General features: G+C 73.6%; 57 protein-coding genes and 1 pseudogene (2 of these 58 cut by a window edge). 29 read left to right on the forward strand and 29 right to left on the reverse strand.

Features of this window, described 5'->3' with window-relative positions; translation table 11 throughout:
• The 11 genes from IE258_RS14350 to catB form a co-directional block, all read left to right on the forward strand.
• A protein-coding gene (locus tag IE258_RS14350) for a GvpL/GvpF family gas vesicle protein (protein WP_189743416.1) crosses the window boundary here: on the forward strand, positions 1 to 617 show its 3' portion. 268 nt of this gene lie to the left of the window's left edge; the window shows 617 of its 885 coding nt (coding positions 269-885); the start codon falls outside the window, past its left edge; the stop codon is at positions 615 to 617.
• A 35-nt stretch (positions 618 to 652) separates the two neighbouring features.
• The gene (locus tag IE258_RS14355; protein ID WP_003978205.1) at positions 653 to 862 is read left to right on the forward strand and encodes a gas vesicle protein; all 210 of its coding nucleotides are present in this window, start codon (positions 653 to 655) and stop codon (positions 860 to 862) included.
• Positions 859 to 1,161 carry a gas vesicle protein K gene (locus tag IE258_RS14360; RefSeq protein WP_087804742.1) on the forward strand — a complete coding sequence of 101 codons (303 nt, stop codon included), beginning with the start codon at positions 859 to 861 and terminating at the stop codon, positions 1,159 to 1,161. The genes IE258_RS14355 and IE258_RS14360 overlap by 4 nt, the downstream gene beginning before the upstream one ends.
• A gap of 114 nt (positions 1,162 to 1,275) precedes the next feature.
• Positions 1,276 to 2,382 (forward strand): substrate-binding domain-containing protein, encoded by a 1,107-nt coding sequence (locus IE258_RS14365; protein WP_189743418.1) that lies wholly within the window; start codon positions 1,276 to 1,278, stop codon positions 2,380 to 2,382.
• A 125-nt stretch (positions 2,383 to 2,507) separates the two neighbouring features.
• Positions 2,508 to 3,839, forward strand: a complete 1,332-nt coding sequence (locus tag IE258_RS14370; protein WP_189743420.1) for an ABC transporter substrate-binding protein — start codon at positions 2,508 to 2,510, stop codon at positions 3,837 to 3,839.
• Positions 3,840 to 3,865: 26 nt separating this feature from the next.
• Positions 3,866 to 4,852, forward strand: a complete 987-nt coding sequence (locus IE258_RS14375) for a carbohydrate ABC transporter permease (RefSeq protein WP_189743422.1) — start codon at positions 3,866 to 3,868, stop codon at positions 4,850 to 4,852.
• Complete coding sequence (locus IE258_RS14380) at positions 4,849 to 5,712, forward strand: carbohydrate ABC transporter permease (RefSeq protein WP_159323836.1); 864 nt, start codon at positions 4,849 to 4,851, stop codon at positions 5,710 to 5,712. Before IE258_RS14375 ends, IE258_RS14380 begins: the two co-directional genes overlap by 4 nt.
• A complete protein-coding gene (locus IE258_RS14385; protein ID WP_189743424.1) occupies positions 5,709 to 6,740 on the forward strand; it encodes a hydroxyacid dehydrogenase in 1,032 nt (343 codons plus the stop codon). Before IE258_RS14380 ends, IE258_RS14385 begins: the two co-directional genes overlap by 4 nt.
• Positions 6,737 to 8,632, forward strand: a complete 1,896-nt coding sequence (locus tag IE258_RS14390) for a DUF2264 domain-containing protein (protein ID WP_189743426.1) — start codon at positions 6,737 to 6,739, stop codon at positions 8,630 to 8,632. Before IE258_RS14385 ends, IE258_RS14390 begins: the two co-directional genes overlap by 4 nt.
• Before the next feature lie 131 nt (positions 8,633 to 8,763).
• A complete protein-coding gene (locus tag IE258_RS14395) occupies positions 8,764 to 8,991 on the forward strand; it encodes a hypothetical protein (protein ID WP_189743428.1) in 228 nt (75 codons plus the stop codon).
• 136 nt (positions 8,992 to 9,127) lie between these two features.
• Complete coding sequence (catB, locus tag IE258_RS14400) at positions 9,128 to 11,407, forward strand: catalase CatB (RefSeq protein ID WP_159323840.1); 2,280 nt, start codon at positions 9,128 to 9,130, stop codon at positions 11,405 to 11,407.
• Positions 11,408 to 11,461: 54 nt separating this feature from the next.
• Here the strand turns inward: catB and IE258_RS14405 are convergent, their stop codons facing one another.
• Together IE258_RS14405 and IE258_RS14410 are read right to left on the reverse strand one after the other, a co-directional pair.
• Entirely contained in the window at positions 11,462 to 12,343 is an 882-nt protein-coding gene (locus tag IE258_RS14405) for a diacylglycerol kinase family protein (protein ID WP_159323841.1), read from the reverse strand.
• 72 nt (positions 12,344 to 12,415) lie between these two features.
• Positions 12,416 to 14,014 carry an FAD-binding oxidoreductase gene (locus IE258_RS14410; protein ID WP_189743430.1) on the reverse strand — a complete coding sequence of 533 codons (1,599 nt, stop codon included), beginning with the start codon at positions 14,012 to 14,014 and terminating at the stop codon, positions 12,416 to 12,418.
• Positions 14,015 to 14,085: 71 nt separating this feature from the next.
• On the opposite strand from IE258_RS14410, the gene IE258_RS14415 reads away from it, so the two are divergent.
• Both IE258_RS14415 and IE258_RS14420 read left to right on the forward strand, forming a co-directional pair.
• Positions 14,086 to 14,703, forward strand: a complete 618-nt coding sequence (locus IE258_RS14415) for a TetR/AcrR family transcriptional regulator (protein WP_189743432.1) — start codon at positions 14,086 to 14,088, stop codon at positions 14,701 to 14,703.
• On the forward strand, positions 14,700 to 16,283 hold the full coding sequence (locus tag IE258_RS14420; protein ID WP_189743434.1) for a glycerol-3-phosphate dehydrogenase/oxidase: 1,584 nt from the start codon (positions 14,700 to 14,702) through the stop codon (positions 16,281 to 16,283). The genes IE258_RS14415 and IE258_RS14420 overlap by 4 nt, the downstream gene beginning before the upstream one ends.
• A 25-nt stretch (positions 16,284 to 16,308) precedes the next feature.
• Here IE258_RS14420 and IE258_RS14425 read toward each other — a convergent pair whose 3' ends face one another.
• Positions 16,309 to 16,587: a hypothetical protein gene (locus IE258_RS14425; RefSeq protein ID WP_229892109.1), complete on the reverse strand. Its 279-nt coding sequence runs from the start codon at positions 16,585 to 16,587 to the stop codon at positions 16,309 to 16,311.
• Positions 16,588 to 16,763: 176 nt separating this feature from the next.
• Between IE258_RS14425 and IE258_RS14430 the strand changes: the two genes are divergently transcribed.
• Positions 16,764 to 17,129, forward strand: coding sequence for an STAS domain-containing protein (locus IE258_RS14430; RefSeq protein ID WP_189743436.1), 366 nt, complete (start codon positions 16,764 to 16,766; stop codon positions 17,127 to 17,129).
• 8 nt (positions 17,130 to 17,137) lie between these two features.
• Here the strand turns inward: IE258_RS14430 and IE258_RS14435 are convergent, their stop codons facing one another.
• Entirely contained in the window at positions 17,138 to 17,563 is a 426-nt protein-coding gene (locus IE258_RS14435) for an ATP-binding protein (RefSeq protein WP_189743438.1), read from the reverse strand.
• A gap of 175 nt (positions 17,564 to 17,738) precedes the next feature.
• Positions 17,739 to 19,094: a glycoside hydrolase family 10 protein gene (locus tag IE258_RS14440; protein ID WP_189743440.1), complete on the reverse strand. Its 1,356-nt coding sequence runs from the start codon at positions 19,092 to 19,094 to the stop codon at positions 17,739 to 17,741.
• Positions 19,095 to 19,368: 274 nt separating this feature from the next.
• Between IE258_RS14440 and IE258_RS14445 the strand changes: the two genes are divergently transcribed.
• Entirely contained in the window at positions 19,369 to 22,116 is a 2,748-nt protein-coding gene (locus tag IE258_RS14445; protein WP_189743443.1) for a SpoIIE family protein phosphatase, read from the forward strand.
• Between the two features lie 133 nt (positions 22,117 to 22,249).
• Positions 22,250 to 23,092 carry a chitosanase CsnA gene (csnA, locus tag IE258_RS14450; RefSeq protein ID WP_189743445.1) on the forward strand — a complete coding sequence of 281 codons (843 nt, stop codon included), beginning with the start codon at positions 22,250 to 22,252 and terminating at the stop codon, positions 23,090 to 23,092.
• Positions 23,093 to 23,192: 100 nt separating this feature from the next.
• Here the strand turns inward: csnA and IE258_RS14455 are convergent, their stop codons facing one another.
• Positions 23,193 to 23,366, reverse strand: a complete 174-nt coding sequence (locus IE258_RS14455) for a CsbD family protein (RefSeq protein WP_159323847.1) — start codon at positions 23,364 to 23,366, stop codon at positions 23,193 to 23,195.
• A gap of 153 nt (positions 23,367 to 23,519) precedes the next feature.
• Between IE258_RS14455 and IE258_RS14460 the strand changes: the two genes are divergently transcribed.
• Positions 23,520 to 23,666: a hypothetical protein gene (locus IE258_RS14460; RefSeq protein WP_104633223.1), complete on the forward strand. Its 147-nt coding sequence runs from the start codon at positions 23,520 to 23,522 to the stop codon at positions 23,664 to 23,666.
• Between the two features lie 34 nt (positions 23,667 to 23,700).
• Here the strand turns inward: IE258_RS14460 and IE258_RS14465 are convergent, their stop codons facing one another.
• Positions 23,701 to 25,170, reverse strand: coding sequence for an MFS transporter (locus tag IE258_RS14465; RefSeq protein ID WP_189743447.1), 1,470 nt, complete (start codon positions 25,168 to 25,170; stop codon positions 23,701 to 23,703).
• A gap of 242 nt (positions 25,171 to 25,412) precedes the next feature.
• Here IE258_RS14465 and IE258_RS14470 point away from each other — a divergent pair, with 242 nt between their 5' ends.
• Positions 25,413 to 26,777, forward strand: coding sequence for an FAD-dependent oxidoreductase (locus tag IE258_RS14470; protein ID WP_189743449.1), 1,365 nt, complete (start codon positions 25,413 to 25,415; stop codon positions 26,775 to 26,777).
• Between the two features lie 99 nt (positions 26,778 to 26,876).
• Here IE258_RS14470 and IE258_RS14475 read toward each other — a convergent pair whose 3' ends face one another.
• The 4 genes from IE258_RS14475 to IE258_RS14490 are packed head-to-tail and all read right to left on the reverse strand — an operon-like array spanning position 26,877 to position 29,047.
• Entirely contained in the window at positions 26,877 to 27,251 is a 375-nt protein-coding gene (locus IE258_RS14475; RefSeq protein ID WP_189743451.1) for a roadblock/LC7 domain-containing protein, read from the reverse strand.
• 43 nt (positions 27,252 to 27,294) lie between these two features.
• Positions 27,295 to 27,819, reverse strand: coding sequence for a roadblock/LC7 domain-containing protein (locus IE258_RS14480; protein ID WP_189743453.1), 525 nt, complete (start codon positions 27,817 to 27,819; stop codon positions 27,295 to 27,297).
• A 38-nt stretch (positions 27,820 to 27,857) separates the two neighbouring features.
• Entirely contained in the window at positions 27,858 to 28,643 is a 786-nt protein-coding gene (locus tag IE258_RS14485) for a hypothetical protein (RefSeq protein WP_189743455.1), read from the reverse strand.
• Positions 28,640 to 29,047, reverse strand: coding sequence for a hypothetical protein (locus IE258_RS14490; protein WP_189743457.1), 408 nt, complete (start codon positions 29,045 to 29,047; stop codon positions 28,640 to 28,642). The genes IE258_RS14485 and IE258_RS14490 overlap by 4 nt, the downstream gene beginning before the upstream one ends.
• A 311-nt stretch (positions 29,048 to 29,358) precedes the next feature.
• Here IE258_RS14490 and IE258_RS14495 point away from each other — a divergent pair, with 311 nt between their 5' ends.
• A complete protein-coding gene (locus IE258_RS14495; RefSeq protein WP_229892111.1) occupies positions 29,359 to 30,312 on the forward strand; it encodes a YihY/virulence factor BrkB family protein in 954 nt (317 codons plus the stop codon).
• Between the two features lie 24 nt (positions 30,313 to 30,336).
• Here IE258_RS14495 and IE258_RS14500 read toward each other — a convergent pair whose 3' ends face one another.
• Positions 30,337 to 31,131: an SDR family NAD(P)-dependent oxidoreductase gene (locus IE258_RS14500; RefSeq protein WP_189743459.1), complete on the reverse strand. Its 795-nt coding sequence runs from the start codon at positions 31,129 to 31,131 to the stop codon at positions 30,337 to 30,339.
• 194 nt (positions 31,132 to 31,325) lie between these two features.
• Between IE258_RS14500 and IE258_RS14505 the strand changes: the two genes are divergently transcribed.
• The 4 genes from IE258_RS14505 (at position 31,326) to IE258_RS14520 (ending at position 36,324) form a co-directional block, all read left to right on the forward strand.
• Positions 31,326 to 32,498, forward strand: coding sequence for a hypothetical protein (locus IE258_RS14505; RefSeq protein WP_189743461.1), 1,173 nt, complete (start codon positions 31,326 to 31,328; stop codon positions 32,496 to 32,498).
• Positions 32,499 to 32,613: 115 nt separating this feature from the next.
• Positions 32,614 to 33,177, forward strand: a complete 564-nt coding sequence (locus IE258_RS14510; protein ID WP_159323857.1) for a 2Fe-2S iron-sulfur cluster-binding protein — start codon at positions 32,614 to 32,616, stop codon at positions 33,175 to 33,177.
• Positions 33,174 to 34,166 (forward strand): FAD binding domain-containing protein, encoded by a 993-nt coding sequence (locus tag IE258_RS14515; RefSeq protein WP_189743463.1) that lies wholly within the window; start codon positions 33,174 to 33,176, stop codon positions 34,164 to 34,166. Before IE258_RS14510 ends, IE258_RS14515 begins: the two co-directional genes overlap by 4 nt.
• Positions 34,167 to 34,194: 28 nt before the next feature.
• Positions 34,195 to 36,324, forward strand: coding sequence for a xanthine dehydrogenase family protein molybdopterin-binding subunit (locus tag IE258_RS14520; protein WP_189743465.1), 2,130 nt, complete (start codon positions 34,195 to 34,197; stop codon positions 36,322 to 36,324).
• Positions 36,325 to 36,401: 77 nt separating this feature from the next.
• Here the strand turns inward: IE258_RS14520 and IE258_RS14525 are convergent, their stop codons facing one another.
• Entirely contained in the window at positions 36,402 to 37,850 is a 1,449-nt protein-coding gene (locus IE258_RS14525) for a hypothetical protein (protein WP_189743467.1), read from the reverse strand.
• Positions 37,851 to 38,053: 203 nt separating this feature from the next.
• Here IE258_RS14525 and IE258_RS14530 point away from each other — a divergent pair, with 203 nt between their 5' ends.
• From IE258_RS14530 to tgmB, 3 genes are all read left to right on the forward strand, one after another.
• On the forward strand, positions 38,054 to 38,374 hold the full coding sequence (locus tag IE258_RS14530) for a DUF1232 domain-containing protein (RefSeq protein ID WP_189743469.1): 321 nt from the start codon (positions 38,054 to 38,056) through the stop codon (positions 38,372 to 38,374).
• A 119-nt stretch (positions 38,375 to 38,493) separates the two neighbouring features.
• Positions 38,494 to 38,685, forward strand: a complete 192-nt coding sequence (tgmA, locus tag IE258_RS14535; RefSeq protein ID WP_003978169.1) for a putative ATP-grasp-modified RiPP — start codon at positions 38,494 to 38,496, stop codon at positions 38,683 to 38,685.
• 16 nt (positions 38,686 to 38,701) lie between these two features.
• Positions 38,702 to 39,688, forward strand: coding sequence for an ATP-grasp ribosomal peptide maturase (tgmB, locus tag IE258_RS14540; RefSeq protein WP_189743471.1), 987 nt, complete (start codon positions 38,702 to 38,704; stop codon positions 39,686 to 39,688).
• 15 nt (positions 39,689 to 39,703) lie between these two features.
• Here the strand turns inward: tgmB and IE258_RS14545 are convergent, their stop codons facing one another.
• From IE258_RS14545 to IE258_RS14565, 5 genes are all read right to left on the reverse strand, one after another.
• Positions 39,704 to 39,919 carry a hypothetical protein gene (locus tag IE258_RS14545; RefSeq protein ID WP_003978167.1) on the reverse strand — a complete coding sequence of 72 codons (216 nt, stop codon included), beginning with the start codon at positions 39,917 to 39,919 and terminating at the stop codon, positions 39,704 to 39,706.
• Positions 39,920 to 40,027: 108 nt separating this feature from the next.
• Complete coding sequence (locus IE258_RS14550; RefSeq protein ID WP_189743473.1) at positions 40,028 to 40,531, reverse strand: hypothetical protein; 504 nt, start codon at positions 40,529 to 40,531, stop codon at positions 40,028 to 40,030.
• 166 nt (positions 40,532 to 40,697) lie between these two features.
• Positions 40,698 to 40,961: a DUF5133 domain-containing protein gene (locus IE258_RS14555; protein WP_189743475.1), complete on the reverse strand. Its 264-nt coding sequence runs from the start codon at positions 40,959 to 40,961 to the stop codon at positions 40,698 to 40,700.
• Between the two features lie 98 nt (positions 40,962 to 41,059).
• Positions 41,060 to 41,905, reverse strand: a complete 846-nt coding sequence (locus tag IE258_RS14560; RefSeq protein ID WP_189743477.1) for an NAD(P)H-binding protein — start codon at positions 41,903 to 41,905, stop codon at positions 41,060 to 41,062.
• A complete protein-coding gene (locus IE258_RS14565) occupies positions 41,902 to 42,327 on the reverse strand; it encodes a nuclear transport factor 2 family protein (protein ID WP_189743479.1) in 426 nt (141 codons plus the stop codon). The genes IE258_RS14560 and IE258_RS14565 overlap by 4 nt, the downstream gene beginning before the upstream one ends.
• 134 nt (positions 42,328 to 42,461) lie before the next feature.
• Between IE258_RS14565 and IE258_RS14570 the strand changes: the two genes are divergently transcribed.
• Complete coding sequence (locus IE258_RS14570) at positions 42,462 to 43,055, forward strand: TetR family transcriptional regulator (protein ID WP_189743481.1); 594 nt, start codon at positions 42,462 to 42,464, stop codon at positions 43,053 to 43,055.
• A 22-nt stretch (positions 43,056 to 43,077) separates the two neighbouring features.
• Here IE258_RS14570 and IE258_RS14575 read toward each other — a convergent pair whose 3' ends face one another.
• From IE258_RS14575 to IE258_RS14585, 3 genes are all read right to left on the reverse strand, one after another.
• Complete coding sequence (locus IE258_RS14575) at positions 43,078 to 44,847, reverse strand: ABC transporter ATP-binding protein (protein WP_189743483.1); 1,770 nt, start codon at positions 44,845 to 44,847, stop codon at positions 43,078 to 43,080.
• 180 nt (positions 44,848 to 45,027) lie between these two features.
• Positions 45,028 to 45,573 carry a hypothetical protein gene (locus IE258_RS14580; RefSeq protein WP_189743485.1) on the reverse strand — a complete coding sequence of 182 codons (546 nt, stop codon included), beginning with the start codon at positions 45,571 to 45,573 and terminating at the stop codon, positions 45,028 to 45,030.
• 28 nt (positions 45,574 to 45,601) lie between these two features.
• Entirely contained in the window at positions 45,602 to 46,096 is a 495-nt protein-coding gene (locus tag IE258_RS14585) for an ATP-binding protein (RefSeq protein WP_373309752.1), read from the reverse strand.
• A 225-nt stretch (positions 46,097 to 46,321) separates the two neighbouring features.
• On the opposite strand from IE258_RS14585, the gene IE258_RS14590 reads away from it, so the two are divergent.
• On the forward strand, positions 46,322 to 46,549 hold the full coding sequence (locus tag IE258_RS14590; RefSeq protein ID WP_104636356.1) for a DUF397 domain-containing protein: 228 nt from the start codon (positions 46,322 to 46,324) through the stop codon (positions 46,547 to 46,549).
• Between the two features lie 151 nt (positions 46,550 to 46,700).
• Complete coding sequence (locus IE258_RS14595) at positions 46,701 to 47,621, forward strand: helix-turn-helix domain-containing protein (protein ID WP_189743489.1); 921 nt, start codon at positions 46,701 to 46,703, stop codon at positions 47,619 to 47,621.
• Positions 47,622 to 47,701: 80 nt separating this feature from the next.
• Here the strand turns inward: IE258_RS14595 and IE258_RS14600 are convergent, their stop codons facing one another.
• The 8 genes and pseudogenes from IE258_RS14600 to IE258_RS14630 form a co-directional block, all read right to left on the reverse strand.
• Entirely contained in the window at positions 47,702 to 48,520 is an 819-nt protein-coding gene (locus tag IE258_RS14600; protein WP_189743491.1) for an SAM-dependent methyltransferase, read from the reverse strand.
• A 147-nt stretch (positions 48,521 to 48,667) separates the two neighbouring features.
• Positions 48,668 to 49,948 (reverse strand): ABC transporter substrate-binding protein, encoded by a 1,281-nt coding sequence (locus tag IE258_RS14605; protein WP_189743493.1) that lies wholly within the window; start codon positions 49,946 to 49,948, stop codon positions 48,668 to 48,670.
• Positions 49,945 to 51,105: a branched-chain amino acid ABC transporter permease gene (locus IE258_RS14610; protein WP_189743495.1), complete on the reverse strand. Its 1,161-nt coding sequence runs from the start codon at positions 51,103 to 51,105 to the stop codon at positions 49,945 to 49,947. The genes IE258_RS14605 and IE258_RS14610 overlap by 4 nt, the downstream gene beginning before the upstream one ends.
• Positions 51,098 to 51,997, reverse strand: a complete 900-nt coding sequence (locus IE258_RS14615; RefSeq protein ID WP_189743497.1) for a branched-chain amino acid ABC transporter permease — start codon at positions 51,995 to 51,997, stop codon at positions 51,098 to 51,100. Before IE258_RS14615 ends, IE258_RS14610 begins: the two co-directional genes overlap by 8 nt.
• Positions 51,994 to 52,230, reverse strand: coding sequence for an ABC transporter ATP-binding protein C-terminal domain-containing protein (locus IE258_RS42190; protein ID WP_435253290.1), 237 nt, complete (start codon positions 52,228 to 52,230; stop codon positions 51,994 to 51,996). The genes IE258_RS14615 and IE258_RS42190 overlap by 4 nt, the downstream gene beginning before the upstream one ends.
• 63 nt (positions 52,231 to 52,293) lie before the next feature.
• Positions 52,294 to 52,740, reverse strand: a pseudogene (locus IE258_RS42195) (ATP-binding cassette domain-containing protein); the annotation flags it as partial.
• A 47-nt stretch (positions 52,741 to 52,787) separates the two neighbouring features.
• Positions 52,788 to 53,597 carry an ABC transporter ATP-binding protein gene (locus tag IE258_RS14625; protein ID WP_189743501.1) on the reverse strand — a complete coding sequence of 270 codons (810 nt, stop codon included), beginning with the start codon at positions 53,595 to 53,597 and terminating at the stop codon, positions 52,788 to 52,790.
• Between the two features lie 542 nt (positions 53,598 to 54,139).
• Positions 54,140 to 55,376: the 3' portion of a PucR family transcriptional regulator gene (locus IE258_RS14630; protein WP_189743503.1), read on the reverse strand. 47 nt of this gene lie beyond the right edge of the window; only the last 1,237 of its 1,284 coding nucleotides appear in the window; its start codon lies off the right edge, out of view — the gene reads right to left on this strand; it ends in the stop codon at positions 54,140 to 54,142.

Below are 55,376 nucleotides of genomic sequence, written 5' to 3' on the forward strand. Positions count from 1 at the left end.
CCGCCGGGCGGGGCCCCGTCGTGCCGCTGCCGATGGCGACGCTGTACCGCGGCGACCTGACCGCGGCTCGGGCGGTGGCCGCCCGGCGGCAGGTGCTGGACACGCTGCTGGACCGTCTGCGGGACCGCACGGAGTGGGCGGTGAAGGTGCACGTCGCCGAGGCCGAGCCCGAGGCCGCCGCGGCCACCGGCCCCGGTGCCCCCGCCCGATCCGGCGACGGCGGTCGCGGCTACCTCAGCCGGGTCAGCGCACGGCGGCGCGAACAGCAGGGTGCACGCGGGAGGGCGCTGGCCGAGGCGGAGGCCGTCGACGCGGCGCTGCGGCGCCACGCGGTCGCCGCGACGCGGCACCGCCCGCAGAGCGAGCGGCTGACCGGCCGCCGCGCCCCGCAACTGCTCAACGTCGCCTACCTGGTGGAGGACGCGCGGCGCGCCGACTTCACCGCGGCCCTGGCCCGGTTCACCGCCGGCGGGACGCACCCGGCGGTGCGGGTGGACGCGTCGGGCCCGTGGATCCCGTACTCCTTCGCCCGCTGGGACGAGGACCGGCAGGCCGACCCGGACCAGGAGGCCGACCCGGATCCACAGGCCCATCCCGACCAGGAGGCCCCGTCGTGACCGTCCCCGACGCCCGTACGCCGGGCCCGGCCCCCGTGCCCTGGGGCGGCCCGGAGCCGTACGCACCGGTGGGGGTGCCCCTCGTCGACCTGCTGGACCGGGTGCTGGCGACCGGTGTCGTGGTCAGCGGCGACCTTGTCCTGGCCGTCGCGGACGTGCCGCTGGTGCGGATCTCCCTGCACGCGTTGCTGTCGTCGGTGAACGAGCGGGTGCCCGCTCCCTGGCCGGACAGCGGGCCGCTGTGACCGCGCCCCGGGGCCGTGCCGCCCACGCCCTCGACCTGGACCCCGAGCGGGTCACGAACGACCTGGCCGCGCTGGTGCTGACCGTGGTGGAGCTGCTGCGTCAGCTCATGGAGCGCCAGGCCGTGCGCCGCTTCGACGAGGGGACGCTGAGCACCGAGCAGGAGGAGCGGCTCGGCACGGCGCTCATGCTGCTGGACGAGCGCATGGACGACCTGTGCGCCCAGCACGGTCTGAGCCGTTCCGACCTGAACCTCGACCTGGGTCCGCTGGGACCGCTGCTGGCGGACCCGGAGCCGTAGGGCACCGCGGGCGTGGCGCCCGGTCGTGAGGGGAAAGGGCCGGACGGCCGGCACGAGCGATCGTTATGATGGCGCCGAATCGCTCAAACGAACATTCTCGGGTGGGGAGCCCTGATGCGGGAGCCGGTCGATCTCAGGCGCCAGCGGATACTGGCGGCGGTCCAGGCGCGCGGTACCGCGCGGGTGCGCGACCTCGCCGACGAGTTGCAGGTCTCGGTGGTCACCGTGCGCCGGGACGTCGAGGAGCTGACGCGCGAGGGCAGACTGAGCCGCGGGCACGGGGTCGTGCGGTCGACACTGCAGGCCCGGGAGACCGTCGCCGACGCGGTCCCGGCGGCCGGGGACCGGGTGGCCGTGGTGGTCCCGGTGCGGCACTCGTATCTGACCGAGACCCTGCACGGGGCCCGCACGGTGCTGGAGCGGGCGGGGGTGCGCATGGCCCTGCACCTCGCGCCGCAGGCGTCCGGTGCCGAACGCCCGCTGGTGGAGCGGGCGCTGGCGGACGGCGCGGACGGGCTGCTGATCGCCCCGCGGTGGCGGGGCCGGGCGGACGAGGAGGCCGACCACGAGTGGCTGGCCGGGGTCGGCGTGCCGACGGTACTGATGGAGCGCCGCCCGTGGCGCGGCAGCGCGCTGCACGGCCTGGACTCGGTGTGCTCGGACCACTGGTACGGCGCGCACCTGGCGGTGGAACACCTGGTGGGGCTGGGTCACCGGCGCATCGTGTTCGCCACCCGGCACGACAGCCCCACCGCACGCTCGCTGCGTGCCGCGTTCACCGAGATCGCCGGGGCCCATCCCCTGGTGGAGGAGTGGGCGTGGACGCTGGTCGCGCCGGAGGCCGGGGCCGACGGGCCGTACTCCGCGGACGAGCGGGCCGAACTGCCCGCGCTGACGCGCAAGGTGGGTGCGACCGCGATGGTGCTGCACGGCGACGTGGACGCGCTGATGGTGGTCCAGCGGCTCGCGGAGGACGGGGTGCGCGTGCCGGAGGACTGCTCGGTGGTCGCCTACGACGACGTGGTGGCCGGTCTCGCCTCGCCGCCGCTGACGGCCGTGTCGCCGCCGAAGGCCGAGGTCGGGCACGCGGCGGCGGAGCTGCTGCTCCAGCGGCTGGCCGAGGCGCCCGGCAGCCGGCAGCCGGGGCGGCGCGTCGAGCTGCTGCCGCGGCTGATGGTGCGGGGATCGACGGACCGGGTGGCGGAGCCGCTCGGCGAATGAGCGTTTGAGCGTTTCATTTTCTTCTGATCGATCTATTGACCGTTTGAGACGGGGCGTTCAGGATTCCGGTGTCTCGATGAGTCGTGTCCGCACCCACGCGGACCCGCAGGAGCCGCGGAGGCGCCATGCCCGGACGACCCAGCCGTCGCTCCGTGCTCGCCGCGATGACCGCTCTACCCCTGGCAGGAGCCGCGAGCGCCTGCAGTGGGGGGAACGGCGCATCGTCGGCCCGCACGGGCACCACCACGCGCATCACCTTCTGGTCCGCCCTGCGCGGCAGCCAGGAAGTGGTGGACGCGTTCAACCGCACGCACCGGAACATCCAGGTGGAGTTCCAGCAGATCCCCTCCGGCGGACAGGGCGGCTACGCCAAGCTCAGCAACGCCGCCCGGGCCGGGAACGCGCCCGACGTCGCCACCCTCGAGTACCCGCAGGTCCCGGGGTTCGCCATCGACGGCGTCGCCCGCGACATCACCGACCTGGTCAGTGACGGTCTGCGCCGCAAGCTGCTGCCGCAGGCGCTCGGCCTGACCACCTTCGAACGCCGGGTGTTCGCCGTGCCGCTGGACGTCGAACCGATGGTGATGCACTACCGCGCGGACCTGTTCGACGAGTACGGGCTGGAGGTCGCCCGTACCTGGGACGAGTTCGCCGAGCAGGCGGCAACGGTGCGTCGCAGGACGCCCGACCGCAGGCTGGTGCTCTTCCCCACCGACGGGATGACCCAGTTCGCCTGCTACGCCTGGCAGGCGGGCGCCCAGTGGTTCGACACCTCGAAGGGCGCCTGGAACGTCTCGCTGGCCGACGCGCCCTCACGACGGGTCGGGGAGTACTGGCAGCGGCTGATCGACCGGGACGACGTCTTCATGAACGCCGTCGAGAGCAGGCAGTCCGACGCGCAGATCGGCAACGGACTGGTGCTCACCCGGCTCACCGGCGCCTGGGACGCCGGCGCCCAGATGAACGCGCGTCCGGGGCAGAAGGGCCAGTGGCGGATCGCACCGCTGCCGCAGTGGGACACCGCGAGCCCCGCGACCGGCACCCACGGCGGCTCCACCTTCGCGATCACCGAGGACAGCAGGCACCCGGAGGCCGCGATGGAGTTCATCGAGTGGCAGGTCTCCCACCCGGACTCCCTGCGCGCCCGGCTCTCCAGCGGCACCAGCAGCCAGTACCCGGCGGCCCCGGGACTGGTCTCCGTGGGCCGCGACGCCTTCGACCGCTCGTACTACGGCGGTCAGGACATCTACACCCTGTTCGAGCAGGAGGCCGAGAAGATCGGCGACCAGTGGCTGTGGGGCCCGCGGATGAGCGCCACCCAGAAGGTCATGCAGGACTCCTTCGCCCGCGTCAGCGGCGGCCAGGGCAGTCTCGTCGAGTCGCTGCGCACCGCCCAGGACGGCACCATGCCCGACCTCAAGGCGCTCGGCCTGTCCACCACCCAGCACAGCACCTGAGCCGACGAAAGGCAGGTGACACACCCATGACCACGACCACCCACTCACGGGTGCCGACCGGCGCCGCCCGCGCCGCCTCCCCGGCACCCTCCGCCTCGGGACTGCGCGCCCACAGAGCGGCCAAGCGCCGTCAACTGACCGCCGCCGGCGTCCTCATGACGCCGTTCTTCGCCCTGCTGGTCACCGTCTTCCTGATTCCCGTCGGCACCGCCGTCTACCTCAGCTTCTTCAGCGACGACCAGCCCGGACTCGGCTTCGGCCCCGAGCGCACGGTCTTCGTCGGACTGCGGTCCTACGCGGCCGTGCTCACCGACCCCACCTTCCTCGGCGGTCTCGGCACGGTCGCCCTGTACTGCCTGATCTACATCCCGCTGATGGTCGTCGGCGCGCTCGCGCTCGCCCTGCTCCTCGACTCCGGCGTGGTGCGGCTGCGCGCCCTCGCCCAACTCGGCCTGTTCCTGCCGCACGCGGTGCCCGGCATCATCGCGGCGCTGATCTGGCTGTACCTGTACACGCCCGGCATCAGCCCGGTGATCGAGCTGTTCGCCAAGGGCGACATCACGATCGACTTCCTGGGCGTGCACACGGTGCTCCCGTCCATCGTGAACATCGCCCTGTGGAGCAACCTCGGCTACAACATGGTGGTGTTCTACGCCGCGCTGCAGGCCGTGCCCCGCGAGGTGATCGAGGCGTCCGTCGTCGACGGCGCCGGGCCGGTGCGTACGGCGCTGCAGGTCAAGACGCCGCTGGTGCGGGCCTCCATCGTGATGGTCTCGATCTTCACCCTGATCTGGGCCCTCCAGCTGTTCACCGAGCCGATGCTGCTCAGCCAGTCGTCCCCGATGATCAACTCGCGGTTCTCGCCCAGCATGTACATCTACGACGCGGCGTTCACCCGCAACAACTACAGCCTCGCGGCGGCCGCCTCGGTGGTCCTGCTGGTGTGCACCATCGCCCTGTCCTACGGCGTCACCCGCTTCACCAGCCGCGCCGACTCCGAGGAGGCCCGATGAGCGCCGCCGACAGTTCCCTGCTCCGCCCGAAGCTGCTGGGCCGGGCGACCGTCAACGTGGTCGTCGCCGTCTCCGTCCTGTACACCCTGCTGCCGGTGCTGTGGCTGGTGCTGGCCTCGACGAAGAACCGCGACGCGCTGTTCAGCAGCGACCTGCTGTCCCTGAGCGACTTCTCCCTGCTGCAGAACCTCAAGGACGTCTTCGCCATGGACGGCGGGCTGTACGGCCGCTGGTACGTCAACAGCCTGCTGTACGCGGTGGTCGGCGCCGCCGTCGGCGCGCTGGTGAGCGTGGCCTGCGGCTACGCCTTCGACAAGTACCGCTTCCGGCACAAGGAGAAGCTGTTCGGCCTGGTGCTGGCGGCGGTCATGGTGCCGCAGACGGTGCTGGCGCTGCCGCTGTACCTGATGGCCTCCGAGGCCGGCCTGGTCAACACCTTCTGGGCGGTGTTCATCCCGGTGCTCTTCAATCCGTTCGGCGTCTACCTCGGCCGGATCTTCGCACGGGGCTACGTGCCCGACGAGGTGCTGGAGGCGGCGCGCGTGGACGGGGCCGGGGAGCTGACCACGTACGCGCGGGTGGCGCTCAGGATGCTCGGGCCCGGTCTGATCACCGTCTTCCTCTTCCAGCTCACCGCGATCTGGAACAACTTCTTCCTGCCCATGGTGATGCTGTCCGACCAGGACCTGTATCCCGTCAGTCTCGGCCTGTACCAGTGGAACAGTTCGGCGTCCGTGTCGCCCGAGTACTACCCCGTGGTCATCATGGGTTCGCTGCTCGCCGTACTGCCGCTCATCCTCGCCTTCGTGCTGCTCCAGCGATTCTGGCGCAGCGGCCTGACCGCCGGAGCCGTCAAGTGACCGTGCACGCCCCCGGACCCGGCCGCCGGCCCCGTGCCGCCGTGGCCATGTCCCCGGACGCCGCCTCGGCCGTCCTGGACCCCCAGTCCCTCGCCGCGTTCCGCCGGGTCTGCGACCTCGCGCCCCTCCCGGTGCTCGACGACCTGACCACGGCGCGGGCGAGATCCGTACTGGCGGACGTGGAGCTGCTGATCACCGGGTGGGGCTGTCCGCCGCTCGACGCGGAGGCGCTGCGGGCGGCGCCCCGGCTGCGGGCCGTGGTGCACACGGCGGGCAGCGTCCGCGGGCACGTGACCGACGCGTGCTGGGAGCGCGGGATCGAGGTCTCCTCGGCCGCCGCGGCCAACGCGCTGCCGGTGGCCGAGTACACCCTCGCCATGATCCTGCTGAGCGGCAAACGGGTGCTGGAGCGGGCCCGCGACTTCCGGGCGTCCCGGACCCGCGGCAACTGGCTGCGCACCCCGCGCGGCGTCGGCAACTACCGCCGCACGGTGGGGATCCTGTCGGCGTCGCTGATCGGCCGCCGGGTCGTCGAACTGCTGCGGCCGCACGACGTGCGGGTCCTCCTGCACGACCCGTACGTCACCGACGCCGAGGCCGCCGAGCTGGGCGTCGAGAACGTGGGGCTGCCGGAGCTGTTCGCGCGCTGCGACACCGTCAGCGTGCACACCCCGCTGCTGCCCACCACCCGCGGCCTGGTGAGCCGTGCGCTGATCGAGGCGATGCCCGCCGACGCGGTGCTGATCAACACCTCCCGGGGGGCGGTGATCGACCAGGACGCGCTCACCGACGCCGTGGCGGCGGGCCGGATCCGGGCCGTGCTGGACGTCACCGACCCCGAGGTGCTGCCGGCGGACCACCCGCTGTGGGACTGCGAGCACGCCCTGATCACCCCGCACCTCGCCGGTTCCGAGGGCAACGAGTGGCGCCGGCTGGCCGACCTCTCCCTCGCCGAGACGACCCGCTGGGCCTCCGGTTCCGGCTTCCTCCACCCCGTACGACGAGAAAGGCTGGCGTTCCTGGCATGAGCATCCCGTTCGAACTGCCCACCGAGGACCGTGCGTCGAGCCCGTACACCGGTTACACCCGGGCCCACTGGGAGGCCGTCGCGGACGGGCTGCTGTGGGCCGCGTGGCGCTGGAGCACCCCGGGCCGCGCCCTGCTCGACCTGCCCGGGCGGCCCTCGCGCTCGGGGGTGCGCTCCGACGGTCTCGAGGGCTTCGCGCGGACCTTCCTCGCGGCGGGCTTCCGCGTCGCGGGTGCGGACGGCGCGGACCCGCACGGCTGGCTGGACCGCTATGCCGAGGGTCTCACCTCCGGTACCCGCTCCCCCGGCCGCGCGGACACCGAGTCCTGGCCGCTGATCCTCGACCACGACGTGCAGGGCCAGCCCATGGTCGAGTCGGCCTCGGTGGCGCTCGGGCTGCGGCTGACCGCGCCCTGGCTCTGGAAGCACCTCGACTCCGGGGTCCAGGACCGGGTGGAGGAGTGGCTGCGCGGGGCGCTGCGACACGTTCCGGCGCCGAACAACTGGTACCTGTTCCCGTACACGGTCGCGGGGTTCCTGGAGTCGGTCGGCCGCGGCGACGCCGAGACGGCCGCGGCCCGGCACCGGGCGCTGGAGCTGATGGAGGGCTGGTACCGGGGCGGGGGCTGGTACGCCGACGGCGACGGACGCGCCTTCGACCACTACAACGGCTGGGCCCTGCACCTCTACCCGGTGCTCGACGCCCACCTGGGCGGCGACACCGACGCCCTCGCCCGGTACGGGGAGCGGCTGCACGCCCACCTCGACGGCTTCGGCCTGATGTTCGGCTCGGACGGTGCGCCGCTGCACTTCGGCCGCTCCCTCACCTACCGTTTCGCCGCCTCGGCGGCCGTCGGTCTGGGCGCGCTGACCGGGCACACCCCGCTGACGCCGGGTGCCTCGCGGCGGCTGGTCAGCGGCAGCCTGCGGTACTTCGTGGACCGGGGGGCGCTGGCGGACGAGGGGGTGCTGAGCCTGGGCTGGTACGGCCCGCACGGGGCGACCCTGCAGCCCTATTCGGGCCCGGCCTCCCCGTACTGGGCGTCGAAGGCGTTCGTGTCGCTGCTCGCTCCCGCGGGTCACCCGCTGTGGACGGCGCCGGAGGAGCCCGCGCCGGTGGAGGAGGCCGACCGCGTGCTGGCCCTGCCCGAGCCGGGGCTGCTGGTGCAGGCGACCCGCGGCGACGGGATCGTACGGCTGCACAATCACGGCAGCGACCATGTCCGGCCGCACGAGGGCGAGTCGGCCGCCGAGGACGACCCGCACTACGGCCGGCAGGCATACTCGACCCGGACGGGTCCCACGGCGCGGGACAACGTGGCGGACAACCACCTGTCCGTCGAGGTGAACGGCCGGTCGAGCGTGCGGCGCCGCGTCCATCCGCTGGGGGCCGGGCACGGCGACGGCTGGGGCTGGGCGGCGTCCTGGCACCGGCCGGTCTTCGTGGCCGGACCGCCGATGGTGCCGGGGCTGCGGGTGGAGAGCGTGACGGTGGCCCGGGGGCCGTACGAGCTGCGGGTGCACCGGGTGGTCGGGGCGCCCGCCGGGGCGCGGGTCACCCACACCGGCTGGGCCACCGGTCCCGAGGAGCCGCTGGCCTCCGCGCTGCACGGCCTGTACGGCTGGGAGCCCGAGGTGGAGACCGTGCGTGCCCCGCAGGGCACCGCGTACGTGCCGTGGGCGGAGCTGCCCCGGCTGTCCGGCTCGGCGGGCGGCACCTCCGTGCACGTCTGCCTGGCCTCGCTGACCGGTGAACCGGTGAGCGTGCCGGCGGCCGGGGCCGTCGCGGAGGTGGTGGCCGGTGCGGACGGCGTGGAGGTGGTCTGGGCGGCCGACGGCGCCCGCACCCGGGTCGCGTTCGAACCGGTGGGGGTGACACACACGCAGGCGTAGGCCCGTACGGCGCTTCGAGGGCTCCGACCCGTATCGAGGGTCGGGGCCCTCCCCCGTGCGCGCGCCCCCGGTGGCGTGCCGCGCCCGGGCCGGTGACGCTGGGACGGCACCGGTGAGAAGGAGCCGTCCTCATGCGCAAGTCGTCGTGCACCGTGATCGCGGCCCTGGCCGTGTCGGTCCTGTGCGCCACCGGAGCGCGGGCCTCGGTGCCGCGCGCCGCGAGTCTCCCGGGAGAGGTGACGGCGAGCCAGTGCGTCGCGGGCGGCGGAGTGATCATCATCTCGGCGGACGGGGACGGGACCGGCTCCTTCACGTCGCTCTGCCTGGGCGGCACCCACGACGGACAGACCATCACCTGAGCCGACCGCCCTCCGTTGCTCGCACCCATGCCTCGAGTCCCGAACCCTGGGTACGCGGTCACGGCCCACCACGGCAGTCGGTACTCGAACACGACCGGGCGCGTGCAAGCGGCCAGCCCAGAACGGAGAAAGGCCGATGAGCGAGGCCAATCCCCTCAAGCGAGCAGTCCACAAGGTGACCGAGGGCCTGCACGGCGAGGCCGGTGGTCCGCCGGACGGGATCCCCGGCAGGCCCGGTCCCGAGTCGCCGCCCGTCGCCGAGCCCACCGAGCCCCGCGAGCCGCTGCCGCCGAAGCCGGACCAGAGCGGCCCCGACACCGTGTCGCCGACCGGTCAGCCCACGGGCGCCGACCAGGCCAGGGTGGCGCAGTCCGGCAGCTACCTGACGGACGCTCAGGGGACTCGGCTGTACGACACGGACCACTCGCTGAAGGCGGGGCCGCGCGGTCCGGTACTGCTCCAGGACCACCATCTGCGCGAGAAGGTCATGCACTTCGACCACGAGCGCATCCCGGAGCGCGTGGTGCACGCCCGGGGCGCGGGCGCGCACGGGGTGTTCCAGAGCTACGGCACGGCCGCCTCGGTGACCAAGGCCGGTTTCCTGGCCGCGGACGTGGAGACGCCGGTGTTCACCCGGTTCTCCACGGTGGTCGGCTCGCGCGGGTCGTCGGACACCGTGCGGGACACCCGCGGTTTCGCGACGAAGTTCTACACCAGCGAGGGCGTCTTCGACCTGGTCGGCAACAACATCCCGGTCTTCTTCATCCAGGACGCCATCAAGTTCCCGGACGTGGTGCACGCCGCGAAGCCGCACCCGGACCGGGAGATCCCGCAGGCGCAGAGCGCCCACGACACCTTCTGGGACTTCGTCTCGCTGCACACCGAGGCGACGAACCACACCATCTTCTTCATGGGCGACCGGGGCATCCCGCGCTCGTTCCGGATGATGGAGGGCTTCGGCGTCCACACCTTCCGGCTGGTGAACGCGGAGGGCGCCACGACCCTGGTGAAGTTCCACTGGAAGCCCAAGCTGGGCGTGCACTCCCTGGTGTGGGACGAGGCGCAGCTGATCAACGGCGTCGACCCGGACTTCCACCGCCGGGACCTCGCGGACGCCATCGAGGCGGGCGCGTACCCGCAGTGGGAGCTGGGCATCCAGACCTTCCCGGACAACCCGGAGCAGACCTTCGAGGGCATCGACCTGCTGGACCCGACCAACTTCGTGCCCGAGGAGCTGGCGCCGGTGCAGCCGGTCGGGCTGCTGACCCTCAACCGCAACCCGTCCAACTTCTTCGCCGAGACCGAGCAGGTCGCCTTCCACGTCGGCCACCTGGTGCCCGGCATCGACGTCACCGACGACCCGCTGCTCGCGGGACGGCTGTTCTCCTACCTGGACACGCAGATCACGCGGTTGGGCGGGCCCAACTTCCCGCAGCTGCCGATCAACCGGCCGCAGGCGCCGGTCAACGACATGCTGCGCGACGGCATGCACCAGAGTGCCGTGCACCGGGGAGTGGCGCCCTACCGGCCCAACTCCCTGGACGGCGGCTGCCCGTTCACCGCGGGCGCGGACACGAACGCGTTCATCGAGGCTCCGGTGCGGGTGCCGGAGGGGCGCAAGGTCCGCGAGGCCCCCGAGTCGTTCGCGGACCACTTCAGCCAGCCGCGCCGGTTCTGGCTGAGCATGAGTCCGGTGGAGCGCGAGCACATCGTCGGCGCCTACACCTTCGAGCTGGGCAAGTGCTACGAGCAGGCGATCCGGGAGCGGACGCTGCAGGTCCTGGCCAACATCGACCCCGAGCTGTGCGCGGGCGTCGCCGAGGGCCTCGGTCTGCCCGCCCCACAGCCGACCGTACCGCTGGCCGACGTCGAGCCCAGCCCGGCGCTGTCCCAGGTGGGCGGTGTCTGGCCGCTGGACGGCAGGGTGATCGGCATCGTGACCGGCGGGGCCGACCTGGAAGGCGTCGGCGCGGTGCGCGAGGCGGTGCTGAACGCCGGGATGGTGCCGCTGGTGGTGGCGCCGACCGGTGGCACCCTCGGCTCGGGCGACGCCGCGCTGACCGTGCAGCGCAGCTATGTCACCGCGCGGTCCGTCGAGTTCGACGCGGTGCTGATCGCGGGGACGCCGGACATGGGCGGCGACGCCTACACCCCGCGGGACTACAAGGCCGGGCCGGCGCCCGCGGGGCCGGGGACGATCGACCCGCGGGTCAGCCTGCTGCTGTCGGAGGCGTTCCGGCACGGCAAGGCGATCGGTGTGTGGGCGGGCGGTGAGCCGGCGCTGGCGGCGTCGGGGGTGCCCGCCGACGCCCCCGGGGTGATCGTCGCCGACTCCGGCACCGCGGCTCTGGAGCAGGTCACGCAGCTGATGGGCTCGCACCGGGTCTGGGAGCGTTTCACCACGCCGCGGGGCTGATCGGGCGGGCTGTGGGGCCGGGCGCCGATACGGGCGTCCGGCCCCGCGGTGCGTTCAGCACAGGACGCGCAGCGCGCCGGGCAGCACCCTGGCGGTGACGGGCACGACGGCCTCGACCTCGCCGTCGGCGCCGTAGGGTATCGCCCGGTCCGCCTCGATGCGGACCTCCCGGCCGCGCAGGACGCGCACTTGGGGCCGGTGGACGTGGGCGCCCGTGGAGAGTTCGTTCATCAGGGCGAAGAACAGCCGCCGGGGGGCCTGGTGGATCATCACCACGTCCAGCAGGCCGTCGTCCACCCGCGCCGAGGGCGCGACGAGGCGGTTGAAGCCGTAGTAGCCGGAGTTGGCGGCCACCACCGTGTAGCCGCTGAAGGCGTGTTCCTCGCCGTCGACCGTGACCCGGTAGCCCGTCGCACGCCAGCCCGCGACGGCCCGCACCGCGCCCGCGTAGTAGGAGGCGGCTCCGCGCAGCAGCCGCGCGTTGTTGGCGTGCCGGTTGGCGAGGGCGTCGACACCCGCGTACACGCTGCCGAGGACGACGGTGCGGTCGTGGACGGCGGAGGTGACCTCGACGGTGTCGACGGGGCGGGGTTCGGCGTGCAGCAGTACCTCGGCCAGCGCGGCGGACTCGGTGGGCAGCTCCAGGGCCCGGGCGAAGTCGTTGCCCCGCCCGGCCGGGACGAGCCCCAGCAGGGCGCCGGTGCCGCTGAGGGCGCCGCCGATGCCGCCCGCCATGCCGTCGCCGCCGACGGCGAGCACCACCCGGCCCCGTTCCCCCGCCCGCCGGGCGAGTTCACGGGCGTGCGCGAGGCTGTGGCTGTACTCGGTCTCCAGCCCGGCACCCGCCTCCCGCAGCAGACGGGCCACCCCGAGGAGCGCGGCGGCCGAGGTGGCGCCGCCCGCGGTGGGGTTGACGACGGCGGTGAACTGTCGCATCGAGGTGCCTCCGGGCTGACGGGTGGTGCCGGACTGTTGTCTCACGGGGTGCGGGCGTGCGGTACGGCGGGGTCAGTCGGCGGGCAGCAGGACGCCCGGGCTGAGCAGTCCGGCGGGGTCGAGGCTCCGCTTGACGGCACGCAGCGCCCGGACACCGAGGGGGCCGGCCTCCCGGACGTACCAGTCCCGGTGGTCGGTGCCCACCGCGTGGTGGTGGGTGATGGTGCCGCCGGCGGCGAGGATGGCGTCGTTGGCGGCGTGCTTGGCCCGGGTCCAGTGCGCCACGGCGTCCTCGCCCTGGGCGGAGACGACCGTGAAGTACAGGGAGGCGCCGTTCTCGTAGACGTGCGAGATGTGGCACATGACCAGGGGCGGGGTGCCGGCCTCGGTGAGGGTGCCGGTGAGCGCGTCGCGGACGGCGGCGTACAGGGCGGGCAGGCGGGACCAGTGCGCCGCCGTCTCCAGGGTCTCGGCCAGTGCCCCGGCGTCGAGCAGGGAGTCGCGCAGGTACGGCGCCGAGTAGCGGCCGTGGGCCCAGCGCTCCCCCGGCTCCGCACCCGCGAAGGTGCCGCCGTTGGCGCGCAGTACGGCGGCGGCGCCCTCGCGGCGGTGCGCGGTGTCCTCCTCGCTGCCCTCGAAGCCGACGACCGCGAGGCATCCCGCGTCCTGCTGCTCCAGGGAGGCGCCGATGGCGTCGGGCTGGGCGAGGCCGACGAGGGTCTCGGTCTCGTCGGACAGCCGCAGCACCGTGGGGCGCGGGCCGTCCTGGGCGAGCCGGCGCAGCGCCGTGGCACCTTGGTCGAAGGAGGCGAAGCGCCAGCCCTCGTAGCGGCGGACCCGCGGTACGGGCCGCACGCGCACGGTGACGGAGGTGATGACGCCGAAGGCGCCCTCCGAGCCCAGGACGAGCTGGCGCAGGTCGGGTCCGGCCGCCGAGCGCGGGGCGCGGCCCGTGTCGAGGGTGCCCTCGGGGGTGGCGAGGGTGAGGCCGAGGACCATCTCGTCGAAGCGGCCGTACCCGGCGGAGGCCTGACCGCTGGAGCGGGTCGCGGCGAAGCCGCCGACGGTGGCCCACTCGTAGGACTGGGGGAAGTGGCCGAGGGTGTATCCGTGCCCGGCGAGCAGCGCCTCGGCCTCGGGGGCGCGCAGGCCGGGCTGGAGCGTGGCGGTGCGGGAGACCTCGTCGAGGTCGAGCAGGCGGTTCATCCGGCGCAGGTCGAGGGCGACGAACGCGCCCGCGCGCCCGGGGGCGAGGCCGCCGACGACGGAGGTGCCGCCGCCGAACGGGACGAGGGCCAGACCGTGTTCGGCGCAGGCGGCCAGCACGGCGAGCACCTCGTCGTGACCGTCCGGCAGGACGACGGCGGCCGGGGTGTCGGCGACGTCGCCGGTGCGCATCCGCAGCAGGTCGGGGGTGGACTTGCCGCGGGTGTGCCGGATGCGGCTCTCCGCGTCCGTGCGCACGTCGTGGGCCCGGTCGCCGACGGCCGCAGTCAGCGCGCGGCGGGCGTCCGTGCCCAGCGGCGAGACGGGTACGTCGATCTCCGCCAGCGGGAGGGGGGCGGCGTCGCGGGGTGCGACGCCGAGCAGTTCGCGCAGCAGCCCGGTCACCGTGTCGGGCAGCGGCGTCGCCCTGGCCGGGTCGCCCCAGCCGTTGAACAGCATGTCCATTGCCTGTCGTCCTCACGGTCGCTTCGAGGGATGCCGTACGCACCGCCCCACTGGGCGTTACACTGTTACACATGACGCCCAACCGTCACAACCACTCGAGCAGGCAGACCCCCTCGGACAACGACACGGTGCTGGACGCCGTGCGCGACTGCGTCATGGCCGTCGGGGTGCGGCGCACGACGATGACCGACGTCGCCCGCCGCGCCGGCGTCTCCCGGATGACGCTGTACCGGCGCTGGCCGGACGTGCGGTCCCTGGTCGGCGACCTGATGACCCGGGAGTGGATCGCGGTGGCCACCGGCGCGATCCCCGCACCGGCACCGGGCACCGTCACCCGGTCGCGCATCGTCGAGGGCCTGGTGGCGGGAGTGGAGGCGTTCCGCGCCCACCCCCTCTTCCGCAAGATCGTCGACGTCGATCCGGAGCTGCTCCTGCCCTACGTCCTCGACCGGCGCGGGGCCAGCCAGGAGGCCCTGCTGGGGCTGCTGGCCGAGGCGCTGGAAGAGGGCCACGCCGACGGGTCGGTGCGCCGGACCCACACCGGGCGGCAGGCACGGTCGGTGCTGCTGGTCGTGCAGTCCTTCGCCCTGTCGCTGCGGACCATGACCGACGAGGACGACGTCGAGCTGACCCCCGCGGCCCTCCTCGCGGAGCTGCGCACCATCCTGGAGAGGACCCTCGCCCCATGAGCACCGTCGACCGCCCCACTTCCGGGGCCTCCCTGTCCGCCGCACGGCGCTCGCGCGAGATGGCCGACACCGTCGGCGGCCCCGTGGTGGACGTCCTGGTCGTCGGTCTCGGCGCGACCGGTGCCGGTGCCGCGCTGGACGCCGCGGCCCGGGGCCTGAGCGTCGTCGGCGTGGACGCCCACGACCTGGCCTTCGGCACCTCCCGCTGGAGCTCCAAGCTGATCCACGGCGGGCTGCGCTACCTCGCCTCCGGCCAGCTGGACGTCGCCCACGAGAGCGCGGTGGAGCGCGGCGTGCTGATGGAACGCACCGCACCCCACCTGGTCCGCGCCCAGCCGTTCGTCCTGCCGCTCACCCCCCTGGTCTCCCGCGGCCAGGGCGCCCTGGCCTGGGCCGGGTTCCGGGCCGGGGACACCCTGCGGCTGGCGGCGCGCACCGCCCGGGCCACGCTGCCCGCGCCGCGCCGTCTGTCCGCGGTGGAGACCCGGCACCTCGCCCCGGCGCTGCGCTCCGACCGGCTGCGCGGCGGCCTGCTCTCCTGGGACGGCCGGCTCGCCGACGACGCCCGGCTGGTGACGGCGCTGGCCCGGACCGCGGCGGCCCGCGGTGCGCGGATCCTGACCCGGGTCAGGGCGTTGGAGCTGACCGGTTCCGGTGCCCGCGTACGTGACGAGACGACCGGCGAGGAGGGCGTGATACGGGCCCGCGCGGTGGTCAACGCCTCCGGGGTGTGGGCGGACGGCCTGGTGGACGGCATCCGGATCCGCCCCTCCCGCGGCACTCACCTCGTGCTGCGCTCCGAGCGCCTCGGCCCTCTCCCGGCCGGCCTGCACGTGCCGATCCCCGGCGAGACCAACCGCTTCGTCCTCGTGCTGCCCCAGGGCGACGGCCGCGTCTACGTCGGCCTCACCGACGAGCCGGTGGACGGGGACGTCCCGGACGTGCCGGAGGTCCCGGAGACCGACGTCGGCTTCCTGCTCGACGTGCTCGGCTCGGTACTGGAGGCGCCGGTGCACCGCGAGGACGTGGTGGGTGCCTTCGCGGGCCTGCGCCCCCTGCTCGACACCGCCCCGTCGGACCGCCCCGGCGCCGGCCGCCGCACGGCCGACGTCTCGCGCCGGCACGCCGTGCTCACCTCGTCCGAGGGCGTGATCACGGTGGTCGGGGGCAAGCTCACCACGTACCGGCGCATGGCCGAGGACGCCGTGGATGCCGCCGTCGCCGCCCGCGGGCTGGCCGCCGGCCCGTCGCCCACGGCCGCGCTGCCCCTGGTCGGCGCCGCCGCTCCGCACGCCCTGGCCGAGGTCCGGGCACCGCGCCGCCTGGTACGGCACTACGGCACCGAGGCCCCGGCGGTCCAGGCCCTCGGGGTCCGGGATCCGCGCCTCGCGGAACGGGTGCTGCCGGGCCACCCCGTCACCGGGGCCGAACTGGTGTGGGCGCTGCGCCACGAGGGCGCCCTCGACGAGGCCGACCTGCTCGACCGGCGCACCCGCATCGGCCTGGTCCCCGAGGACCGGGCGGCGGCCCTGGACGCCGTACGCGACCTCGTCGGCGAAGCCGCGGCGGACCGGGCATAGCCCCGCCCGGCGCCGCCGCTTCCGGTCAGGTGCTCCGGTCGTCCTCCTGGACGGCCTTGCGGAGCTTCGCCTCGATCTTGTGCCGGGACTGGCCTCCCTCCTTGACGTACTCGGCCATCGCGGTCCGCGCGTCCCGGTCCAGGTCGCGCCAGGCCCGTACGGCGGTCTCGTACGTGTCCGACTGCCGCGGGGTCCACTGATGCTGCGTGGGAGGCCCGTACGAGTCGCGCAGCTCCTCGACCCGGTGTTGTGCCAGGTCCGCCGCGCGGCGCTTCTGCACGAGTTCCTCGAATGTGTGTGCCACCACATCTCCGACCGTAGTCAGCGCAGCGCCGTCGCGCGCGTCGAGCCCCTCGTGGCCCGTCGGTGCCGACGTGTTCCGGTCCGTCCAAGTGGTCCACGCGGGCCGCGAAGAGCCTTAACATCAAGCCACCAGCGACGGCCGGGGCATATGCGGCGCACACGAGAGGTGAGGGCAGCGTGGCGGACATCGAGGGAGCGGCAGTACCGGAGCGGCTGCTGATCACCCGCACCACCACGGGCGACGGCGTCGGCCTCGTGATCCTCGCCGGGGAGGTCGATCTCGACGGCAGCAGTCAGCTGCGCGACGTGCTGCTGGCCTCGGTGGAGACGGCGCCGGGCACGGTGGTGGACTTCGGCGAGGTGGGCTTCCTCGACTCCAGCGGCATCAACGTCCTGATCTCCGCGCACCGGGCCGCCGAGTCCCGCGGCGTCTGGCTCCGGCTCGCCGCGCCGCGCGACGCCGTCGAACGCGTGCTGCGGCTGGTGGGCGTCGACGCGCTGATTCCCTGCTACCCGAGTGTGGAGCGGGCACTCACCGCCTGAGGGGCGGGTCAGGCCAGCGGCAGCCGCGCGTACACCGTCTTCCCGGCCGCGTGCGGCTTGGTGATGACCTCGCCGCACAGCCGGGTCACGATCTCCAGTCCGTGCCTGCCGACCCGCACGGGGTCGCGGGGCAGGAACGTGGGAAAGGCGTCCCCGGTGTCCGACACCGCGAACTCCACCCGGTCGTCCACCAGGGTCAGCTGCAGCCGGCAGGGGCCGGGCGCGTGCCGCAGCGCGTTCGTCACCAGCTCGGTCGCGACCAGCCGGGCGGCGTCGAGGAAGGCGTCCGTCGGATCCAGGCCGCGCTCCGCGAGTCGGGCGACGAAGCCCTGCACGACGTTCCTGGAGGCGGGGATCATCGCCGATCCGCCCCTGAACTCCACGACCGCGGACACGACGGAGGCGCCCGTGTCGGGTCCGTGCGCCGGAGTCATACCGAGCCTCACCGTCCGGTCCGGGGCCGAGTGGAGGGAGCGGGGGTCCCCGGTTCTCACGATACGCATCAGGACGCGTCCCACGATCCCTTTGCCCCAACTTCCGCCGGACGCACCGCTTTCCGAACGGGTCCGGGCCGACCGCGCCCGCGGGTGGCCGGCCCGGACGACCGGGTCAGGAGGCGGTGCAGGTGCCGACCGCGAGTGCGGCGTCGCTGCCGTTCTTCGCCACGGTGAACCCGAAGCTGGTCGACGCGCCGGCCGCCAGGGTGCCGTTCCAACTCGGCCGCACCGTCATGACGTTGCCGCTCAGGGTGGGCGTGCCGTTCCAGAAGGAGGAGACGGACTGCTGCGCGGGCAGGGTGATCGTCGCGGTCCATGAGCTGATCGGCTCGTCGCCCGCGGTGATGGTGACCTGGCCGTTGTAGCCGCTGTTCCAGTCCGCGGTCCTGGTGTACGTGGCCGTGCAGGTCAGGGCGCCGTCACCCGGGTCGCCGGGGTCGCCCGGGCCACCGGGGTCGCCCGAGCCGCCGAGGGCGGACAGGACGGCGTCGTAGGCCGGCTTCTCGTCGTAGTCGCCGTCGAACAGCAGCGGGGTGCCGCTGCTGCGCCACGAGTACTTGTCGGTGACGCCCCAGACCGTCATGCCGGTGCAGCGGCTCACCGCGAGGCACGCCTCGACGACCTTCGTGTAGTTGGCGGCCTGCGCGGAACCGGAGCCCTCGATGTCCAGCTCCGTGATCTGCACGTCCACGCCGAGGTCGGCGAAGCGCTGGAGGTTCTGCCGGTAGTCGGAGGGGACCGGGGAGTTGCTGTTGAAGTGGGACTGGAAGCCGACGCAGTCGATGGGCACGCCGCGGGACTTGAAGTCCTCGACCATGTCGTAGACGGCATTGCTCTTCGCGTTGACACCGTCGGTGTTGTAGTCGTTGTAGCAGAGCTTGGCGGCCGGATCGGCGGCGCGGGCGGTGCGGAACGCCTCCTCGATGAAGCCGTTGCCCAGCTTGTCCTGGAAGGGCGAGCTGCGCCGGGCGCCGCTCCCGCCGTCCTGGAACGCCTCGTTGACGACGTCCCAGCTGTGGATCTCCCCCTTGTAGTGGCCCATCAGGCCGTTGATGTGGTCGTTCATCGCGGTGCGCAGGTCGGAGGCGCCCAGCGAGCTCACCCAGGAGGGCAGTTGGGAGTGCCACACGAGGGTGTGGCCGCGCACGTCCATGCCCTGACTCTGCGCGTGGTCCACGATCCGGTCGGCGGAGCCGAAGGTGAAGGTGCCGCGGCTGGGCTCGGTGGCGTCCCACTTCATCTCGTTCTCGGGGGTCACCGAGCTGAACTCGCGGTCCAGCGTGGCGGCGTAGTCGGCCTCGCCGAGGTGGTTCGCCGCGACGGCGGTGCCGAAGTAGCGCCCCTGGCCGGCCGCCGCGGACCCCAGCGTGTCGGCGGCTTCGGCGGAGTGGGCGGCGGCCGTCAGCGCGGCCGCGGCCACGAGACCGGCGGTGGCCGCTCTCGTCAGACGTCTCACAGTCATGCTCATGTCATTCCGTCCTTGAATCGGTGTGCGGGCCGTTCCGAAGGGGAAGTCGCCGAACCTCGCCTGGGGGATCGAAAGTTTCGGTCGGATTTCCGAATGTCGCGGAGGAGATTACGGACTCCGGTCCGCCGGGTCAACGCCCCGTCACCATCCGTCACGCTCCACCCGGACGGACGCACCGCGGACGCACCGCAACGCCCCGGCCCGCCCGGCGGACCCCACGCGTCACGGGGAGTGGCCCTCGCCTCTGCGGGCGCGGCAGTGTAGACATGGGCACATGGTCCGACTGATGGGTCGATCGGGAGAACGGTCACCCCGTCGTCCCGGCGGCCCGCACGTCCGACACCGGCAGGACGCGGACCGGTCACGGCGGGGAGGGGACGCGGGGCGGCCTGCCTCGGCACTGCGCTCGGCGCTGTCCGGACGCAGTGTGGCCGGCCAGGTCTTCGTGATGAACGTGGTCATCGTGCTGCTGCTGGTGGTGGCCGCGGCGGTCGCGCTGGTGCTCCAGGTGCGCCACGACAGCACGGTGGAGGCCCGCAACCGGTCCGTCTCCGTGGCCGAGACCTTCGCCAACTCCCCCGGCATCCTCCAGGCGCTGCGCGGTCCCGACCCCACGGCGGTCCTCCAGCCCCGCGCCGAGGCGGTGCGCAAGGCCACGGACGTGGACTTCGTGGTGGTCACCAACGCCGAGGGGGTCCGCTACACCCATCCCAAGCCGGACCGCATCGGCAAGAAGTTCGTCGGCAACATCGCCCCCGCGCTTGCCGGGAGGACGGTGACCGAGGAGATCGAGGGGACGATCGGCCCGCTGGTGCAGGCCATCGTGCCCGTCGAGGACCCCGACGGCACGGTCGTGGGTCTGGTCTCGGCGGGCATCACGACGGAGAACGTCGGCGGGGTCGCCGACCGCCAGCTGCCCCTGGTGCTGAGCGCGGCGGCCGTCGGACTGGCCCTGGCGACGGCGGGCACGGCCCTGGTGAGCCGTCGGCTGCTGCGGCAGACGCACGGCCTGGGACCGCACGAGATGACCCGGATGTACGAACACCACGACGCCGTCCTGCACAGCGTGCGCGAAGGCGTGCTCATCGTCGGCGGCGAGGGCAGGCTGCTGCTCGCCAACGACGAGGCCCGCCGACTGCTCGCCCTGCCCCCCGATGCCGAGGGGCGGCACGTCGGCGCGCTCGGTCTGCCGTCCGACCTGGCCGAGCTGCTGGCCTCGGGTCAGGCGGCCACCGACGAGGTGCACCTGGTCAAGGACCGGCTGCTGGCCATCAACCAGCGCCCCACGGACGTGCGGGGCGGCCCGGCCGGCAGTGTCGCGACGCTGCGCGACTCCACCGAGCTGCGCGCCCTGTCCGGCCGGGCCGAGACCGCCCGGGAACGCCTGGACATCCTCTACGCGGCCGGCGTGGGCATCGGGACCAGCCTGGACGTCACCCGCACGGCGGAGGAGCTGGGCGAGCTGGCCGTGCCCCGGTTCGCGGACTACGTCACCGTCGACCTCTTCGACACCGTGCTGGCCGGCGGCCAGCCGGGCGGCGTGACGCCGCTGCGCCGCACCGCGCTCAGCGGCATCACCGCTCAGGTCCCGCTCTATCCGGTGGGCCGGCAGATCCGCTACGTCGAAACCTCCCCGCAGGGCCGCACGCTGCACAGCGGCCGGGCCGTCCTGGAGCCCCGGCTCGGTCAGGCCCCGGGCTGGCAGGCGCAGGACCACGCGCGCTCCGCACAGGTGGTGGAGTACGGCATCCACTCGCTGATCACCGTCCCGCTGCGCGCGGGGACCCTGGTGCTCGGCGTGGTGAGCTTCTGGCGGTCGGTCAAGCCCGAGCCCTTCGACGAGGACGAGCTGGCGCTCGGCGAGGAACTGGTCGCGCGGGCCGCGGTCTCCATCGACAACGCCCGCCGCTACACCCGCGAGCACAGCATGGCGGTGACCCTCCAGCGCAGTCTGCTGCCGCGCAGGCTGCCCGAGCAGAACGCGCTGGACGTCGCCTACCGCTACCTGCCCGCGCAGGCCGGGGTGGGCGGGGACTGGTTCGACGTGCTGCCGCTGCCCGGGGCCCGGGTCGCGCTCGTGGTCGGCGACGTCGTCGGGCACGGGCTGCACGCCGCCGCCACCATGGGCCGGCTGCGCACGGCGGTGCACAACTTCACCGCCCTCGACCTGCCGCCCGACGAACTGCTCGGGCTGCTGGACGAGCTGGTCGGACGGATCGACCAGGACGAGGCGGCCGACGACAGCACCGCTCCGGTGACCGGCGCGACCTGCCTCTACGCGATCTACGACCCGGTCGCCGGCTCCTGCGTGATCGCCCGTGCGGGCCATCCGCCGCCGGCCCTGATCCGGCCCGACGGCACCGTGGAGTTCCCGGAGGTGCCCGCGGGGCCCCCGCTGGGCCTGGGCGGCCTCCCGTTCGAGACGACGGAACTGCGGCTGGCGGAGGGCAGCCGGCTGGTGCTTTACACCGACGGGCTGGTCGAGGACCGCGCGCACGACATCGACGTCGGTCTGGAAGAGCTGCGCCGGGCCCTGGAGACGGCCGGCGAGACGCCCGAGGAGACCTGCCGGACCGTACTGGACGCCCGGCTCCCGGACCGGCCCGGCGACGACATCGCCCTGCTGGTCGCCCGCACCCGGGTGCTGGGCCCGGACCAGGTGGCCGAGTGGGACGTCCCGAACGACCCGGCGGCGGTCGCCGACGTCCGCTCCCAGGTCACCCGGCGGCTGGACGAGTGGGGCCTGGACGAGCTGGCGTTCACCACGGAGCTGATCCTGAGCGAGCTGGTCACCAACGCGATCCGGTACGGCGGCGAGACCGTCCACGTCCGGATGGTGCGTGACCGCAGTCTGATCTGCGAGGTGTTCGACAGCAGCAGCACCTCTCCGCACCTGCGCTACGCGGCCATGACGGACGAGGGCGGCCGCGGGCTCTTCCTGGTCGCCCAGCTCGCGGAGCGCTGGGGCACCCGCTACACGCCGGCGGGCAAGGTCATCTGGGCGGAGCAGCCGGTGCCCTGACGGGCGGGGGCGGTGGTCGCCCCCCGTTCCGTACCAATCTCGTGCGCGACGGGTGCCCAGCACGCGCGGCATCTGGTAGGAAACTTTCCTATCAGTGCCCGGCACTCCCATCCCCCACCCCCCTGGAGATCCCGTGAGGCACCCCTTCCCCCACCCGGCGCGCCCCGCAGGCCCCTCGCGCCGTACCGTGCTCGCCATGGCATGCGCGTCCCTGGCGACAGTCCCCCTGCTCACCCCCTCGCGCGCCGCGGCGGCGTCCGCGCGCGCGACGGGACTCGACGACCCGGCGAAGAAGGAGATCGCCATGCAGCTCGTGTCGAGCGCGGAGAACTCCTCGCTCGACTGGAAGGCGCAGTACCGGTACATCGAGGACATCGGTGACGGCCGCGGCTACACCGCCGGCATCATCGGCTTCTGCTCCGGCACCGGCGACATGCTCGACCTGGTGGAGCTGTACGCCGAGCGCAGTCCCGGAAACGTCCTCGCGCCCTATCTGCCCGCGCTGCGCCGGGTCGACGGCTCCGACTCGCACGAGGGCCTCGACCCCGGCTTCCCGGACGACTGGCGCGGGGCCGCCGACGCGGACCCGGAGTTCCGCCGGGCGCAGGACGACGAGCGCGACCGCGTGTACTTCGACCCGGCCGTACGGCGCGGCAAGGAGGACGGGCTGCGGACGCTGGGGCAGTTCGCGTACTACGACGCGATGGTGATGCACGGCGACGGCGGCGACCTCGGCTTCGGCAGCATCCGCGAGCGCGCCCTCGGCCGGGCCCGCCCGCCGGCCCGGGGCGGCGACGAGGTCGCCTACCTGCACGCCTTCCTGGACGAGCGGGTGTGGGCCATGAAGCAGGAGGAGGCGCACAGCGACACCAGCCGGGTCGACACGGCGCAGCGCGTCTTCCTGAACGCGGGCAACCTAGACCTCGAGCCGCCGCTGGACTGGCACGTGTACGGGGACGCCTACCACATCGGCTGACCGCGGGACCGGGCCTTCGCCCTCTACGGGACACACGGGCCGCGGAACCGGCCGTACGCCGGGTTCCGCGGCCCGTGTGCCGCCGGTTGCGTGTTCCGTGTCAGTGCCGGAACGCGTCCTTGCCCTTCTCCTTGGCCTGCCGGGCGTCGCCCTTGGACCGCTCGGCGCGGCCCTCGGCCGTCATCCTCTCGTTGCCGACGGCCCGGCCTGCCGCTTCCTTGGCCTTCCCCTTGGCCTGCTCCGTCTTGGCCCTGGACTTCTCGTTGCCGGCCACAGTGGTTCACCTCTCGGCGTTCGGTTGCGATGTCCTGCCCGGCGGGTCCCCCGTGCGGCGGGCCCAAACGCGCGGACCGCGGACAGGGGTGCCGGGCCCGACGCCGGGTACGAGCACGGCAAGGCAGGTCCGTCGTCGACTCGGAGGAACGTCATGGCCGGAGTACTGGACCGGATCAAGCGGTTCGCGCGCAGCCCGCAGGGGCGCCGGGCGACCGAGCAGGTGCGCAGGGCCGCCTCGGACCCGCGCCGCCGCGCACAGGCCCAGGAGATGCTGCGCAGGTTCGGCAAGCGCCGTTGAGCGCTTCCGCCCCCGGGAGCCTGCGGCGGGGCGGTCAGTTCTGACCGGCGTGGGTGTGGCTGTGGGACGTCTCCGGCGGGCAGCCGCGGCCGTTGCCGGGGCGGTCCCGGTGCCAGTCGCGGACCGCGACGGTCAGCGCGCACAGCATGGCGGCGACGCCGGTGCCCACCGACAGCCCGACGGCCTCGTGGTAGTCGTCGTGGGTGGAGTTCAGCGTCAGGTAGAAGAGCCCCGGCAGGGCGGCGGTGCCCACGGCGCCGCCCAGCCGCTGGCCCGTCTGCAGGGCGCCCCCGGCGGCGCCCGCCATCCGCACCGGCACGTCGCGGAGCGTCATGGTGATGTTCGGGGAGATCACACAGCCGCTGCCGAGCCCGCCGAGCAGCAGCGCCGGGGCGGCGAGCCAGACGGCCGAGCCGGAGGGCGCGAGCCAGAGCAGCAGCGCGGTGGTGCCCAGCCCCACCATGACGGCGACCAGTCCCCACACGGTCAGCAGCCGCCCCAGCCGTTCCACCAGCCGGCCCGCCACGGCGGCGGCGACGGCCGAGCCCACGGCGAACGGCGTCACCGCCAGGCCGGACATGAGCGGTGAGTAGCCCAGGCCGTTCTGGAAGAAGAGCGCGAAGACGAGCCACACCCCGCTGAACCCCACGAAGTACAGGGCGGCCAGGCCGGCGCCGGTGGCGTAGCCGCGGGTCTGGGTGAGCAGCCCCGGCTCCAGGAGCGGCTGACCGCCCCGCCGGGCGACCCGGCGCTCCCAGCGCGCGAAGGCGACGAGGACCAGTGCCCCCGCCGGGAACAGCCACCACACCTTGGTCAGGCCGCCGCCCTCGGCGAGGACCAGTGGCAGCATCAGCGCCAGGATGCCCGCGCCGAGGAGCGCCACGCCGACGGGGTCGAGCCGTCCCCGGCCGCCGGGCGCCACCCGGGGCAGCAGGCGGAAGCCGAGGAGCAGGGCGAGCACGCCGACCGGCACGTTCACGTAGAAGATCCACCGCCAGCCCTCGGGTCCGGCCAGGGCCAGGATCAGGCCGCCGACGACCGGTCCCACGGCGCTCGACACCCCGACGGTGGCGCCGAACAGCCCGAAGGCGCGCCCGCGTTCGGCGCCGTGGAACAGCTGCTGGATCAGTGCCGAGTTCTGCGGCGCGATGCTGCCCGCGGCGACTCCCTGGGCGAGCCGGGCGGCCACCAGCAGTTCGATGCCGGGCGCGGCCCCCGCCGCGGCGCTGCACAGCACGAAGGCGGCCAGGGCGGCGAGGAAGACGCGGCGCCTGCCGAACGCGTCGCCGATCCGGCCCGCGGTGACCAGGGTCAGGGCGAACGCGAGCGCGTAGCCGGAGACGACCCACTGCACGGACGCCGGCGAGGTGTGCAGTCCCTGCTGCATGGAGGGCAGGGCCACGGCGACGATCGTCACGTCGAGCAGGGTCATGAATCCGGCGACCAGGGTCACCCACAGGGCCCGCCACCGGTTGGGGTCCAGGCTGTCGTCCGGAGGCTGCACACGGGCTCCCCTCGTGAGGCGGCAAGGGACGCGCCACCGGTCCCTCCGCCTGCGTCACCCGTGACCGGGGCTTCAAACCCGCGCCGCCCGTCCGTACCGTGGACCGGCCCCCAAACCTGAACCATGAGATCCCATAAGGCGCCCTTATGACCTCATAGACCGGACCCGCGTACCGACTTAGGCTTGCCTTAGCTTAGGCTTCCCGGAGAGTCGATCTGTCACCGCTCGAAGGGAACCTGAACATGCCCCGCCCTCTGCGGGTAGCCATCGTCGGATCCGGCCCGGCCGGAATCTACGCGGCCGACGCCCTGCTCAAGTCCGAAGTGGCCGCCGACCCCGGTGTTTCCATCGACATCTTCGAGCGCATGCCCGCCCCGTTCGGACTCATCCGCTACGGCGTCGCGCCCGACCACCCGCGGATCAAGGGCATCATCACGGCCCTCCACCAGGTGCTCGACAAGCCGCAGATCCGCCTCTTCGGCAACGTGAACTACCCCACCGACGTCAGCCTGGACGATCTGCGCGCCTTCTACGACGGTGTGATCTTCGCCACCGGCGCCACGGCGGACCGGGCCCTGTCCCTCCCCGGCATCGACCTCGACGGCTCGTACGGCGCGGCCGACTTCGTCGCCTGGTACGACGGCCATCCCGACTTCCCGCGCACCTGGCCGCTGGAGGCGGAGAAGGTCGCCGTCCTCGGAGTCGGCAACGTCGCCCTGGACATCGCCCGCGTCCTCGCCAAGACCGCGGACGAGCTGCTGCCGACCGAGATCCCGCCGAACGTGTACGAGGGACTGAAGGCCAACAAGGCGCTGGAGGTCCACGTCTTCGGACGTCGCGGCCCGGCGCAGGCGAAGTTCAGCCCGATGGAGCTGCGGGAGCTGGACCACTCCCCCAACATCGAGGTCATCGTCGACCCCGAGGACATCGACTACGACGAGGGCTCGATCGCGACCCGGCGCGGCAACAAGCAGGCCGACATGGTCGCCAAGACGCTGGAGAACTGGGCGATCCGGGACGTCGGCGACCGGCCGCACAAGCTGTTCCTGCACTTCTTCGAGTCGCCCGCGGAGATCCTCGGCGAGGACGGCAAGGTGACCGGCCTGCGCACCGAGCGCACGGAGCTGGACGGCACGGGCAACGTCAAGGGCACCGGCGAGTTCAAGGACTGGGACGTCCAGGCGGTCTACCGGGCCGTCGGCTACCTCTCGGACCAGCTGCCCAAGCTGCCCTGGGACCTCGAGACGGGCACGGTCCCGGACGTGGGCGGCCGGGTCGTCCAGGAGTCCGGCGAGCACCTGCAGTCGACGTACGTCACCGGCTGGATCCGGCGCGGCCCGATCGGTCTGATCGGACACACCAAGGGCGACGCCAACGAGACGGTGTCGAACCTGCTGGACGACTACGCGAACGGCCGTCTGCAGACGCCCTCCTCGCCCGCTCCCGAGGCCGTGGACGCGTTCCTGGCCGAGCGGAACGTCCGCTTCACCACCTGGGACGGCTGGTACAGGCTCGACGCCGCGGAGAAGGCGCAGGGCGAGCCGCAGGGTCGTGAGCGCGTGAAGTACGTCGAGCGTGAGGACATGCTCCGCGAGAGCGGCGCCTGAGCCGGGACGTCGGGCGCCGGTGGCCTCCTGGCGGGGCACCGGCGCCCGACGTGTGCGCGGGGTCCGTGAGCTGCACGCGGGGCGAACGGGTCGCCGGGCTCAGACCTCCAGATCGGCCTCGATACGGCGCAGCAGGTGGCGGGCCATGGCCAGGTTGGCGCGGCTCGAGTCCAGCACCAGGTAGAGGAACAGCCCGTTGCCGCCGCGGCCCTTGAGCAGGCGGATCAGGTGGTACTGGGTGTTCAGGGTGATCAGGATGTCCTCGATCTCGTCCTTCAGACCGAGGTGCTCCATCGTGCGCAGTTTGGACCGCACCACGTCGGTGTTGCCCGCGGCGGCGACCTCCAGGTTGAAGTCCTTGCCGCCGCCCAGGGTGCCGAGCGCCATTCCGCTGGTGTAGTCGACCAGGGCGACGGCGGTCGCTCCGTCGATGGAGCCGAGGCACTCCTTGAGTGAGGTCTCCAGGTTGGCCATGGTGGTTTCCTTTCCGGACGTGATCGGTGTGGCTGGTGGTGGATCAGGTGGGCCGGTGGTGGCCGCCGGCCTGAGGAGTGGGCTGGTGTGCGGGCCGCTGCGGAGTGCGCACCGGCAGGGTGCCGATGGGGCGGTCCGGCTGGGCGGGGAGCGTCGCACCGTGCTCGGCGGCCGGGGCCCGGCCGCGCTCCGGCCCGAGGCCGGCGGCGACCAGCTCCCCGATCCGCGCACCGCTGCGCCGCCCCTCCAGGTGCAGCCGGCCCACGTTGACCCGGCCGTCGGCGAGCAGGGTGAGCACGGCGGCCGGACCGGCGGCGTACGTGGCGACGTAGCCGTCGGCCCCGCGCAGGAGCAGCTCGCGGAAGCCGCCGCGCGCGGTGGCCTCGGCCATGCGGTGCGCGACGCCGAGGGCGGCCGCGGTGAGCGCGGCGAGGCCCTCGGGCTCGGTGCCCGGCGCGTCGTGGGCGAGGACGAGTCCGTCCACGGTGGCCGCGAGCGAGCCGGTCAGCTGGGGCACGCGGTTGCGCAGTCGGTGCAGTTCGTCCAGGACGTCGCTCTCGACGGCCATGAGCAGTCTCCTTTCGTCGCGCCGGCGGCGCGCGCGGATCACAGGGCCTCCAAGGCGTCTCGAAGCCGTCGCAGCAGGGCCGTGTCGGGGTCGTCCCACACGACCGCCCGCGGTTCCGGGCCGGCGGGAAGGGGCGGGGCGGCGGGTGGCGCGGCACGGACGAGGCCGTCGGCGGCCAGGCGCCGCAGCTCGACCAGGGTGTGGTAGGTGCGGCAGGCGAGCGCCGACGCGATCTCCGCGGCGGTGCGTACGCCGTCGACCTGGGCCAGGGTGCGTCCGCGCCGCCCGGGCAGCTCGGCGGTGCCGGCGCCCGGCACCCGGGCCAGGGGGAGGGTGTCGACGGCGGGGTCGGGCCAGATCCGGTCCAGCAGGTCGCGTCGGCGTCCGGACTCGCGGACGACGACGTCCACCGGGACGGCACGGACCGGGCCGAGCCAGTGCACCGCGCCGGGCCGGAAGCGCCGCGCCCGCGTGTCGTGGGCGAGGACGAAGTAGGCGGCGTCGAACAGCGCGCCCAGGTGGCAGACCTCCAGCGCGCCCGCGGCGAGCCGTCCGCTGTCCACGAGCCGGTGGCCGACCCGGTGCTCGGTGCCGCCCCGGTCGACCGCGTCCCACCAGCCGTCCGGCGGGACGGCGCCGCTGTGGGTGAGCAGCGCGCCGAGGTCGGGCGTGAAGGCCGACTCCACGTGCACGACACGGCCCGCCGAGAGGTAGACGATGCCCCGCTCGCCGGACAGGGCGCCGGTCGCCCCCTCTGCCGCGAGGGCACCGAGCGCGTCCGACGTGGTCCCCCGCGTGGTCCAGGTGGTCGTCACCCGGGTCATCCGAGCACCAGCCGGTCCGCCAACTCGGCCAGCCGGATGCGGGCCAGGGCGAGGTTCCCGTCGTTGCGGTCCAGCCACAGGTGGAGGAAGACGGTGCTGTCGAACGGGGTGCTGACGAACCTGAGCAGGTGGTAGGCGTCGCCGGTGGTGGCGATCAGGTCCTCCACCGGGGGTTCCTTCCCGGGCTCGACCGTGCCGGCCGCCGTGCCGCCCGCCGCCAGTGAGCCGCTCTCCGCGACGTGCCGTCCCAGCTCCGCCGTCTCCGCGGCCGTCGCCTCCCAGTCGCCGCCGGGCGCCTCGCCGACGGCGCCGAGAGCGAGCCCGCTGATCCAGTCGACCAGGGACGCGCCGCGCGCGCCCGGCAGTCGCATGGCTTCCAGCAGACTCTCGTCTATTCCGGGCACGCCGGATCCCCTCCCCTGCACGGCAGTACCGCGAACGTGACGACGACACTACGGAAAGTGCACGCATCCGGTGAGCGCTTTGGCATTTTCCAGAGGAACGTGCGCGCGCTCGGGCATACTGCGGTGTTCGGCCCGCTCCGGGCCGGTGAGGTGCGTGCGCTCGCGGAGACGGGCAACCCGCAGGACATGGCCCGACTCCACCCCCCCACAGCGGGAAGCACGCGAAGGACGCGCCGGCCGACGAGCGGGCGGACGCGGACTACGGTCCCGACGCCGCCACCGAGGACGCCGCGCCCGACTCCCCCACCGAACTGCCCGGGCGCTCGTGGTCCGCGCTGACGCGGCGCGTGATCGCCGAGTTCAAGGACGACGAGCTGACCGACCGGGCCGCGGCCCTCACCTACTACGGCATCCTGTCGCTGTTCCCGGCCCTGCTGGTGCTGGTCTCGCTGCTCGGCATCGCCGGGGAGTCCGCCACCCAGGAGGTCCTGGACAACGTGCAGAAGCTCGCGCCGGGTTCGGCGCGGGACGTGATCACGAACGCCGTGGAGCAACTGCAGGCCAAGGCGGGCCTGGGCTCCGTGCTGGCGGTGGTCGGTCTGGTGGGCGCCGTCTGGTCGGCGTCCGGCTACGTGGCCGCGTTCATCCGCGCCGCCAACGCGGTCTACGACGTCCCCGAGGGGCGCCCCGTCTGGAAGGTGCTGCCGCTGCGGGTGGCCCTGACGGTGGTGCTGCTGGTGCTCGCGGTGGTCAGCGCGCTCATCGTGGTGTTCACCGGAAGCCTGGCCCGGCAGGCGGGCACCGCGCTCGGGGTCGGCGACACCGCGCTGACCGTCTGGTCGATCGCCAAGTGGCCGGTGCTGGTCCTGCTCGTCACCTTCATGATCGCGATCCTGTACTGGGCCGCGCCGAACGCCCGGGTCAAGGGCTTCAAGTGGGTCTCCCCCGGCAGCCTGGTCGCGCTGCTGATCTGGCTGCTGGCCTCCGCGGGGTTCGCCTTCTACGTGGCCAATTTCGGCTCGTACAACAAGACGTACGGCACCCTGGCCGGCGTCATCATCTTCCTCGTGTGGCTCTGGGTGACGAACCTGGCCATCCTCCTCGGCCTGGAGTTCGACGCCGAGCTGGCCCGGCAACGGGTCATCGACGGCGGCCACCCGCCCGAGGAGGAGCCGTACGTCGAACCGCGCGACACCCGGGCCTGGAACGAGGCGGACCGGCGCCGCGCGGCCGAGGGCGAGGACGCGGACGAGGGAGGACGGTGACGCGGACGAGGGAGGACGGTGACGCTACGGCAGGATCGAGTCGACGTATCCGCCGTCGACCCGGACGGCCGCGCCGGTGGTGGCCGAGGCGAGCGGGGAGCTGAGGTACACCACCAGGTTGGCGATCTCCTCCGGCTCGATGAGCCGCTGGAGCAGGGACTGCGGGCGGTGTTCGCGCATGAAGACGCGCTGTGCCTCGTCCCAGGGCAGGTCGCGGTCGACCAGTTGGTACACGAAGTCCTCGACGCCCTCGGTGTGGGTGGGCCCCGCGATGACGCAGTTCACCGTGACGCCGCTGCCCGCGGCCTCCTTGGCGAAGCCGCGGCCGACTCCGAGCAGGGCAGTCTTGGAGACTCCGTAGTGGATCATCTCGGCCGGGATCACGACGGCCGAGTCACTCGCGATGTACAGCACCCGGCCCCAGCCGCGGTCCCTCATCCGGGGGAGATGGGCGCGCGTCAGCCTGACGCCCGCGAGGACGTTGATCTCGAAGTAACGGCGCCACTCGGCGTCGCTGATCTCCAGCGCGGGCGCGGCGCCGAAGACGCCGAGGTTGTTCACGAGGACGTCCACGTCGGGCAGCGCCTCCAGGGCCTGCTCGGCGCCCTCCTCGGTGCCGAGGTCGGCCGCGACCGGCACGAACGTGCCGTCGGGCACCTCGGCCCGCAGCTTCTCGATGCTCTCCGCCAGGCGGCCAGCGTCGCGCCCGTTGACGCCCACGGTGGCGCCGGCCCGCGCCAGTGCGGCGGCGATCGCCGCGCCGATGCCCTGCGAGGAGCCCGTCACCAGTGCGGTGCGTCCGCCGAGGTCGAGGTTCATCAGGTCGCTCCTTGTCGTGCCGTACGGTCGGTCGGGTTGCTCCTGCCCACCCTCGCTCACGAGGCACCCGTGCCCCGGCCGTCCGCACCGTGCGCCGCACCGCGGCACGCCCGGTCGGCGGACCCCCGGTGCTCTCGGTTGACCTGCGGCGACGATACTTGCCTACGTCCGTGCCCCTGCTGCCCGATGGACCCATGCCGACCTCTCCCACCGCCCGCCCCACGCACCCGCCCACCCTGTGGGCCGCTCGCGGCCGCCACGTCGGCTCAGCGGCCGAGGACACCGTCCGGCACCGGCTGCAGCGGCTCAAGGCCGACCACGTCGTCGACGACTTCCTGGAGCCGCCCGACGAGCCGACGGAGGACTCCGGGCCCGCGGTCACGCCGGGACCGCGGATCTTCGAGGCACGCTGGAAGGCCCCCGGCGCCGTCACCGTGCGGGCCCGGCTGATCCTGGAGCCCGGCTCGGCGGGCGGGCAGGACTGGACGCTGCTCGCGGAGGCCGAGGAGGCATGGGACCTCTCCTGGCCCTCCCCCGCCACCGTGTTCTGGCCGGACGACCCCGACGTCACCTGGGACCGGGACGCCGCCACCGGCCTTCGCCTGCGGGGCATCAACACCCTGCCGGACGACGACAAGGCCGTGCGCCGGCTGCTCAAGGAGGCGGGGCGCAGCCCGTGGAACATCCACGTGGTGGTGCACGAGGCGATGACCCCGGACCACCGGGGCCGGGTGCCGCTGGCGCAGCGGCTGCCGGCCGGTCTGCGGCACCGGGTGGTCGAACACCGGGCGGCGCCGCAGCAGCACCGGGTGGTGAACTGGGCCCTGGAGGACTTCGGGGTGCAGGTGCCGCGCGGCGGCGCCGTGGTGCTGCCCGGGACACCGGCCCCGGCCGACTACGCCGCCGCCGACTTCTCCGTCCGCACCGTCTTCCTGGACGGCTCCGAGCCCACCGCGCTGATCGCGGCGGTGACGTCCTTCGCCGCACTGCCCAGGCCGCTGCCCGACGACGCGGTGGCGGCCCTCGCCTCGCTGCGGGAGGACTGGCGGCTGCTGACCCTGGAGGAGGAGCTGGAGCGCGAGCGCAAGCTGGTGAAGATGTACGCCGAGGCGCTGGAGGCCATGACCCAGTCCCGCGACCTGTACCGGGAGGCGGCGGAACGCGCGGCCGAGGCCCTCGCCGTGTACCGGGAGTCCGCCGCGGCGGCACCGGACGGGCCGGCACCGTCCCAGCCGCCGTCGGCCTCTCCCCTGCGGGGCCTGACCCGCACCCTGGAGCGGTTCAGGGGCTCCGGCCGGACCCCGCGCCCGGACACCGCCGCCCGGGACGCCTCGGATCCCTCCGGGACCCCGGCGACCGACGACTGACGGCCGGTCGCCGCCGGGCAGCCGCCGGGTGAGGGCACCCTCACGTGTCATCCGGCGCGAGGTGGATACGCGGACCGCACAGGAGCACGGCCCGTCCCGGAAGGTCATCGACGCCATGGACAGCCAGCACGACAGCGCCCCCGCTTCCCGCCCACCGGAGTCCTCCCGTTCCCGGACCACGCTGCGGGTCAACGGCAAGCCGCACACCCTCACCGTCGATCACCGCCGCGTCCTGCTGGACCTCCTTCGGGAGGACCTCGAGCTCGCGGGCGCCAAGAAGGGCTGCGACCACGGTCAGTGCGGCGCCTGCACGGTCCTGGTCGACGGACGGCGCGTCAACAGCTGCCTGCTGTTCGCGGTCGCCCTGGACGGCTGTGAGATCACCACCGTCGAGGGTCTCGCCGGGGACGGCGAGGAACTGCACCCGTTGCAGCGCGCCTTCCTGGACCGCGACGCCTTCCAGTGCGGCTACTGCACCCCGGGCCAGATCTGCTCCGCGGTCGGCGCGCTCGCCGAGGCCGAGGCCGGGCACCCCTCCCACGTCACCGACCCCGCGACGCCCTCCGGGGAGCCCGTCGCCCTGGGCCGCGACGAGATCCGGGAGCGGCTGAGCGGCAACCTGTGCCGGTGCGGTGCCTATCCGCGGATCGCCGACGCGGTCGAGGACGTGATCCCGTGAAGCCCTTCGCCTACGTTCGCGCGGGCAGCGTCGAGGAGGCCACCGATGCCTTCGCGGCCCACCCCGGCGCCCGCTACCTCGGCGGGGGCACCAACCTCGTCGACCTGATGAAGCTCGGCGTGGAGACGCCCACCGCGCTCGTCGACGTCACGCGGCTGCCGCTGGACACCGTGGAGGAACTGCCGGACGGCTCGCTGCGGGCCGGGGCGATGGTCCGCAACAGCGACCTCGCGGCCCACCCGGCGGTGCGCGACCGCTACCCCGCGCTGTCCCAGGCACTGCTGGCCGGTGCCTCCGGGCAGTTGCGCAACGCCGCCACCACCGGCGGCAACCTGTTGCAGCGCACCCGCTGCCCCTACTTCCAGGACGTGTCCAAGCCCTGCAACAAGCGGGAGCCCGGCAGCGGCTGCGGCGCTCTGGAGGGCGTACACCGCGATCACGCCGTGCTCGGCCACTCCGACCAGTGCATCGCCACCCACCCCTCCGACATGGCGGTGGCGCTTGCCGCCCTCGACGCCCGGGTGGAGCTGCACGGCCCCGAGGGCGGCCGCAGCGTCCCCGCCGCCGACTTCCACCGGCTGCCCGGGCTGCATCCGGAGCGGGACACCGAGATCCATCCCGGCGAGCTGATCACCGGCGTGGTCCTGCCCGCGGCCACGGCCGGAGTGCCCTCGGCGTACCGCAAGGCCCGCGACCGGGCGTCGTACGCCTTCGCGCTGGCCTCCGTCGCCGTCGTACTGCACCTCGCGGACGGGGTGGTGGAGCGGGCCGGAATCGCCTTCGGCGGGCTGGCGCACCGCCCCTGGCGGGCGCGGCGGGCCGAGGACGCGCTGCGCGGCGCGGCGCCCACGACGGCGGCGTTCGAGCACGCCGTCGACCTGGAGCTGGCCGCGGCCGAACCGCTGCGGGACAACGCCTACAAGGTGCCGCTGGCCCGGCGGCTGGCCCTGGACGTACTGGGCCGGCTCGCCCCGCCCGCCACGACCTGACGACCGAGGCGTCCACGAGGAGGACTCCATGACCGCCACCGATGCCGTCCTGGGCGCTCCGGTCGAGCGCCGGGAGGGGCGGGAGAAGGTCACCGGCACCGCCCGGTACGCCGCCGAGTACCCGGCGCCGGGCCGCGCCCAGGCCTGGCCGATACCCGCGACGGTCGTACGGGGCCGGGTGACCGGCGTCGACACCGCGGCCGCGCTCGCGCTGCCCGGCGTACTCACGGTGCTCACCCACGGGAACGCGCCCCGGCTCGGCACCCCGGACGACCCGACGCTGGCCGTGCTGCAGGGGCCGCACGTCCCGCACCGGGGCTGGTTCGTGGGCGTCGTGGTGGCCGAGACGCTGGAGGCCGCCCGCGCCGGTGCCGCCGCCGTCCGGATCACCTACGAGACCGAGCCGCACGACGTGACGCTCACCGCCTCGCACTCCGGGGCCTACGTACCCGACTCGGCCAACGGAGGCTTTCCGGCCGTCACCGACCGGGGCGACCCGGACGGCGCGTTCGCCGACTCCGCGGCCCGGGTGGACGTCGAGTACCGGGTGCCGCCGCTGCACAACCACCCGATGGAGCCGCACGCCAGTACGGCGCACTGGGACGGCGACCGGCTGGCCGTGCAGTGTTCGAGCCAGGGCACCACGGCGGTGCAGAAGGAGCTGGCGCGCCTGTTCGCACTGCCCGAGGACCGGATCACGGTGCGCGCCGAGCACGTGGGCGGCGGGTTCGGCTCGAAGGGCACACCGCGCCCCGAGGTGGTGCTCGCGGCGATGGCGGCACGGGAGACGGGCCGGCGGGTGACCGTCGCGCTGCCGCGCCGCTACCTGCCCGCCGTCGTCGGGCACCGCGCGCCGACCCTGCACCGGTTGCGCCTCGGCGCGGACGGCCACGGCCGGCTCACGTCGCTGGTGCACGAGGTGACGACGCACACCTCGCGGGTGAAGGAGTTCGTGGAGCAGGCGGCGGTCCCCGCACGGGTCATGTACGCCGCCCCCGCCCTGCGCACGGTCCACCGCGTGGCGGCTCTGGACGTGCCCACGCCCTCCTGGATGCGCGCCCCCGGCGAGTGCCCCGGCATGTACGCCCTGGAGTCCGCGATGGACGAGCTGGCCGCCGAACTCGGCGTCGACCCGGTGGAGCTGAGGATCCGCAACGAACCGGGCAGCGAGCCGGAGAGCGGACGCCCCTTCAGCAGCAGGCACCTGGTGGAGTGTCTGCGCGAGGGCGCCCGGCGCTTCGGCTGGGAGGGGCGCGATCCCCGGCCGCGGTCCCGTGCGGCGGGGCCCCTGCTGATCGGCAGCGGGGTGGCCTCGGCCACCTATCCGGTGCTGGTCTCCCCGTGTGTCGCCTCGGCGCGCGCCCTGCCCGACGGGGGTTTCCTGGTGCGGGTCAACGCCACCGACATCGGCACGGGTGCCCGGACGGTGCTCGCGCAGGTCGCGGCCGACGCCCTCGGCGCCCCGCTGGAGCGGGTGCGGGTCGAAGTCGCCGACAGCGGCATCGGTTTCGCCCCGATGGCCGGGGGTTCCTCGGGCACCGCGTCCTGGGGGTCGGCCGTCCACGAAGCCTGCGTCCGGCTGGCCGACCGGCTGGCGGAGCACTCGGGGCCGCTGCCGGACGAGGGGGTCGTGGCCGAGGCCGACACCTCCGGGACGGCGGACGCGGAAAGTCCCTTCGCCCGGCACGCGTTCGGCGCCCACTTCGCCGAGGTGACGGTGGACACCGTCTCCGGTGAGGTGCGGGTGACGCGGCTGCTGGGTGTCTTCGCCGCGGGGCGCATCCTCAACGCTCGTACGGCCCGCTCCCAGTTCATCGGGGGCATGACCATGGGCTTGGGCATGGCGTTGACCGAGGACAGCACGGTGGACCCGGTGTTCGGCGACTTCGTGGAGCGGGACCTGGCGTCGTACCACGTGCCCGCGCACGCGGACGTCGCGGACCTGGAGGCGTACTGGGTCGACGAGGAGGACGAGCACCTCAACCCTATGGGCAGCAAGGGGATCGGCGAGATCGGGATCGTGGGCTCGGCGGCGGCCGTGGGCAACGCCGTCCACCACGCCACCGGCATCCGCTTCCGGGAACTGCCGCTCACTCCCGACCGGGTGCTCACCGCTCTGCTCGCGCACGAGCATCCCGCGGGCATGCTGGGCGTCTGACGGTGCACGCGTGGTCCGCGCCGGTTCACCTTCCGGCGCGGACCACGCGCTGTCGGGACGCGGGTGGTGGCCGGCGGTCAGTCCGCGGCGGTGCGGCTCGACACGGCCACGGGGCGGGCCGGCCGGCGCCGGGCGGAGTCCTGCGAGGCCACGCGCACGCACAGCGCCGTCAGCGCGACCAGCGAGGCGGCCACGGCCACCGCGACCGCGATCCACACGGGTGCCAGCGTGAGGTCCGTGACCGGGGACACCCGCTCCGAGGGGGTGGCGCTGCCGTAGAGCTTGGCGGCGGCCAGGGCCGCCGGGCCCACGACCGCGGCGGCGAGCAGGGGTACGGCCGGCCGCACGGTCAACAGCAGGGCCAGCACCAGGCAGAGCGCGGACAGGCCGAGTGCCACCCCGTATGCCTGTGCGGAGGCGTCGCCGCGGTGCAGCGGGAAATAGGCCACGCCGCACCCGGCCAGGACCGCGACGGCGAGCCAGGCGGGCCAGGCCGGACCGCGGGCGGCCCGCCGTGCCGCGCGGTCGCGGCTGCGGTCGCGCGCCGCGCGTGCCTCGTCGCGGTCGCGCGCCGCGCCGGACTCCGCACGGCGCGCCGCACGGGACTGGGTGCGGTCGTGCGCGCGGGACTCGTCGCGGTCGCGTCCACGGCGGAACGGGCGTGGCGGCCTGCGGCGTTCCCGGCCGCGGCGGTCCGCTCCGCCGGCGGCGCCGGTGCGGCCCGCCGCCCGGGCGGCGGGCTCGGGTCCGTCGTGCTCGTCGGCCGCGTCCCGGGCCGCCCGCAACCGCCGGGCGTCGGGCCGCTCCGCGACTACGTGCCCGCTCTCGGCGAGCCGGCCGATCAGTTCGACCAGTTCGTCCACGGGCCGTCCGGTGGCGGCGGCGCGCACGGCCTCCTGCCCGCAGTGCGGTTCCAGGGGTGTGCGGTGCAGCAGCGCCATCAGCCGGGTCACGTCCTCCACGGAGCGGCACTCCGCCGCGGCCCGGATCGCCTCGTCGGCGCTGTGCGACTGGCGCGGCGGCCGGGTCAGCAGACCGACCAGCCGGGTGACGTCCTCGACGGACCGGTTCACGCCGACCGCGCGGAGCGCGTCGATCGTGGCCTGCGCGTACTGCGGTGACCGCTCCAGGGTCGTGATCAGGTCGACGACCTCGTCCAGCGGTCGGTCGGCGACGGCCGCGCGCACCAGATCGCCGACGGGATCGCCGTACGCGTGCGCCGCACCGTCGGCGGCCCCGGCCTCGGCCTCGGCGTCCGCCTCCGTGTGCGGGACGGTGGGCGCGTCGGAGACGGGGAGGTCGGGGTCGGGGTCGGGCTCGAGTTCGGCGAGGTCGTCCTCGTCGAGGTCGACGTCCCAGATGTCGGCGTCCCGCTCGGGCGCGGGCCGGCCGGCGGAGGTCCGGCCCGCGGGTTCCGCGCCCGGCGGCCGCGCCGTGCCGGTGGTCGTGGTCGTCTCCCCGGTGGGCAGGTCCAGGGCGGATATGGCGTACTCGGGCGAGCGGGGTGATGAAGAGCCGGTGGTCATGATCTCTCCGTGTGGTGGGGGTGCGGCCGCCCTGCGTCCCCGACATGCGACTCGCGCTGTGTGCTGCCATTACTAGGCACGTCCACCGCGCCGTGCCACTTCGGTGGGCCACAGGGATGAGAGACCCCGTCCCCGGGTCTTGCCGCCGCCGCGAGCGGGCATCCGGGTAGGGAGGCGCGTGTCGCGTGCCGAAGGAGGGGTCCGTGGATACGACCACCGTGATCGTCGTGGCGGTGCTGCTCGCGGCGTTGGTCCTCGCGGCGGCTCTCGCCGTGCTGGTGCGCCTGGTCCGCACCCGACGGGACCTCAGGCGGGCGGGGCTGCCGACGGGCCCGCGCTGGGTCTTCTGGGGCGCCGTCCTCTACCTGGTGCTCCCGGCGGACCTGTTGCCCGACCCGGTCTACCTGGACGACATCGGCGTGCTGCTGCTGGCGCTGCGCTCCGCGCGCGGCCCGATCGGCGGGCGGCGCGGCCCCGCGGAGCGGCGGCGGACCACCGGCCCGCCCGGTGATTACGCAGCGTAAGGAAACCAATCACCCGTTCGATTCGTATAAGTCTCTGGAAGCCGAAGGAAGTCGGCGGACCAGATGACGGCGCACAGGGGCCGTCGTCTGATCGGCGCAGCACCGACTAGGGAGAGACGATGCAACCGTTCGCGCTCAACTACGCACGGCCCGCAGTGGAGTTGGAAGCCACGACTCCGTACGTCTACGACTCCGGGCTGCAGTTGAACGTGCTCCTCGACGGGCGGGTGGCCGCCTGCGACCACGCGCTGCTGAGAGAACTGGGGACCACGACCTCCACCGCGGGGTCGAAGACTCACTTCGACGACTGAACACGGGTCGTCGAGCATGACCGTGTTGATCCTGACCAGTGAAGAGGACGTCACCGCCGACATGGTGGTGGTGCACCTGAACGCGTCGGGGGTGCCGGTGGTCCGCCTGGACCCCGCCGACCTCACCGACTCCGTCGCGCTGTCCGGCGAGTTCGTGCACGGCTCCTTCCGGGGCCATCTGTCCTCGGGGGGCCGTCTGGTGAGCATCGGCGGGCTGCGGTCCGTCTGGGTGCGCAGGCCGGGCGGCGCGGCCACGCGGGCCGCCGAGCCGTCCGCATGGCTGACCGAGGAGGCCGGTCAGGCGCTGTACGGCATGCTGCGCGGCTCGGGCGCGCGCTGGATGAACCAGCCGGACGCCGCGCACCGGGCCAGGTACAAGCCCTGGCAGCTGCGCCTGGCCCAGCGGTGCGGGCTGCCCGTGCCGGCGACGCTGATCACGACGTTCCCGCGGGCCGCGCGCGAGTTCGCCGAGCGCTACCCGGACCTGGTGGTCAAGCCCGTCTCCGGCGCCCATCCGCAGGACCCGCCCCTGGCGGTGCCGACCAGCCGGGTCCCGCCCGAGGCCGACTTCTCCGCCGTCGCGCACGGCCCGACGCTGCTGCAACGCCGGGTCGCCAAGCGTGCCGACATCCGGCTGACCGTCGTCGGCGAGGAGTTGCTGGCCGCCCAGAAGACGGCACTGTCGAGCCTGGACCCCGACGAGGTGGACGTCCGTTTCACGCCGTCGGCCGAGCCGTGGCGGCCGGCCGAGGTGCCGCCGCGCGTCGCCGAGCAGGTCCGCGCCTACCTCGGCGCCGCCGGACTGGCCTACGGCGCCCTCGACTTCGCCGAGGACGGCGACGGCACCTGGTGGTTCCTCGAGTGCAACCAGTCGGGGCAGTTCGGCTTCGTCGAGGTGGACACGGGCCAGCCGATCGCCCGCACCATCGCTGAGTGGCTGGCCCGGCCCGGCGCCGCGGACCCGGTGGACGCGGGCGGCCCCGACACGGCGGCGGTCGGGTGAGGTCGGGTGCGCCCGTCAGTGCGGGCGCGGGCCGGGCAGCAGGGCGGTGCGCTGCCAGCCGGCGCCCGGGGACGGCTGGCGCTCGGCGCCGGGCAGGTGCCCGGGGGCGCGCAACGGACGCATGACCACCTCCAGTTCCCTGCTCACACGCTCGGCGTCCCGCCGCACCTGCTCGGGGACGTCACCGCGTTCGGCGACGAGTCGGTCGTAGATGGGGGAATCCTGGAACACCCGTCAACGTGCCTTTCGTGTCGTCCGCCCCCGCACGGAGGCGCGACTGAGCAGTCTAGGCGCCCGTTCACGTGGTGGTGCGCATTCCGCCAGGATGTGAACGGGCACTCAGGCGCCGGTCGTGGAACCGGGCCGCACGATCATGAGAATGGTCACCGTGGCCCACAGCAGGTTGAACAGACCGGTGAACATGGCCAGCCGGACCGTGCGCGCCCGTTCGACCGGCTGCCCGTCGGCCAGTTGCCCCAGGAGCTCCTCCTGGCGCGGCAGGACGAAGGCGGCCAGGAGCCCGGCGGCGACGGCGGTGAGGGTGACGGATGTGATCAGCCACGCGTCCCCCAGCACACCCATCGAGGCGGCGGTGGCGAAGCCGAGGACCGGCACCGCGATGCCCAGACCGGCGTAGACCCGGCAGATGCGGTGCAGCAGCCGGACGGTGCGCACGTCCCCGGCGTCCGCCCCGCCTCCGTCCCGGCCCCCGCCCGCTCCCCCGCCGGGCACCGGCACCGGCACCCGGCGGGCGGCCGCCGGGAACATGCTGGCCGCGACGGTGACGGGTCCGACCGCGACGATCGCCGCCAGGACGTGGAGGGACAGCAGGAACTTGGTCATGGGGCGGGCTCCGGGAGACAGGATCGGTCGGCGTGCGGTGCTGCACAGCCACGCTAGGAACCCGGCGAGTGATCGCCCAGAGGCGGAAACGACAGCTTCCGACGGGTTCTCGCCAGGGCTCCTGTCCGGCACGTCCTGCCGCACCCCGGCCCAGGGGGCCGCGGAGTCACACGGCCAGTGACAGGCCGCTCTCCCCGTCGACGTCCGCCGGACGCGGCTCCGGTGCCGCGCGCCCCTTGGCGAGCAGCAGCGCGTCCGCCTTCGCCACCGCGTCGTGGACGCTGGTCGTCGCCATCATCACGCACAGTGTGTAACTGACGTCCGTCAGGTCCCGCGTCACCGCGGGCCGCGGCCTCTCCGCCTGAGCGATCCGCAGGGATGCGTACCGCGTCAGCAACTCTCTGACGACCTTCGGGTCCGGTTCGAGCACGAAGCGCCCCTCTCTCGACTTTCGCTGCGTATGCCCGGACCCCGCCGTCACAATCGCATCGTGCGTACCGTCGCCCGCAATTGACCGGATCCAGACGCTCAGCGCCCCGCCCACTCCCGTTCCATCACCTCCCGGAAGCCGTGCGGCGGGCGGCCGGTGACATGTTCGACCGTGTCGGTGGTGCGGTCCTCGGCCCCCTGGGCGATCGCACGGTCCAGGTCGGCGAGCAGCACGGCGAAGTCCGGCGGTACCACGCTCGCGAGGTGGGCACCCAATTCCTCGGGAGTCAGGGCCCGGTGGACGACCGGCCGGCCGCCGACCCGGGTGAGGACCGCGGCGACCTCGTCGTGGGTGAGGGGCTCGGGCCCGGTGAGGACCAGATCGGTGTTCGGGGCGTGGTCGTCGGTGAGGGCGTGCACGGCGACGGCGGCGATGTCGTCGGCGTCGACGAAGGCCACCCGACCGCTTCCGGTGGCGGTCCAAAAGACGCCGTCCCGGCGGATGCCGGTGGCGTGGGCGTGGTCGCCGGTGAAGTTCTGCATGAACCACGAGGGCCGGAGCACCGCCCACTGGTCGAACAGGCCCGGCAGTTCCCGGTGCACCCGGCCCACCGCCGGACCGCCCTCGGGCACGGCGGAGGAACTGAGCAGTACGGCACGGTGCACACCTGAGGCACGGGCCAGGCGCAGGAAGGGCAGCATGACCGCGGCCGGGTCCGTGTCACCCACCGGCGGGACGAGGTAGACGCGGTCCGCTCCGCCGAGGGCCGCCTCGTGCGTGGTGGCGTCGTACCAGTCGAAGCGGACCGGCTGCGCGCCCGGCAGCGGGGCAGCGCGCCGTCCGGCGGCCCTCACCGGGTGCCCGGCGGCGACCAGCCGGGCGACGGTGCGGCTCCCGGTCGTGCCGGTGGCGCCGATCACCAGCGTCGTACCGATGGCGGTCATCGGGCGCTCCCGGCGAATTCGGCGCCGGGTTCCAGCAGTGCCAGCGGGTTCCAGTAGTCGCGGTAGGACGTGAACCGGCCGTCCTCGACGGTCACCACGGCGATGTACGTCATGTCGAAGGGGGCGCCCGTCCGCACCAGCCGGCCCACGCCCCGCATCTCCACCACGACGGTTCGGGTGTCGGTCGTCTCGTGGACGCGCAGGTCGGGGAAGTCGTGCAGGTCGATGTGGTCGGGATAGTGCCGCATGTAGGCGGCGACGGCCTCCCGCCCCTCCAGTCGCCGAGGCCGCCCCTCGGGGGCGAAGGGGAATTCCATGACGCCGTCGTCGGCCCACAGGCCGACCCAGCCGTCGATGTCCTTGTCCAGCAGCAGACGCAGGCCGTGCCGGAACAGGTCCGACGGGGACATGGGGGTGGGCATGGGTGTACTCCTCTGCACCGCGCCTTCCCGGCGCGGTCGTCGCATAGAATGCGGACCGGCGGTCCGCTTCAAACAATACGGACCGACAGTCCGCTTTGCAACGCGCACCGCCCCCCTGCCCGGAGGAGACCCCAGTGACCGAGCGCAAGCCCCGCAAGGACGCGGCCCGCAACCGGGCGGCCGTCCTCGCTGCCGCCGATGCCCTCTTCACCGACTGCGAAAGTCCCGACGACGTCACCATGGCCGATGTCGCGGCGGCCGCCGGCGTCGGCAAGGGCACCCTCTTCCGGGCCTTCGGCGACCGGGTCGGACTGGTCAAGGCGCTGTACGAGGCCCGGCTCGAGCCGGTGGGACGGGCCGTCGAGACGGGACCGCCGCCGCTGGGCCCCGGAGCCGAGCCGCAGCGCCGCGTGACGGCCCTGCTCGACGCCCTCCTGTGCTTCAAGCTCGACAACCGGGGCCTGGCGCTGGCGCTGGAGGCCACGGGGCACGACAGCCCCTACGGGGCGGAGCACTACGAGCGCTGGCACACCCTGCTCCGCTCCGTGCTGGAGGAGGTGCCCGGCCTTGCCGACGGCGAGTTCGCCGCCCACGCACTGCTCGCCGCCGTCCGGGCCGACCTGGTGGAGCACCTGGCCGGCCGGCGGGGCGTGCCCCGCGAACGGATGCGCGCCCAGCTCGCCGACTACACCGCCCGGGTCCTCGGCCCGGCCCCCGCACGGCCCTGAGGTCCGGACGGCGCGGCCGTGCTCAGGCCACCTGACCGCTGTGGAGTGCGGTGTACGCCCCGCCCCCGGCCAGCAGTTCCTCGTGCGTGCCGATCTCCTGGATGCGGCCGTCGCCCATCACCACGATCCGGTCCGCGCCCCGCACGGTGGACAGCCGGTGCGCCACCACGAACGTGGTGCGCCCGCGCAGCAGCCGGGCCAGCGCCTGCTGGACGAGCGCCTCCGAGCGGGTGTCCAGCGCCGAGGTGGCCTCGTCGAGGATCAGCACCCGGGGGTCCCGGATCAGGGCGCGGGCGATGGCCAGGCGCTGACGCTGCCCGCCGGACAACCGCGCTCCGTGCTCCCCGACCAGGGTGTCCAGGCCGCGCGGCAACCGGTCGACGAACTCCAGGGCGTTGGCGTCGCGCAGGGCGCCGCGCACGGTCTCCTCGTCGGCGTCGTCCATGCCGTAGGCGACGTTCTCCCGGATCGTGCCGTCGAACAGGATCGACTCCTGCGGCACCACTGAGACGAAGCGCCGGTACGTGCGCAGGTCGAGGGTGTTCATGTCGGTGCCGTCCAGCAGCAGCCGGCCGGAGGTCGGCCGCAGGAAGCCGATCACCAGGTTGAGGACGGTGGACTTGCCGGCGCCGGACGCGCCCACCAGGGCGATGGTCTCGCCCGGTTCGACGCGGAGGGTGAAGTCGCTGACCGCGGGCCGCCCGTCGCTCTCGTAGAGGTGCCCGACGCCCTCGAAGGCGACGGCTCCGCGCAGGGCCGTCACCTCCTTCTTGCCCTCGTTGTCCTCCAGTTCGGGGGCCTGGAGCACCTCGCCGACCGAACGGACGGACTCCAGGCCCTTGGTGATGACGGGGGCCAGACCCGCCAGCGTCGTCGTGGAGTTGGTGAGGGTGGTCAGGAAGGCGCTGAGCATGACGACGTCGCCGGCGGTGACTCCCCAGACGTCGTAGTACGAGATCAGCGCGGCGCCGGCCAGTACCAGGACTCCGACCACGTTGAGCACGACCCAGGACAGCGAGCCGAAGCGGCCGTTGACCAGGTCCAGGCGCATCCCGGAGGTCAGCAGCCGGTCCAGGGTGCCGTCCATGCGGCGCAGCGCTTTGCCCTCCAGGCCGTGGGCACGGGTGACCGGGATGAGCCGGGTCATCTCCGTGACCCGCGAGGACAGGGTCTCCACCTCGTGGCGGAAGCGCTCGTTGTGGGTGCGCAGCCGGGCTCGGAGCCGGGCCACGAGCACGGAGGCGGCGGGGACGACGACGAGGAAGACGGGCAGGAACTCCGGGGTGCGCACGGCGATGATGACGAGGCCGCCGGTGAGCACGGTGAAGGCGCCGAGCCCGGTCTCGGCGGTCTGCTGCACCATCTGTTCCACCGTCTCCACGTCCCGGACGACCTTGGCCTGGAGCACGCCCGCGCTCACCCGCGAGTGGTAGCCGATGGAGAGTTGCTGCATGCGCGTGCACAGTGCGGAGCGCAGCGCGGTGCCCATGCGGCGCACGCTGCCGTAAAGGAGGCGGACGTACAGCAGGTGCAGCGGGTAGTTGATCACCAGGATGAACATGATGATCCCGGTGCTGGTCCACAGGTCGGCGATCGGGCCGTGCTGCACGACGGTGTCGATGATGGCGGCCGTGATCAGGGGCAGCAGCCAGATCGGGCTGTGCTTCACGGTGAAGACCGCCACCGCGCCGGCCAGTCGGCGGCGGTCGGCGCGGAACAGGTAGACGAGTGTGCGTATCGGGTGTTCGCCCCGGTAGCGGTGATCGAGCGGCTTTTCCATCGACGACGCCATCGGCGTGGTCCTCCTGGTGACCAAGTGGGGAAAGCGCTTGCTTCCCGCGCTTTCCTACCCGGTCGGCCCGGAGTGCGCCACACCGTCCCGCACCTTGGAAGGGGGACCCGCGCCTTCTCCCCCGTGGAGGGCGCGGGCCCCGGTCTTCGGGGCGCGGGGCACGTCGCCCGGAGCGGGGGCTCAGTCCTTGAGGGTGCGGGCGAGTTCGGTGGTGGCCCGGGTGATCTCGGTGTCGTCGTCGGCCATCAGCCGCTCCAGGCCGTCCCGTCGGGCGCGGACGGCCTGCCGCGCCGCGCGCTCCCAGGCCACCGGATTCTCCCGGTGGTTGAGCAGCTTGGGGTAGGCGGTGGCCGTGGTCTCCCACTGCCGGGCGTCGGCGATGTTCTTGAGGAGCTGGATGATCTGCGCCCGGCAGCTCACCTGGGGTCGCTGCGCCAACTCCCACAGGAAGGGGACCGTCGCGGCGGTCGCCTGCTCGACGACGAAGCCGTACTGGCAGATGCGGCCCCGCAGGTCGCCGAGGGCGGCGCGGGCGGTCTCGGCGTCGCCCCGGGCGACCTTGCGCAGCAGCCGGGGAATGGCCGCCGCCGAACCGGTGGAGTCCTGGATGTCGCTCCAGGGCACGCCGTCGAGACCGGCGAGCAGGGCGGTGGAGCGGGGCGAGCCGGTCGACGTGTGACGGTCGGTGCGCTGGATGCTCGGCTCGGGTGTCGGAGCGCTGCGCATGGTGTGGGGCCCTTCCGCGGCAGTCGGGTCAGGTGAGGGAACGGGTCGACAACGTGGCCCAGACCGTCTTGCCCGCCGGCGGGCGCGGGGTCCAGCCCCACTCCTCGGCGAGGGCGTCGACGATGCACAGGCCGCGTCCGTGCTCCCGGAGAGCGGAGCCGTCGGACGGGTTGAACGGGTTGAACACGGGTGCGTTGTCCCCGGGATCGGAGACGGTCAGCGTCAGGGCGGCGGGGCCCAGGGCCAGTCCGAGCCTGACCTCCGGTGCGCCGGCCGCCGCCGAGGGCACGGCGTGCGTCACGGCGTTGGAGATCAGTTCGGTGATCACGAGCACCGCGTCGTCACCGCGGTGGTCGAGGGACCACCCGCGCAGGGTGTCCCGAGTGAAGACCCGAGCCCGTGCGAACCCCTCGCCGCTGCACGCGACGCGCAGCACGGCGGCGGTCGGGCGGCCACCGAGGGCGGGGCGGCGCCCCGCGTACGGAAGCCCTTCGGAGCGGCTCGTCGCGCCTGCCTCCGACACGGGTTCGCCGGGCGACCGGAGCGTTGGATGCGCAGGTGACGGCACAGCATCTCCCTGATGCGACGTCAGAACGGGACCTCAACCGGGGGGTTGACGCCACGGCTATTATCCACGCTTAGAGCGCTCGCGTGCAATTGCACGAGAAATTGCGCGAAAAAAGTCGGATGGGGGCGCTCGGGGACCGGCACGACACGGTCCGCTCCCCCGAACAGCAAGGAGACCGCGGTGCCACCAGTGCGCAACGGAGTGCAGGCCAGCCAGTTGGACGCCTGCTGGAAGAAGAGTCGGCACAGCAACGCCGAGGGCAACTGCGTCGAGGTCGCCCTCGTGGACGGAGGCATCGCGATGCGCAACTCCCGTGACCCCGACGGCCCCGCGCTCGTCTACACCCCGGCTGAGGTGGCCGCGTTCCTGGCGGGGGCGAAGGAAGGCGAGTTCGACCACCTGGTGTAGCGCGCCACCTGGTGTAGCGCGGCGGCGGCGTGGCGGCGGCATGGCGGACTCAAGCGGAGGCCAACTACCCGATTTCTTCAGGCGGATGCGGCGGGCCCCGATGGGATGAGATAGTCTTTCCTTCAAGTCTGCCGGTCTGCTGGGAGTCAGGATGTCCGCCGCGCCGCATCGCATCTCCCGTCTCGAACCCTATCTGGACCGGGCCGAGCCGACCCCGACTCTCCTGAAGATGCTCGTCGGCGTGCAGCTGGCGGGCTTCCGCGAGGACGCCGGCCTCTCCCAGGACCAGGCGGCACGCGCCCTGGGCTTCAGCGGTGCGAAGCTCTCGCGCATCGAGTCGGGCAAGGGCCGCAGGCCCCCTTCGGAGAACGACGTCCGTGCGCTGCTGGAGCAGTACGGCACCGATGCCTACGAAGCCTCGGTCCTGCTCAAACTGTTGCAGCGCGCGGGCGAACCGGGCTGGTGGCAGCGGTACGACAAGCGCCTGATGCCCGAGTGGTTCGACCGCCTGGTCGGCCTCCAGGAAGCCGCGGCGACCATCCGTACCTTCGAGATCCAGTACGTGCCCGGCCTGCTGCAGACCGCGGCATACACCCAGGCAGTGGTCGAGCGCGGCCTGCCGAACGCACCCGCGGCCGAGGTCCGGCGCCGGGTCGAACTGCGCAAGCACCGGGCGGCGTTGCTGGACCGCGGGGACGCGCCGCAGCTGTGGGCGATCATCGACGAGTCCGTCCTGCTGCGCGTGCTGGGCAGCCGCGAGGTCATGCGCGAGCAGCTCGAGCACCTGGTCGAGATGGCCAAGCGGCCCCATGTGACGCTGCAGATCGTGCCGCTGGACGTGACGAACGCGTCGGCGCCGGCGATCCCCGTCACCTATCTGCGTTTCGGCGGCGCCGATCTGCCGGACGTGGTCTACCTGGAGCACATCGGCAGCGCCAACTTCCTGGAGGACCGGGACGAGACCGAGCAGTACCGGGTCGCGCTGGACCGGCTGGCCGACGAGGCGCTGACTCCGCGCGCGTCACTGGAGCGGCTGCGCGAGACGATGGCGATGCGCTACCCCGACAAGTAGGCACGGCACGCGGGAGGGGCCGCGCACGGTGTGCGTGGCCCCTCCCGCGTCGTGCGGTGATCCGCTCGGTTCTTCCGCGGTCAGCGCAGCCGGCCCAGACCGCCGAACTCGATCCACTCGTCGGTGAGCTGGCGCGGCGCCACCTCGGTGTCCGGACGCCAGGTGGAGACCTCCACGAGGCCCGGCTCCAGGATCTCCATGCCCTCGAAGAGGTCCTCGACGTCCCCCGGCTCACGCACCCGGCCCCAGTGGCCCTGCGTCGCCTGGTCCATGAAGTCCGTGACGAACTTCCGCACCTCGGCGTCCTCGCTGACCAACTGGCACATCACGGCGAAACTTCCGGGCGCCAGCCGCTCGGTCACCCGGCGGACGACCGCCTTGGGCCCGTCGGTGTCGCTGTCCGGGATGCAGTGGAACACCGAGTTGAACAGGACGGCGACCGGCTGCGAGAAGTCGATCAGCCGCTGGGTGTCCGGGTGGGAGAAGATCTCCTCCGTGGCACGCATGTCGGCGTGTATGACGGCGGTCTGGTCGTTCTGGTCGAGCAGCGCCCGGCCGTGGACCAGCACCATCGGGTCGTTGTCGACGTAGACCACGCGGGACTCGGGGGCGACGCGTTGCGCGACCTGGTGCACGTTGTCCTGCGTGGGCAGGCCGGAGCCGTGGTCGAGGAACTGACGGATGCCGTAGTCCTCGGCGAGGACGCGGACGACCCGCTGGAGGAAGCGCCGGTTGTTCAGCGCCAGCCGGCGCGTGCTGGGGACGACCTTGTCGAGTTCGCCCACGGCCGCGCGGTCGGCCGCGTAGTTGTCCTTGCCGCCCAGGTAGAAGTCGTACATACGCGCCGCTGTCGGCACGTTGGCGTCGATCTCCGTGGACAGCTGCTTGTCGGCTTGCATCGTTCCCCCAGCTCCGTACCGGCGCCAACTGGACTGGCATGACAGACAGTACATCCTAAAGACCTAGTGGTCAGCCAAACCAGGGGCCGGATCAAGTGGCCGTCAAACCTGTTGCCGCGCACCGCAGTTGACGGCCACTCGATCAGGTCAGCCGCGCCCGGCCAGGTAGGCGTCCACTCCGGGCGCCTTGTGGGCCTCCTCCACGCCGACCAGGCCGCCGACCGCCTTGGCGTCGGGCTTCAGCACGTACGTGGACCGGCTGGCCGGCGCGGTCACCAGGGTGAAGTCCTGCGGGGTGCCGAGTCCGGTGTCGGCGTTCTTCTGCGAACGGTGCGCCTTGACCACGTCCTGGCGGGCGAGGCTGCCGCCCTCGCATGCCTTCTTCAGGTCGGCGCCCGTCAGCTGGGCGGCGTTGTATCCGGACAGCACGCCGGAGTCGACGGGCTCGCCCGGGTACGCCTTCTGGTAGGAGGCGACCATCTTCTTGACCCCCGGCAGGTCGGAGCTGACCGCCGGTGCGGCGCTGACGACGTGGACCATGGCCTCCAGCGCCGGCGCCGCGGGCGTCTTCAGCAGCTGCGGCGCGTAGCCGGGCGCGCTGGTGACGATCGGCACCTTCAGGCCGCGGGCGGCGGCCACTCCCGCGAGGGAGGCGGTCTGGGCGGGGCCCGCGCTGATCAGGATCGCCTTCGCCCCGGCCTTGCTCAGCGCGGACACCTGCGCGGTCAGGTCGGTGTCCGTGGCCTTGATCTTCTGCCCGGCGACCTTCATGCCCGCCTCCTCGGCGGCCCACTCGGAGCCCTCCAGCGCGTTGGCGCCGTAGTCGCCCTCGAAGTAGACGTGGCCGATCGTGTCGCCCTTGGCGATCTTCTTGGTGCGGGTGAGGAAGTCGACGGCGGCGATCATGTCCAGGTCGTAGGTGGTGCCGAGGACCTGTACGGAGTCCCGGCCGAGCAGGCTGGCCGCCCACGCCTGCGGGAAGGTCAGCATGTGGTCCCGCTCGATGTCGTCGAGCAGGGCGGCGACCACCGGGGAGCCGATGACCTGGGGCAGGGCGACGACGTTCGGCGCGATGTCGGCGTAGGCGGTGACCGCCTTCTGCACGTCGTAGCCGTGGTCCTTGACGACGATCTCCACCTGGCGTCCGCAGATGCCGCCCGCGGCGTTGGTCTCGTCGGCCCACATCTGCTGGGCCTGCACGATGCTCTTGCCCAGGGTGGCGTAGGGGCCGGTGAGGTCGGTCAGTGCGCCGAGTCTGATGGTCTTCTCGGTGACTCCGGGGCCGGACTTGACGCCGTCGGCGGCGTCGTCGGTGCTCCCGCCGTCCGCCTTGGAGCTGCAGGCGGTGCCCGCGAGCAGCACGGCGGCCAGCGCCGCGGCCAGGGCGGCGGTCCGGGTGGTGCGGGGCCTGGGGTGCGTGACGTTCACGGAGTGTGCTCCTTGGCTCGTGCGGTGGTGTCGGAAGCGGCGTCGGAGCCGGCCCGCCCGGGTGCGGGCGAGGGCCCGGAACCGGGCGGGCCGGTGACGGACGGGCGGCGGCGCAGGCGGGCCCGGGTGCGGCGGGCCAGTCCGTGCAGGCCGTCGGGGGCGAAGAGGAGGATCAGGACGATCGCCGCGCCGTAGAGGTAGCGGGACGCCTCGGTCGGGCCGATCGAGCCGCCGCCGGACCCGGGCGCCGCCACCAGGGGCAGCTGGTCGGCGTAGCGGGTCATCAGCAGGGGCAGCGCGGTGACGAAGACGGCTCCGGCGGTGGCTCCGGCCACCGAGCCGAGGCCGCCGATGACGATCATGGCGAGGTAGTCGACGGAGAGGGCGAGGGAGAAGTAGTCGGGCACCACGCGGCGGAAGGAGAGCGCGAGCAGTACGCCGGCGAGGCCCGCGTACATCGAGGAGACGACGAACGCGGTCGAGCGGTACCGGGCCACGTGCACGCCCATGACGGACGCGGCGGTCTCGCTGTCGCGCAGCGCCACCAGGGCCCGTCCGGGACGTCCGCGCAGCAGTCCGCGCGCGGTGAACCAGGTGACGGCGAACAGCACGAGGCCCAGGTACCAGAGCCGTTCCTCGGCGCCGAACGGCACGCCCAGGACGGTCAGTTCCGGATCGGACTCGGCGAAGGTGAAGCCGCCCAGCTCGAGCGGCGGCACCGAGCGGCCGTTGAATCCGCCGGTGACGGAATCCGCGGTGAGCAGGACGTGGTGGCCGAGGAAGACCAGGGCGAGGGTGGCGACGCCGAGGTAGATGCCCTTCACGCGTCCGGCGACGGGGCTGAACAGCCCGCCCGCCGCCCCGGCGAGCAGGACGGCGAGGACGGCGGCGACGGCGGGCGGCAGCCCGGGCCCTGGCTCGCCCGCCAGCCAGACGTACCCGTAGGCGCCCACGGCCAGGAAGAAGGCGTGCCCGAGGGAGAGCTGCCCGGCCGTGCCGCTGAGCAGACCGAGCCCGACGGCGCCGATGGCCGCGGCCATGGAGAACAGGCCGATGCGCAGCCAGAAGGCGTCCAGGTAGAAGGGCAGGGCGCACAGGAGCAGGGCGGTCAGCAGGAGCGGGCCGCGCCTGAGGAGAAGGGGTCGCAGGTCAGACACGGGCCGCTCCCTTCGCCGCGAAGAGTCCGGCGGGACGCACCAGCAGGACGAGCACCATCACGGCGTACGGCGCGACGTCGCCGAAGCCCTCGCCGAGGACGTGCAGGTCGGACTGGTAGCCGGCGACGAACGCCTCGGTGAGGCCGATCAGCATGCTGCCGACCAGGGCACCGACCGGGGAGGTCATCCCGCCGAGGATGGCGGCGGGGAATGCCTTCAGCGCGATCTGCCCGGTGGTGCGTTCGAGGCCGGGCGCCGGGAAGGCGACCAGGAAGACGGCGGCGAGGGCGGCGAGGGCGCCGGCCAGGCACCAGGCGACGGTGCGTACGCGGGTGAGCCGTACGCCCATGAGGGCGGCGGCCTCGCGGTCCTCCGCCGCGGCGCGCAGCGACAGGCCCCAGGGCGTGAACCGGAAGAGGGCGAAGGCGCCGCCGATGGCGACGGCGGACACCAGGATCGCGGCGATGCGGCTGTCGGCCACGGTCACCGGGCCGAGGTCGGTCACGGCGGAGCCCCAGGGGTCGCCGAGCGGCAGCAGGTCGCCGCCGATGCGCCGGGCGAGGTCGGTGACCAGGACGATGTCGATGCCGATGGTGACGATGGTCTGGACGTGGGCGGCGTGCGGGTCGGTCCCGCCGACGCGTTGCAGCACCAGCCGGTCAAGCGCCCCGGCCACGGCCGCCGTCACGAGGACCGCGACGGCCAGCGCCCCGGCGAAGCCGATGTCGTCGTGGAGGACGGCGACGAGGTATCCGCCGAGCAGCAGCAGCGAGCCGTGGGTGAAGCTCAGGACACCGGATGCCTTGAAGATGGTGACGAAGCCGAGGGCGATCAGGGCGTACACGGAGCCCAGGGCCAGCCCGTTGAGGAGACTGTCGAGGAAGCCGGTCATGCCGCGTCCTCCCCCGTGGTGGTGCCGAGGTAGGCGCGCAGCACCTCGGGGTCGCGCCGGACCTCGCCCGGGGTGCCGTGGGCGATGGCCCGGCCGAAGTCGAGGACGGTGACCTCGTCGGCGAGCCGCATGACCAGGCCCATGTCGTGCTCGACCAGCACGACGGAGAGGCCGAGTTCGGCGCGGATCTCCCGGACGACCTCGGTCATGCGGATGCGTTCGGCGGCGTTCATGCCGGCCACGGGTTCGTCGAGCAGCAGGACACGGGGCTCCAGACAGAGGGCGCGGGCGAGTTCGACGCGCTTTCGGTCGCCGTACGACAGCAGCGCGACGGGTGAGTCGAAGTGGGCGCCGAGGCCGGTGAGTTCGGCGATCTCGCGGGCCTTGGCGAGGTGCTCGCGCTGTTCGCGCACGGCGCGCGGCAGACGCAGGGCGCTGGCGGCGAAACCGGCGTGGGACAGGGCGTGCCGGCCGAGCATGAGGTTGTCGGCGACGGTGCCCTGGGTAGTGACGATGTTCTGGAACGTGCGGGCGACGCCCAGGGCGGCGATCCGGTGCGGGGCGAGCCGGGTCAGCTCCGCGGCGCCGAGCCGTACGGAGCCGGCGGTGGGGCGGTACAGGCCGGACAGGACGTTGAAACAGGTGGACTTGCCGGCGCCGTTGGGGCCGATGACGGCGTGCACGGTGCCGGGGGCGACGGTGAAGGAGACGTCGTCGAGGGCGAGGAGACCGGCGAAGCGCACGGTCACGCCGCGCACGTCGAGCGCGGGCGGTGCGGTGGCGGGGGTGGTCACGCGGCCCCCTTGCCGTCGGCGCCCTCGGTGATCTCGGCGCCCTCGGTGGCCTCGCCGAGGTAGAGGCGGCGTACGGCGTCCGTCCGCGCCAGGTCGGCGGCGTCGCCGGAGAGCCGGATCTCGCCGACCTCCAGGACGTGGGCGTGCTCGGCGAGCGACAGCGCCATGCCCGCGTTCTGTTCGACGAGGAGGACCGCGGTGCCCTGGGCATTGATCTCGCGGACGACCTCGGCGATGCGGTCGACCATCATCGGGGCGAGCCCGAGCGAGGGCTCGTCGAGGAGGAGCAGGCGGGGGGCGGCCATCAGGGCGCGGCCGATGGCCAGCATCTGCTGCTCCCCGCCGGACAGCAGTCCGGCCGCCTGGCGGGTGCGCTCGGCGAGTCGTGGGAACAGGGTGAAGACCCGCTCCCTGGCCTCGCGGACCTGGGCGGGGGCCCGCCGGTTGAGGCCGAGCCCGCCGGCCCGCAGGTTCTCGTCGACGGTGAGTCCGGCGAAGACCCGCCTGCCCTCGGGCACCTGGACGACTCCGGCGCGTACGGCGGCGACCGGGTCCCGGCCGTCCAGGATCGTGTCGCCGTAGCGGACCCGGCCGGCCGTGATCGCGCCGCGGTGCAGGCGCAGGGTGCCCGACACGGCCCGCAGCAGCGTCGTCTTGCCGGCGCCGTTGGCTCCGAGCAGGGCGACGACGGCGCCGTGCGGGACGGTCAGGGACACGGAGCGGAGGGCGGACAGTGCGCGCCCGTACGTCACGTCGAGGCTCTCGACGTGCAGCGCGGGCGCACCGTCCGGTGGTGCTGCGGGCATCGCGGCTCCTTGGGACCGGGCCGAAACGGCACGGTGACGGGTGAAGGGGGGAGCTCACGACAGCACGGGCGGCGGGGGCCGTACAGGGGTCCCGGGCAGGGCCGCTGCGGTGTCCCAGTCCGGGACGGCCGAGTCTGTGCGGATGCCCATGGGACCAAGTCCGGACGACGCCCGGCGAGCCGCTGCGCCCCGGCAGGCGCCCCATCCGGTCAGCGGGAAGCCCCGACCCGGGCTTGCGGGGCTCGGGAGCCCCGAAGCCCCGGCAGACGTTCCGTACCCAACGGCCCCGGGCGTGCGAGGGTCCCGCGCCTCCACGGCGCCCCGGCAGACGCACCGGACCCGGCGACCGTCGCCAGGCGAGCCGCCGCGCCCCGGCAGGCGCCCCGCCCGATCAGCGGGAAGCCCCGACCCGGGCTTGCGGGGCTCCGGAGCCCCGCAAACCCCGGCAGACGTTCCTCACCCCGGCAGCCCCGGGCTTGCGGGGCCCCCGCACCTCCACGGCCGCCCGGCAGACGCACCGGACCCGGCGACCGTCGCCCGGCTCAGTCGTGCAGGACCCGGCGGGCCGTCAGGGCCAGGCTGAACTCGACGACGTCGGCCGGGCGGGCCAGGGAGCGGCCGGTGAGTTGTTCGCAGCGGCGGAGGCGGTTGAGGACCGTGTTGCGGTGGCAGTAGAGGCGCTCACCGGCGCGCTGGGCCGAACCGTCGCAGTCGAGCCACGTGGTGAGCGTGTCGAGGAGCACCTCGCGGTCGGCGGGCTCCAGGCGGAGCAGCGGGCCGAGCACCTTCTCGGCGAGGGCCCGGCCCAGCTCGGGGCTGGAGACGACCAGGGCGGCGGGAAGCTGGTCGGCGAGTCGCACGGTGCCGCCCGCCGCGGGGCAGATGGCCAGGGCGGTGTCCGCGAGCCTTCGGGCCTCCCCGACGGCGGCGAGTCCGTCGACCGGGCTGCCGACACCGATGCGCAGGCCCGGGACGGGGACGGGGGGCGGGGTGCCGGGCTCGTGCGGGTCCGGGAGCCCCTCGTGGGCGTCGACCAGGACGATGCCGTAGTCGGCCTCCGCCCCGGCGTGCCAGTGGACACGGCTCCCGGCCGGTACGGCGGCGGCGCGGGCGGCCGCGGACCGGGCCGGCGGCCCGCCGGTGACTGCGACGACGGCATACCGGCCCTGTTCCGGGAGGCCGAGGACCCGCGCTGCCTCGGGCAGGTCGGCGATGCGGCCGGTGCCGTCGAGCAGCCCTGCCGCCAGCAGCCGGGCCCGGTTCTCGCGGCGCCGGCCGATCTGCCACTCGGTCTGCCGGTAGGCGTCCGCGACGAGGGTGCAGTGCTCGTCGACGAAGTTCCACACGTCGGCGGCCACGTGCACGAGGAGCCGCACGTCCTCCGGGGCGGCCCTGGACGTCTCCTCGACCAGCCGCTGCCACACCAGCGAGCCGCCCAGCCGGAAGGCGTGCAGCAGGGCGTCCAGCGGGAGCCCCTGCTCGGCGCGGGCGGCGCCGATCCGCCAGGAGCAGCGGCGGGCTGCGTCCCGGGCGCCGCGCGGGTCGAGCAGCGAGGCCACGCTGTGCCGCAGCGAGCGGTGGGCCTCCTGCCAGGTGGCGGTGGGGTCCTTGGCGAGGGCCGCACGGTAGGCGGGCTCCTGCTCCCGCAGCAGGGCTATCAGCCGGTCGGTCAGGTCGGGCAGGTCGTCGAGCAGGGCGCGGGCGGCCCGGTGCAGGACACGCAGGGCGTCGGCGTCGATCAACGACGTGACGCCGGGTGTCCGCGGGCGTGGAACGGGC

Origin of the sequence: Streptomyces tendae, from assembly GCF_014650435.1 — a bacterium.
GTDB lineage: Bacteria > Actinomycetota > Actinomycetes > Streptomycetales > Streptomycetaceae > Streptomyces > Streptomyces tendae.

Excerpts from the sequence above, each read along its gene's own strand:
- IE258_RS14365 (WP_189743418.1), top strand. The coding sequence starts at position 1,276 with ATGCGGGAGCCGGTCGATCTCAGGCGCCAGCGGATACTGGCGGCGGTC.
- IE258_RS14370 (WP_189743420.1), top strand. The coding sequence starts at position 2,508 with ATGCCCGGACGACCCAGCCGTCGCTCCGTGCTCGCCGCGATGACCGCT.
- IE258_RS14375 (WP_189743422.1), top strand. The coding sequence starts at position 3,866 with ATGACCACGACCACCCACTCACGGGTGCCGACCGGCGCCGCCCGCGCC.
- IE258_RS14380 (WP_159323836.1), top strand. The coding sequence starts at position 4,849 with ATGAGCGCCGCCGACAGTTCCCTGCTCCGCCCGAAGCTGCTGGGCCGG.
- IE258_RS14390 (WP_189743426.1), top strand. The coding sequence starts at position 6,737 with ATGAGCATCCCGTTCGAACTGCCCACCGAGGACCGTGCGTCGAGCCCG.
- IE258_RS14395 (WP_189743428.1), top strand. The coding sequence starts at position 8,764 with ATGCGCAAGTCGTCGTGCACCGTGATCGCGGCCCTGGCCGTGTCGGTC.
- catB (WP_159323840.1), top strand. The coding sequence starts at position 9,128 with ATGAGCGAGGCCAATCCCCTCAAGCGAGCAGTCCACAAGGTGACCGAG.
- IE258_RS14405 (WP_159323841.1), bottom strand. The coding sequence starts at position 12,343 with ATGCGACAGTTCACCGCCGTCGTCAACCCCACCGCGGGCGGCGCCACC.
- IE258_RS14410 (WP_189743430.1), bottom strand. The coding sequence starts at position 14,014 with ATGGACATGCTGTTCAACGGCTGGGGCGACCCGGCCAGGGCGACGCCG.
- IE258_RS14415 (WP_189743432.1), top strand. The coding sequence starts at position 14,086 with ATGACGCCCAACCGTCACAACCACTCGAGCAGGCAGACCCCCTCGGAC.
- IE258_RS14420 (WP_189743434.1), top strand. The coding sequence starts at position 14,700 with ATGAGCACCGTCGACCGCCCCACTTCCGGGGCCTCCCTGTCCGCCGCA.
- IE258_RS14435 (WP_189743438.1), bottom strand. The coding sequence starts at position 17,563 with ATGACTCCGGCGCACGGACCCGACACGGGCGCCTCCGTCGTGTCCGCG.
- IE258_RS14440 (WP_189743440.1), bottom strand. The coding sequence starts at position 19,094 with ATGAGCATGACTGTGAGACGTCTGACGAGAGCGGCCACCGCCGGTCTC.
- IE258_RS14445 (WP_189743443.1), top strand. The coding sequence starts at position 19,369 with ATGGTCCGACTGATGGGTCGATCGGGAGAACGGTCACCCCGTCGTCCC.
- IE258_RS14460 (WP_104633223.1), top strand. The coding sequence starts at position 23,520 with ATGGCCGGAGTACTGGACCGGATCAAGCGGTTCGCGCGCAGCCCGCAG.
- IE258_RS14470 (WP_189743449.1), top strand. The coding sequence starts at position 25,413 with ATGCCCCGCCCTCTGCGGGTAGCCATCGTCGGATCCGGCCCGGCCGGA.
- IE258_RS14475 (WP_189743451.1), bottom strand. The coding sequence starts at position 27,251 with ATGGCCAACCTGGAGACCTCACTCAAGGAGTGCCTCGGCTCCATCGAC.
- IE258_RS14480 (WP_189743453.1), bottom strand. The coding sequence starts at position 27,819 with ATGGCCGTCGAGAGCGACGTCCTGGACGAACTGCACCGACTGCGCAAC.
- IE258_RS14485 (WP_189743455.1), bottom strand. The coding sequence starts at position 28,643 with ATGACCCGGGTGACGACCACCTGGACCACGCGGGGGACCACGTCGGAC.
- IE258_RS14500 (WP_189743459.1), bottom strand. The coding sequence starts at position 31,131 with ATGAACCTCGACCTCGGCGGACGCACCGCACTGGTGACGGGCTCCTCG.
- IE258_RS14505 (WP_189743461.1), top strand. The coding sequence starts at position 31,326 with ATGCCGACCTCTCCCACCGCCCGCCCCACGCACCCGCCCACCCTGTGG.
- IE258_RS14510 (WP_159323857.1), top strand. The coding sequence starts at position 32,614 with ATGGACAGCCAGCACGACAGCGCCCCCGCTTCCCGCCCACCGGAGTCC.
- IE258_RS14520 (WP_189743465.1), top strand. The coding sequence starts at position 34,195 with ATGACCGCCACCGATGCCGTCCTGGGCGCTCCGGTCGAGCGCCGGGAG.
- IE258_RS14525 (WP_189743467.1), bottom strand. The coding sequence starts at position 37,850 with ATGACCACCGGCTCTTCATCACCCCGCTCGCCCGAGTACGCCATATCC.
- tgmA (WP_003978169.1), top strand. The coding sequence starts at position 38,494 with ATGCAACCGTTCGCGCTCAACTACGCACGGCCCGCAGTGGAGTTGGAA.
- tgmB (WP_189743471.1), top strand. The coding sequence starts at position 38,702 with ATGACCGTGTTGATCCTGACCAGTGAAGAGGACGTCACCGCCGACATG.
- IE258_RS14550 (WP_189743473.1), bottom strand. The coding sequence starts at position 40,531 with ATGACCAAGTTCCTGCTGTCCCTCCACGTCCTGGCGGCGATCGTCGCG.
- IE258_RS14560 (WP_189743477.1), bottom strand. The coding sequence starts at position 41,905 with ATGACCGCCATCGGTACGACGCTGGTGATCGGCGCCACCGGCACGACC.
- IE258_RS14565 (WP_189743479.1), bottom strand. The coding sequence starts at position 42,327 with ATGCCCACCCCCATGTCCCCGTCGGACCTGTTCCGGCACGGCCTGCGT.
- IE258_RS14575 (WP_189743483.1), bottom strand. The coding sequence starts at position 44,847 with ATGGCGTCGTCGATGGAAAAGCCGCTCGATCACCGCTACCGGGGCGAA.
- IE258_RS14580 (WP_189743485.1), bottom strand. The coding sequence starts at position 45,573 with ATGCGCAGCGCTCCGACACCCGAGCCGAGCATCCAGCGCACCGACCGT.
- IE258_RS14595 (WP_189743489.1), top strand. The coding sequence starts at position 46,701 with ATGTCCGCCGCGCCGCATCGCATCTCCCGTCTCGAACCCTATCTGGAC.
- IE258_RS14600 (WP_189743491.1), bottom strand. The coding sequence starts at position 48,520 with ATGCAAGCCGACAAGCAGCTGTCCACGGAGATCGACGCCAACGTGCCG.
- IE258_RS14615 (WP_189743497.1), bottom strand. The coding sequence starts at position 51,997 with ATGACCGGCTTCCTCGACAGTCTCCTCAACGGGCTGGCCCTGGGCTCC.
- IE258_RS42190 (WP_435253290.1), bottom strand. The coding sequence starts at position 52,230 with ATGAACGCCGCCGAACGCATCCGCATGACCGAGGTCGTCCGGGAGATC.
- IE258_RS14625 (WP_189743501.1), bottom strand. The coding sequence starts at position 53,597 with ATGCCCGCAGCACCACCGGACGGTGCGCCCGCGCTGCACGTCGAGAGC.